Annotated in this window: 55 protein-coding genes and 2 pseudogenes (1 of these 57 only partly in view); 21 read left to right on the forward strand and 36 right to left on the reverse strand. The window is 68.2% G+C overall.

Features of this window, described 5'->3' with window-relative positions; genetic code table 11:
• Nucleotides 1-49: 49 nt before the first annotated feature.
• The gene (locus ACIA5H_RS28635; protein ID WP_397078576.1) at nucleotides 50-505 is read right to left on the reverse strand and encodes a MarR family winged helix-turn-helix transcriptional regulator; all 456 of its coding nucleotides are present in this window, start codon (nucleotides 503-505) and stop codon (nucleotides 50-52) included.
• Between the two features lie 71 nt (nucleotides 506-576).
• On the opposite strand from ACIA5H_RS28635, the gene ACIA5H_RS28640 reads away from it, so the two are divergent.
• Nucleotides 577-1524 (forward strand): NAD-dependent epimerase/dehydratase family protein, encoded by a 948-nt coding sequence (locus ACIA5H_RS28640; protein ID WP_379252570.1) that lies wholly within the window; start codon nucleotides 577-579, stop codon nucleotides 1522-1524.
• On the opposite strand, the gene ACIA5H_RS28645 is transcribed toward ACIA5H_RS28640, so the two are convergent.
• The 6 genes from ACIA5H_RS28645 to ACIA5H_RS28670 all read right to left on the reverse strand — a co-directional run bounded on the left by ACIA5H_RS28645 (nucleotide 1488) and on the right by ACIA5H_RS28670 (nucleotide 6047).
• Nucleotides 1488-2390, reverse strand: coding sequence for a sterol desaturase family protein (locus ACIA5H_RS28645; protein ID WP_397078579.1), 903 nt, complete (start codon nucleotides 2388-2390; stop codon nucleotides 1488-1490). The two genes, ACIA5H_RS28640 and ACIA5H_RS28645, sit on opposite strands and share 37 nt — an antisense overlap.
• A 48-nt stretch (nucleotides 2391-2438) precedes the next feature.
• Nucleotides 2439-3191 (reverse strand): helix-turn-helix transcriptional regulator, encoded by a 753-nt coding sequence (locus ACIA5H_RS28650; protein WP_379252848.1) that lies wholly within the window; start codon nucleotides 3189-3191, stop codon nucleotides 2439-2441.
• A 20-nt stretch (nucleotides 3192-3211) separates the two neighbouring features.
• A complete protein-coding gene (locus tag ACIA5H_RS28655; protein ID WP_379252568.1) occupies nucleotides 3212-3625 on the reverse strand; it encodes an SRPBCC family protein in 414 nt (137 codons plus the stop codon).
• Between the two features lie 61 nt (nucleotides 3626-3686).
• On the reverse strand, nucleotides 3687-3881 hold the full coding sequence (locus ACIA5H_RS28660; protein ID WP_379252567.1) for a hypothetical protein: 195 nt from the start codon (nucleotides 3879-3881) through the stop codon (nucleotides 3687-3689).
• Between the two features lie 288 nt (nucleotides 3882-4169).
• On the reverse strand, nucleotides 4170-5411 hold the full coding sequence (locus ACIA5H_RS28665) for an oxygenase MpaB family protein (RefSeq protein WP_379252566.1): 1242 nt from the start codon (nucleotides 5409-5411) through the stop codon (nucleotides 4170-4172).
• Nucleotides 5412-5846: 435 nt separating this feature from the next.
• Nucleotides 5847-6047: a hypothetical protein gene (locus ACIA5H_RS28670; protein ID WP_355080113.1), complete on the reverse strand. Its 201-nt coding sequence runs from the start codon at nucleotides 6045-6047 to the stop codon at nucleotides 5847-5849.
• 419 nt (nucleotides 6048-6466) lie between these two features.
• On the opposite strand from ACIA5H_RS28670, the gene ACIA5H_RS28675 reads away from it, so the two are divergent.
• Complete coding sequence (locus ACIA5H_RS28675) at nucleotides 6467-7114, forward strand: LysM peptidoglycan-binding domain-containing protein (RefSeq protein ID WP_397078583.1); 648 nt, start codon at nucleotides 6467-6469, stop codon at nucleotides 7112-7114.
• A 13-nt stretch (nucleotides 7115-7127) separates the two neighbouring features.
• On the opposite strand, the gene ACIA5H_RS28680 is transcribed toward ACIA5H_RS28675, so the two are convergent.
• Nucleotides 7128-8369, reverse strand: coding sequence for a PepSY-associated TM helix domain-containing protein (locus tag ACIA5H_RS28680; protein ID WP_397078585.1), 1242 nt, complete (start codon nucleotides 8367-8369; stop codon nucleotides 7128-7130).
• 169 nt (nucleotides 8370-8538) lie between these two features.
• On the opposite strand from ACIA5H_RS28680, the gene ACIA5H_RS28685 reads away from it, so the two are divergent.
• On the forward strand, nucleotides 8539-8721 hold the full coding sequence (locus ACIA5H_RS28685) for a hypothetical protein (protein ID WP_355080119.1): 183 nt from the start codon (nucleotides 8539-8541) through the stop codon (nucleotides 8719-8721).
• A 2-nt stretch (nucleotides 8722-8723) separates the two neighbouring features.
• Here ACIA5H_RS28685 and ACIA5H_RS28690 read toward each other — a convergent pair whose 3' ends face one another.
• Nucleotides 8724-9032, reverse strand: a complete 309-nt coding sequence (locus ACIA5H_RS28690) for a hypothetical protein (RefSeq protein WP_355080120.1) — start codon at nucleotides 9030-9032, stop codon at nucleotides 8724-8726.
• A gap of 86 nt (nucleotides 9033-9118) precedes the next feature.
• Nucleotides 9119-9676 (reverse strand): TetR/AcrR family transcriptional regulator, encoded by a 558-nt coding sequence (locus tag ACIA5H_RS28695; protein WP_397078588.1) that lies wholly within the window; start codon nucleotides 9674-9676, stop codon nucleotides 9119-9121.
• Nucleotides 9677-10072: 396 nt separating this feature from the next.
• Here ACIA5H_RS28695 and ACIA5H_RS28700 point away from each other — a divergent pair, with 396 nt between their 5' ends.
• Nucleotides 10073-11644 (forward strand): LVIVD repeat-containing protein, encoded by a 1572-nt coding sequence (locus ACIA5H_RS28700; RefSeq protein WP_397078590.1) that lies wholly within the window; start codon nucleotides 10073-10075, stop codon nucleotides 11642-11644.
• A complete protein-coding gene (locus ACIA5H_RS28705; RefSeq protein WP_397078592.1) occupies nucleotides 11641-12270 on the forward strand; it encodes a DUF305 domain-containing protein in 630 nt (209 codons plus the stop codon). The genes ACIA5H_RS28700 and ACIA5H_RS28705 overlap by 4 nt, the downstream gene beginning before the upstream one ends.
• Nucleotides 12271-12464: 194 nt before the next feature.
• Here the strand turns inward: ACIA5H_RS28705 and ACIA5H_RS28710 are convergent, their stop codons facing one another.
• Entirely contained in the window at nucleotides 12465-12941 is a 477-nt protein-coding gene (locus tag ACIA5H_RS28710) for an SRPBCC family protein (protein ID WP_355080128.1), read from the reverse strand.
• A gap of 163 nt (nucleotides 12942-13104) precedes the next feature.
• Here ACIA5H_RS28710 and fabG point away from each other — a divergent pair, with 163 nt between their 5' ends.
• From fabG to ACIA5H_RS28730, 4 genes are read left to right on the forward strand one after another with little or no spacing between them, the layout of a single operon-like run.
• Nucleotides 13105-13857 carry a 3-oxoacyl-ACP reductase FabG gene (gene fabG / locus ACIA5H_RS28715; protein WP_355080129.1) on the forward strand — a complete coding sequence of 251 codons (753 nt, stop codon included), beginning with the start codon at nucleotides 13105-13107 and terminating at the stop codon, nucleotides 13855-13857.
• 55 nt (nucleotides 13858-13912) lie between these two features.
• Nucleotides 13913-14779 (forward strand): carbohydrate ABC transporter permease, encoded by an 867-nt coding sequence (locus ACIA5H_RS28720; protein ID WP_397078595.1) that lies wholly within the window; start codon nucleotides 13913-13915, stop codon nucleotides 14777-14779.
• On the forward strand, nucleotides 14769-15590 hold the full coding sequence (locus ACIA5H_RS28725; protein WP_397078597.1) for a carbohydrate ABC transporter permease: 822 nt from the start codon (nucleotides 14769-14771) through the stop codon (nucleotides 15588-15590). Before ACIA5H_RS28720 ends, ACIA5H_RS28725 begins: the two co-directional genes overlap by 11 nt.
• Nucleotides 15587-16861, forward strand: a complete 1275-nt coding sequence (locus ACIA5H_RS28730) for an ABC transporter substrate-binding protein (protein ID WP_397078599.1) — start codon at nucleotides 15587-15589, stop codon at nucleotides 16859-16861. The genes ACIA5H_RS28725 and ACIA5H_RS28730 overlap by 4 nt, the downstream gene beginning before the upstream one ends.
• Nucleotides 16862-16888: 27 nt before the next feature.
• Here ACIA5H_RS28730 and ACIA5H_RS28735 read toward each other — a convergent pair whose 3' ends face one another.
• From ACIA5H_RS28735 to aztB, 6 genes are all read right to left on the reverse strand, one after another.
• On the reverse strand, nucleotides 16889-18172 hold the full coding sequence (locus ACIA5H_RS28735) for a YhgE/Pip domain-containing protein (RefSeq protein WP_397078601.1): 1284 nt from the start codon (nucleotides 18170-18172) through the stop codon (nucleotides 16889-16891).
• Between the two features lie 160 nt (nucleotides 18173-18332).
• Complete coding sequence (locus ACIA5H_RS28740; RefSeq protein WP_397078603.1) at nucleotides 18333-19457, reverse strand: amidohydrolase family protein; 1125 nt, start codon at nucleotides 19455-19457, stop codon at nucleotides 18333-18335.
• A gap of 269 nt (nucleotides 19458-19726) precedes the next feature.
• Entirely contained in the window at nucleotides 19727-21571 is a 1845-nt protein-coding gene (locus ACIA5H_RS28745; protein WP_397078605.1) for a hypothetical protein, read from the reverse strand.
• Nucleotides 21572-21994: 423 nt separating this feature from the next.
• On the reverse strand, nucleotides 21995-23152 hold the full coding sequence (gene aztD / locus ACIA5H_RS28750) for a zinc metallochaperone AztD (protein ID WP_397078607.1): 1158 nt from the start codon (nucleotides 23150-23152) through the stop codon (nucleotides 21995-21997).
• Between the two features lie 14 nt (nucleotides 23153-23166).
• Nucleotides 23167-24102 carry a zinc ABC transporter substrate-binding protein AztC gene (gene aztC / locus ACIA5H_RS28755; protein WP_397078609.1) on the reverse strand — a complete coding sequence of 312 codons (936 nt, stop codon included), beginning with the start codon at nucleotides 24100-24102 and terminating at the stop codon, nucleotides 23167-23169.
• Nucleotides 24099-26105 carry a zinc ABC transporter permease AztB gene (gene aztB, locus ACIA5H_RS28760; RefSeq protein WP_397078611.1) on the reverse strand — a complete coding sequence of 669 codons (2007 nt, stop codon included), beginning with the start codon at nucleotides 26103-26105 and terminating at the stop codon, nucleotides 24099-24101. The genes aztC and aztB overlap by 4 nt, the downstream gene beginning before the upstream one ends.
• Before the next feature lie 56 nt (nucleotides 26106-26161).
• Between aztB and aztA the strand changes: the two genes are divergently transcribed.
• A complete protein-coding gene (gene aztA, locus ACIA5H_RS28765) occupies nucleotides 26162-26857 on the forward strand; it encodes a zinc ABC transporter ATP-binding protein AztA (protein ID WP_397078613.1) in 696 nt (231 codons plus the stop codon).
• Here aztA and ACIA5H_RS28770 read toward each other — a convergent pair.
• Nucleotides 26854-28053: an MCE family protein gene (locus ACIA5H_RS28770; RefSeq protein ID WP_397078615.1), complete on the reverse strand. Its 1200-nt coding sequence runs from the start codon at nucleotides 28051-28053 to the stop codon at nucleotides 26854-26856. The genes aztA and ACIA5H_RS28770 overlap by 4 nt on opposite strands.
• A gap of 174 nt (nucleotides 28054-28227) precedes the next feature.
• On the opposite strand from ACIA5H_RS28770, the gene ACIA5H_RS28775 reads away from it, so the two are divergent.
• On the forward strand, nucleotides 28228-29592 hold the full coding sequence (locus tag ACIA5H_RS28775) for a cytochrome P450 (RefSeq protein WP_397078617.1): 1365 nt from the start codon (nucleotides 28228-28230) through the stop codon (nucleotides 29590-29592).
• Nucleotides 29593-29651: 59 nt separating this feature from the next.
• Here the strand turns inward: ACIA5H_RS28775 and ACIA5H_RS28780 are convergent, their stop codons facing one another.
• The 7 genes and pseudogenes from ACIA5H_RS28780 to ACIA5H_RS28810 all read right to left on the reverse strand — a co-directional run bounded on the left by ACIA5H_RS28780 (nucleotide 29652) and on the right by ACIA5H_RS28810 (nucleotide 36959).
• Complete coding sequence (locus tag ACIA5H_RS28780; protein WP_397078619.1) at nucleotides 29652-30878, reverse strand: cytochrome P450; 1227 nt, start codon at nucleotides 30876-30878, stop codon at nucleotides 29652-29654.
• Nucleotides 30879-30909: 31 nt separating this feature from the next.
• Nucleotides 30910-32032: pseudogene (locus ACIA5H_RS28785) on the reverse strand (dihydrodipicolinate reductase).
• A 1-nt stretch (nucleotide 32033) separates the two neighbouring features.
• The gene (locus ACIA5H_RS28790; protein ID WP_397078621.1) at nucleotides 32034-33635 is read right to left on the reverse strand and encodes an acyl-CoA synthetase; all 1602 of its coding nucleotides are present in this window, start codon (nucleotides 33633-33635) and stop codon (nucleotides 32034-32036) included.
• A 25-nt stretch (nucleotides 33636-33660) separates the two neighbouring features.
• Nucleotides 33661-34911 carry a hypothetical protein gene (locus ACIA5H_RS28795; protein WP_397078623.1) on the reverse strand — a complete coding sequence of 417 codons (1251 nt, stop codon included), beginning with the start codon at nucleotides 34909-34911 and terminating at the stop codon, nucleotides 33661-33663.
• 5 nt (nucleotides 34912-34916) lie between these two features.
• Nucleotides 34917-35468: a nuclear transport factor 2 family protein gene (locus ACIA5H_RS28800; protein WP_397078625.1), complete on the reverse strand. Its 552-nt coding sequence runs from the start codon at nucleotides 35466-35468 to the stop codon at nucleotides 34917-34919.
• Complete coding sequence (locus ACIA5H_RS28805; RefSeq protein ID WP_397078627.1) at nucleotides 35468-35695, reverse strand: ferredoxin; 228 nt, start codon at nucleotides 35693-35695, stop codon at nucleotides 35468-35470. The genes ACIA5H_RS28800 and ACIA5H_RS28805 overlap by 1 nt, the downstream gene beginning before the upstream one ends.
• Before the next feature lie 61 nt (nucleotides 35696-35756).
• The gene (locus ACIA5H_RS28810) at nucleotides 35757-36959 is read right to left on the reverse strand and encodes a cytochrome P450 (protein WP_397078629.1); all 1203 of its coding nucleotides are present in this window, start codon (nucleotides 36957-36959) and stop codon (nucleotides 35757-35759) included.
• A 334-nt stretch (nucleotides 36960-37293) separates the two neighbouring features.
• Between ACIA5H_RS28810 and ACIA5H_RS28815 the strand changes: the two genes are divergently transcribed.
• Together ACIA5H_RS28815 and ACIA5H_RS28820 are read left to right on the forward strand one after the other, a co-directional pair.
• Nucleotides 37294-38187: an LLM class F420-dependent oxidoreductase gene (locus ACIA5H_RS28815; RefSeq protein WP_397078631.1), complete on the forward strand. Its 894-nt coding sequence runs from the start codon at nucleotides 37294-37296 to the stop codon at nucleotides 38185-38187.
• Between the two features lie 20 nt (nucleotides 38188-38207).
• Nucleotides 38208-38786 (forward strand): helix-turn-helix domain-containing protein, encoded by a 579-nt coding sequence (locus tag ACIA5H_RS28820; RefSeq protein WP_355080773.1) that lies wholly within the window; start codon nucleotides 38208-38210, stop codon nucleotides 38784-38786.
• Between the two features lie 39 nt (nucleotides 38787-38825).
• On the opposite strand, the pseudogene ACIA5H_RS28825 reads toward ACIA5H_RS28820, so the two are convergent.
• Nucleotides 38826-39275, reverse strand: a pseudogene (locus ACIA5H_RS28825) (SDR family NAD(P)-dependent oxidoreductase); the annotation flags it as partial.
• Between the two features lie 176 nt (nucleotides 39276-39451).
• Here ACIA5H_RS28825 and ACIA5H_RS28830 point away from each other — a divergent pair.
• The 3 genes from ACIA5H_RS28830 (at nucleotide 39452) to ACIA5H_RS28840 (ending at nucleotide 41409) form a co-directional block, all read left to right on the forward strand.
• The gene (locus ACIA5H_RS28830; RefSeq protein WP_379256270.1) at nucleotides 39452-39937 is read left to right on the forward strand and encodes a nitroreductase family deazaflavin-dependent oxidoreductase; all 486 of its coding nucleotides are present in this window, start codon (nucleotides 39452-39454) and stop codon (nucleotides 39935-39937) included.
• Nucleotides 39938-40067: 130 nt separating this feature from the next.
• Nucleotides 40068-40451 (forward strand): helix-turn-helix domain-containing protein, encoded by a 384-nt coding sequence (locus ACIA5H_RS28835; protein ID WP_397078634.1) that lies wholly within the window; start codon nucleotides 40068-40070, stop codon nucleotides 40449-40451.
• A gap of 193 nt (nucleotides 40452-40644) precedes the next feature.
• Nucleotides 40645-41409: a hypothetical protein gene (locus ACIA5H_RS28840; protein ID WP_397078636.1), complete on the forward strand. Its 765-nt coding sequence runs from the start codon at nucleotides 40645-40647 to the stop codon at nucleotides 41407-41409.
• A 57-nt stretch (nucleotides 41410-41466) separates the two neighbouring features.
• On the opposite strand, the gene ACIA5H_RS28845 is transcribed toward ACIA5H_RS28840, so the two are convergent.
• Nucleotides 41467-41979 carry a hypothetical protein gene (locus ACIA5H_RS28845; RefSeq protein ID WP_397078638.1) on the reverse strand — a complete coding sequence of 171 codons (513 nt, stop codon included), beginning with the start codon at nucleotides 41977-41979 and terminating at the stop codon, nucleotides 41467-41469.
• Between the two features lie 181 nt (nucleotides 41980-42160).
• Between ACIA5H_RS28845 and ACIA5H_RS28850 the strand changes: the two genes are divergently transcribed.
• Nucleotides 42161-42811: a DUF6968 family protein gene (locus tag ACIA5H_RS28850; RefSeq protein ID WP_397078640.1), complete on the forward strand. Its 651-nt coding sequence runs from the start codon at nucleotides 42161-42163 to the stop codon at nucleotides 42809-42811.
• A gap of 182 nt (nucleotides 42812-42993) precedes the next feature.
• Nucleotides 42994-44358 carry a wax ester/triacylglycerol synthase family O-acyltransferase gene (locus ACIA5H_RS28855; RefSeq protein ID WP_355080759.1) on the forward strand — a complete coding sequence of 455 codons (1365 nt, stop codon included), beginning with the start codon at nucleotides 42994-42996 and terminating at the stop codon, nucleotides 44356-44358.
• 24 nt (nucleotides 44359-44382) lie between these two features.
• Here ACIA5H_RS28855 and ACIA5H_RS28860 read toward each other — a convergent pair whose 3' ends face one another.
• Nucleotides 44383-46494 carry an AMP-binding protein gene (locus ACIA5H_RS28860; protein ID WP_397078642.1) on the reverse strand — a complete coding sequence of 704 codons (2112 nt, stop codon included), beginning with the start codon at nucleotides 46492-46494 and terminating at the stop codon, nucleotides 44383-44385.
• A gap of 292 nt (nucleotides 46495-46786) precedes the next feature.
• Between ACIA5H_RS28860 and ACIA5H_RS28865 the strand changes: the two genes are divergently transcribed.
• On the forward strand, nucleotides 46787-47020 hold the full coding sequence (locus ACIA5H_RS28865; protein ID WP_397078644.1) for a hypothetical protein: 234 nt from the start codon (nucleotides 46787-46789) through the stop codon (nucleotides 47018-47020).
• Nucleotides 47021-47026: 6 nt separating this feature from the next.
• Here the strand turns inward: ACIA5H_RS28865 and ACIA5H_RS28870 are convergent, their stop codons facing one another.
• From ACIA5H_RS28870 to ACIA5H_RS28880, 3 genes are all read right to left on the reverse strand, one after another.
• The gene (locus ACIA5H_RS28870; RefSeq protein WP_397078646.1) at nucleotides 47027-47866 is read right to left on the reverse strand and encodes an RNA polymerase sigma factor SigF; all 840 of its coding nucleotides are present in this window, start codon (nucleotides 47864-47866) and stop codon (nucleotides 47027-47029) included.
• Nucleotides 47856-48194, reverse strand: a complete 339-nt coding sequence (locus ACIA5H_RS28875) for an anti-sigma factor (protein ID WP_397078648.1) — start codon at nucleotides 48192-48194, stop codon at nucleotides 47856-47858. The genes ACIA5H_RS28870 and ACIA5H_RS28875 overlap by 11 nt, the downstream gene beginning before the upstream one ends.
• Nucleotides 48195-48295: 101 nt before the next feature.
• Complete coding sequence (locus ACIA5H_RS28880; protein WP_379256283.1) at nucleotides 48296-48775, reverse strand: Dps family protein; 480 nt, start codon at nucleotides 48773-48775, stop codon at nucleotides 48296-48298.
• Between the two features lie 275 nt (nucleotides 48776-49050).
• Here ACIA5H_RS28880 and ACIA5H_RS28885 point away from each other — a divergent pair, with 275 nt between their 5' ends.
• A complete protein-coding gene (locus ACIA5H_RS28885; RefSeq protein WP_379256284.1) occupies nucleotides 49051-49227 on the forward strand; it encodes a hypothetical protein in 177 nt (58 codons plus the stop codon).
• Nucleotides 49228-49324: 97 nt separating this feature from the next.
• On the forward strand, nucleotides 49325-50773 hold the full coding sequence (locus ACIA5H_RS28890; protein WP_397078680.1) for a mannitol dehydrogenase family protein: 1449 nt from the start codon (nucleotides 49325-49327) through the stop codon (nucleotides 50771-50773).
• Here ACIA5H_RS28890 and ACIA5H_RS28895 read toward each other — a convergent pair.
• The 5 genes from ACIA5H_RS28895 to scpB all read right to left on the reverse strand — a co-directional run.
• Nucleotides 50770-51585 (reverse strand): acyl-[acyl-carrier-protein] thioesterase, encoded by an 816-nt coding sequence (locus ACIA5H_RS28895; RefSeq protein ID WP_397078650.1) that lies wholly within the window; start codon nucleotides 51583-51585, stop codon nucleotides 50770-50772. The genes ACIA5H_RS28890 and ACIA5H_RS28895 overlap by 4 nt on opposite strands.
• A 120-nt stretch (nucleotides 51586-51705) precedes the next feature.
• On the reverse strand, nucleotides 51706-53124 hold the full coding sequence (gene der, locus ACIA5H_RS28900) for a ribosome biogenesis GTPase Der (protein WP_356969780.1): 1419 nt from the start codon (nucleotides 53122-53124) through the stop codon (nucleotides 51706-51708).
• Nucleotides 53121-53798, reverse strand: a complete 678-nt coding sequence (gene cmk / locus ACIA5H_RS28905) for a (d)CMP kinase (protein ID WP_379256305.1) — start codon at nucleotides 53796-53798, stop codon at nucleotides 53121-53123. The genes der and cmk overlap by 4 nt, the downstream gene beginning before the upstream one ends.
• A 65-nt stretch (nucleotides 53799-53863) precedes the next feature.
• Nucleotides 53864-54937 (reverse strand): pseudouridine synthase, encoded by a 1074-nt coding sequence (locus ACIA5H_RS28910; protein WP_397078653.1) that lies wholly within the window; start codon nucleotides 54935-54937, stop codon nucleotides 53864-53866.
• Between the two features lie 9 nt (nucleotides 54938-54946).
• Nucleotides 54947-55472, reverse strand: the 3' portion of a protein-coding gene (scpB, locus tag ACIA5H_RS28915) for an SMC-Scp complex subunit ScpB (protein WP_397078655.1). 131 nt of this gene lie beyond the right edge of the window; only the last 526 of its 657 coding nucleotides appear in the window; the start codon falls outside the window, past its right edge — the gene reads right to left on this strand; its stop codon occupies nucleotides 54947-54949.

Raw genomic sequence — 55472 nt, forward strand, 5'->3', positions numbered from 1 at the left:
CCCATCGGCTGCCGACGGCTCCGGTTCTCCGCCCATACGGTCCACAGCGTCAGGACTGCTCTTGCTCGGGATGGGTCACGATGGTTCGCAACGAGTTCCGCAGTTGCTGTGCGGCCTGCGGACCGAGCTGCGCCAGGAACTGACGCTCGGCGGCATCGCTCGCCTTGGTGGCCCGGCGAAGAGTGTCCTGTCCGGCATGTGTCAGTTCGACCACGTTGCGACGCCGGTCGTTCGCGTCCGGATGACGTGCCACCAACCCCTTGCCTTCCAAAGTGTCCAGCATCGCGACCATCGTGGTGCGGTCGATGCCCAGCCGCTGCGCCGCCTGCTGTTGGGACGTGGGTTCACGGCCCGCGAGGACGGACAGCACGCCGAGCTCGCGCCCGTCGATGCCGTACGGCGCCAACGCTTTCGTGTTCAGCTCGGCCATCCGCGACTGCGCGTGCTTGAGCAGGTAGCCCAACCGGCTGGTCAATTCGGGGCCCGGCCCATCCGTCCTAGACACCCGCAGATTCTATCGCTAGCCTGATCGTCAGTAGTACTGATAATCAGCTAGACTACAGAAAGGTTCATGTGATGATCTTGGTCACCGGAGGTCTCGGGTTCATCGGCTCCCACACGGTGCGGGCCCTGCTCGACCTGGGCGAGGGCTGCGTTCTGGTCCAGCGTCGAACCGGCGAGGTACCGGCCGAGTTCGCCGGTGCGCAGGTGGCGGTGGAGCGGGCCGACATCACCGATCTGACGGCGTTGCTCGACGTGGGCACGCGCCACAAGATCACCGGCATCGTGCATCTCGCGGGTTCGATGCCCTGGCCACCCGGCTCCGACGAGCCCATCGATGGCGCACGGAAGGCGATCGGCAGTCTGTTCAATGTGATCGAAGCCGCCGAGGCCTGGGGCGTGGCGCGGGTCGGCGTCGCGAGCACGATCGGCGTCTACGCCGGCCTGACCGGTGCGGGTCCACTGCGGGAAGACATGCCGGTTCCGCTGACCGCACCCCATCCGATACCGAGCTTCAAGAAGATCGGTGAGCTGCTCGCCGACCATTTGACCGGAGCGACCGGCATCGAGATCGTCAATTACCGCATCTCCGCCATCTGGGGCCCGCGCGGCCGACCCGCGGACCCGTTCTTCCCGGCCCCTCAGCTCGTCCATGCCGCCACCCGCGGCACCGCGCCGGACCTGTCGTCGCTGCGCTTCCCCGCCTACGCGGACGACGCGATCGACCTGTGCTACGTGAAGGACTGCGGCCGGGCCATCGCACTCCTGCAACTGGCAGACCGGCTCAATCACCGCACCTACAACGTCGCTTCCGGCCGCGCGACGACCAACGCCGAAGTCATCGCCGCGATCGAGAAGGTCGTCCCAGACGCCGGGATCGACCTCCCCACCGGCGGGTCCGGACAACGCAACTACCTCGATATCACCCGTATCCAGCAGGACACCGGCTACCGGCCCGACTACGACACCGAACGCGCGGCCGCCGACTACATCGCCTGGCTGCGCGCGGGCAATGAGCGCTGAGCGGGTTTCGTGGCCCCGCAAGCGCCGCTGGGCCGGAAGGGTTCGACGAGTTGGGCGAGATAGCCGCTGGGGTAGTGGGGCTTGGCGGCCATCCCGAGGTCGTCGCTGGTGAAGCGGCGGTCCGGGTCGTAGGAGTAGGTGCGCAACAGGTGATCCCAGATCAAGGTGAACAGTCCGAAGTTGACGTCGCCGATGCCCGCCCATTTCAAGTGGTGGAACCGGTGTGCCTGGTTGAGCGCGAGCACGGTATGCAGGGGGCCTACGCGGTAGTCGACGTTCGAGTGTTGCAGTAGGAGTTGCACCGCGACGGTGAACGCGAGGGCGGAAGCCACCGAGGCGGGCAGGCCCAGCAATACGAGCGGGGTGACTCCGGCGACGGTCTCCAGGGTCTGGTGCAGGGGATGTTTCATCAGGCCGTTGAAACCGTAGGCGCGTTCGACGCTGTGGTGCACAGCGTGCAGCCGCCACAGCGCGGGAATCTTGTGGCTGGCCAAGTGGGTCAGCGTGATGCCGAGATCGGCGACGACAACCGCGACCAGCACCTGAATCGGGAAGGGCCATCGGTGCGGCCAGACATCGGCGGAAGGGATCAGTGCGGCCATCAGCGGCAGTGCGGCCACGCCGCCGAGGGTGAGCAGTTCGTTGACCACGGCGTGCGCGGTGTCGCGCCGACCGTCGTCGTGGGCGCGGTTCCAGTCGTCGTGGTAGGGCAGGATCCGTTCGGCGGCGAACGATGCGGCGATCGCGAGTACCAGCAGCGGCAACAGCCATAATTTGCCGAGGCCGGTGGCGATGACGGCGAGCGCGGCGCCGTTGACCGCCAAGAGCATGAACGGCACGTAGCCGTAGCGAACCAAGGTGTGCATGCCGTTCAGCGTGGGGGCCGCGGTCCCGATGGCGCTTGAACGGATTCGCTACGGCCGCACCATGGTGACCGCACCGGCGAGTTCGGAGGGGGTGAGCCCGAACATCTCGCGACAGACTCGGGTGAGATGCGCGCTGTCGGCGAAACCCGCGGCGTGCGCGGCCTCGGTGAGCGTGCCGCCGCGACGGGCGTGGTCCATCGCTTGTCGCAGGCGCGCCCACCGCACATACGGCGGGAACGCCAGCCCGAGCTCGGCACGGAACAGATGACCGAGTCGACTCGCCGACAGTCCGACCGCGGCGGCGAGCTCGGCCAGACGCAGCGGGCCGTCGAGCAGGTCCGGCAGCAGCTCCAGCGCGCGACGCAGCGCCGGGTGCCGGGCAGCGCCAGTAGGAGCGGGATCGCCGATCAAGGCCGTCAGTGCGGCGTGCGCCAGTTGCCGGGGATCCCGCTCGCCGTCGTCGAGGTCCAGCAGCGGCAGCGCGGCCCGCGACCACGCGGTGACCGAGTCGACGGCGCTCCCGGTGCGCTGCACACAATCGGTCAGCGCGCGCCCGAGGGGCGACTGCGCGTCCGCGAAGACGAGCAATCCCGTTGCCGTGCCGGTGGTTTCGTGCGGCACACCGGGAGGGATCAGCGCCGCTCGCCCGGCCCAGCGGCGGCCGGCGTCGTCGCGCAGACCGACGGAGCCGTTGGCGCTGAAGATCAATTGCGCGGCGGCATGATGGTGGCGGTGCGCGCTCCCGAGCCGCCCCGTGTACAACAATCTGCCCGGGTACAGCGTCGCGGTGCCCTGCCACATGTCCGACACCTTCCGATCCCTTACGACTCGGCCGCCGCGGCCTCGATCGCCTGCTTCATCTCCGCGAGGCCGTATTCGGTACGAATCCGCACTTCCGGCGCGGCCGACTCCGGCAAGACGTCGGTGATCCAGATCAGCCGGCCGCGCTCCCCCTCGGCGCGAACCTCGAACGAAGCGTGGTGATAGTCCAGCGCGGGCCTGGCGCCTTCGACGACCGAGTACGCCAAGCGGCGGGCCTCGTCATCGATGGAGACGATCAGTTCACGGATCACATGCCCGTCCGGGAAAGTCAGCCAACGCCGCGCTCCCTCGAGGCGGGTGTCGACGACCCGGCCGGGCAGCAGGCGCCGATGCACGGCGCCGACATCACGCACGACATCCCAGATGTGGCGCGGCGAAGCGTCGATCACGATCTCATGGCGAATCGCTGTCATGGGCCGACGCTCCCTCGTCGTGGGTCAGATCATCGTCAATCTACTCGAGCCCGGGCGCCGATCACCGCCACAGACCGCCGCAGGGCAGCTCGGGCAACTCGACGTGGACATCGTCATCGATCGTGACGATCAGGTCCGGATGACTGTGCGCCAAGTCGGCGGCCAGACTCCGGGCGTGTTCCGCGCACGCCCGGTAGTCCAGGACAAGGGCGCCGGATTCGATGTGGATGTGCTGGATATGCTGCGGGTTCGTCATGTCCACCGCACTGTCCGGTGTGTTGTCGGTACGGCATGCTCCGCGCCACCTCCAGACATCGGTCGCAGCGCGGTCGAGCCATGTGGAGGGCCGAGCATCCTATGGCTCAAGTTCCAGAACTCCTCGTAACTTAGGCCGAGATCAACTCTTCGATCGCGCGCACCCCAGCGCAGTTAAGACGAGGTGACGGTTCATCTCGGCGATCTACCGCAAAGAACAACCAGTAACTTACCAGCTATCGCCGATGCACTCCAGGAGGCTTCGAGAGCGCATCGGCGTCCGGAAGGCTCAGCGCGGCGGCTGGCTCATGTCCCGGTTCATAGTGGGGATCTCGATACTGATCGGCATCCGCAGTTCCGCCAGATAGAGCAGCGCCGCCCTGCGGAGGAATTCGTCGAACAGCCAGTAGGCATCCGGCGCGAGCGGCACCACGGGCAGCAGACCTTCACGCACGGCGATGAAAGGCCCCCAGCTCACCCGCAGCAGCGGGTCCCAGACCGGCTCCCTGGCGATGGCCAGCCCGTCGGCGATCTTGTCGCCGAGCAGGAAGCGGGTGAAGGCGCCGAGCACCGGTTTGGTGAGGACGGCGAAGTCGAGGTTCGCCCCGAGGCGCAGCAGCCGGTCGGCCAGCTTGGCGCCCTCCGGGGTCGGCGCCAGGATCGGATCCAGCACCTGCGCGGCCTGCGAGTCGGCCTCCGCCCAGGAGTTCGGAATGTATTCGTCACGGATGCCGAGCATGTGCGCGCCCACCTGCCACGAATGCAGGAACGCCTCCGACTCCGCGACGGGCATCGGCACCTGCCACGCGGTCAGATGCTTCATCACGGTGGTGGGCAGGCTGTGCCAGGTGACCATCAGGTCGTTCTGGCTGATCGGGATGTCCTCCTCGGCGGAGTACACCCAGTGCGGGGACTGCGGCAGCAGGTGACGCACAGCCGCATGAACCAGCCGGGTCTTCACGCAGGTCACGACCATCTCACCATCGGGCGCGTAGGCATTCGCGGTCCCGATGTCGTAACCGAGCTTGGCGGTCTTCAAGATTCGGTCCTTCAGGTCGTGACCGCCCTTGGAGTAGTAGACCGCGCGCGCCTCCTTGGGAATGACCGTGCTCATCATGCCGCTGGCCAGCCCGTAGAGCACGCCGAGATACAGCCCGCGCTTCTTGTTGAACTCGACGGCGGTGGCCAGCTTTCCGCGATCAGCCCAGGGCGGCAGCTGACGTGCGTATTCCATGAAGTCGCGCAGATCCGGCGGCAATCCGTCCGGCAAAGGCTGCCCGTTCGCGGTCCAGGTGCGCAACAACTCGTTGACCCTCGGCACCTCCCCCCGGTCGATCAGAGAGGCGACCAACTGATCCGCCTCGGGATCCCAGACGGTGAGCGGATCGGCCCCTTCACCGGAGCCGGCCACCGAACCCTGCGGGGACCACGTCCACGGCTCCGCGCGCGCGGGGGTCGCCATGGCCAGCGCGCCGAGCGCGCCCAACACCCCACCGGCTTTCAACGCGTTGCGCCTGCTGAGTCCATCCATGTCTGCGCCACTCCTCATTGAGCCGAGCGCCGCCGTGATGATGCGACGAAAGACCGGCAGCACTCGTACATCGCCGTCGCATCGATAAGAACAGCCATTAACTTAGCAAGCATCGGCGCTTGTTGTCCCGACTTTTCCGTAACTTGCCGGCACCAATCGCACCGTGATCGACACTCGCGCAGCTCCGGTTCGGAATCGCAGATGATCTGCATGTTCGCCGAATTTCAACACTTGACCAGCGACTCACCGATAGAAGGGCATCCGGCGTACCATCAGGATCTCCCTGCCTATCACCACCTGAACCAGTCGCAAATAGCTAGTCACATAGACAGTTGGTCACCCAGTCTTCTCGCTGCCGTGTCACCGCTGGATCATGACCGCCGCACAACGAAACGGGCCGGGCGGTTGTACCGCCCGGCCCGTGTTCGGTCGACGTCAGCGACCGGCGTGGCTGTGCTGTCCGCCGCGCACCTTCGCTTCGTTGGGCTGCGCTTCGGCGCCCTTGCGTCCGGCCGCACTCGGATCGGCCGAGTTACGCTCGCCGAAGCTGCCGGTGCTGGCCTGGCCGCCGCGACGCGCCTGCTCCTCGGTGTCGGAACGGTTGCCGAACTGGCCCGGGTTCTTCTGGTCTGCCATCACTTGCTCCTTTCGGTAGCGGATGAAACCGACTGTGGCTCTTGGCGCCACGTCTTCGTGCTACCCCTGACCCAGTGCTCGAATCAGCCTCGGAGCTTCTTCACACGATCGAAAAGAACTGCCCGGAAACAGCTTATCCGAGCCGCCCCGGGAAGCTGGTCGCGGCATCCGACCCGGCCACACCGGCCGGGCGCCACCTGCGTATCCGGCGAGACCAACCGGGTAATCGGGGCGCCGCCCCGGCGGAGTCGCGGCCTGCGCCGCCGGAAACGAGTAGTCGCCTACGCACGATCGCGCGGCCGATCGCGACGAGCATTCGGTAGCGCCACAACCGTTCGCGGACGGCAGGTGCGCCTGCGAGACAAGCCGGAATCGGTGTCCGCGGCGCCGGCTGTCAGCAGTGCAGAAAGGCCGAAGAGATGAAGAAGTACGAAGTCCAACCCGGCGACACCCTTTCCGCGATCGCCCATCGGGAGTACGGAGACGGCAGCCTGTTCCCGGCGATCGCGCGCCAGAACCATCTCGCCGATCCGAATTCGATCGATGTCGGACAACAGCTCCTGATCCCCTACATCACGCGGCGCCACCTCCTCACCACGCCCGACTCCACCGCGGTGCGCAAGCAGATCACCCAGCGCTACTACGGAACCGAGGACACCGGAGTCCAGCTGATCTGGGAAGTCGTCAACGGCGTGGCGCAACGTGCCATCCAGCCCGGCGCGTGGCTGCACATTCCGGAGCTCGCCGATGTCGGTCACCACACGGTGACCGAAAGCGAAACCCTGGCGATACTCGCCGAGCGCTGGTACGGCGACGCGAATCTCGGCGTGATGATCGAACTGGCCAACCACTTGCCCTCGGGCAGCCAACCGGCTCCCGGCCACGTGCTCGTCGTGCCCGGTCTGAACCGCCGCCGCGGCGTCGCGGGCGACACGCTGCGCTCGATGTGCGAGGACCACTACGGTCCTGCGGATCTGGACACCAGAGTGGGAGTCGTCGCGGCGGCGAATCACATCGCCGAGCCCGAAGCGCTCTTCTCCCGCCAGGTGATCCACTTCCCGTCGTGACCGGGGTCGGCGGCTACGTCGTCGCGTGAGCGCGGCGGCGCCGGGTCCGTCGCCGGAACAGCCAGGTCGACAGGCCCGTGATCGCCAGCGCGAGCGGTGTCAGGCCGAATGCCAGCCAGATCAGTCGCCACCAGCCGTTCACCAGCCAGCCGAAGTGGGCGGGCTCGAAGACTTTGGCGTAGAAGGTGTTCGCCAGCGGCCGGTCGTGGCTCGCGTCGACCACCTTGATGTCGGAATCGTCATGGGCGTTCACGTAGACCATGACGTCACCGCTGTAGAAGAGGCGGTGCTCGCGCGGGGAGTAGGCCCCGGCGACGACGGCGCGGTAGTACGGGGCGGCGTCCGTGGGCAGCAACAGGTAGGCGAGTCGGCCCGGCGCGGCCCGATCCGCGATCGCCGTGGCCTCGCCGATGGACAGCGGGGGCCGTCGGGCATCGCTCGACCGCGGCACGAAAGACCGCTCGGTTCGCTCGAGGGTCGTGGTGCCGCCGGTCGCCACGAGCCAAGCCCGTTGCACGGCAGGCCATTCGATGGTGGTGCCGGTGATGCCCCACAGCAACAGGAACGGCACCGCGAGAATACCGATGACGTCGTGCAGGTCGCGGTCCCGGGCGAAGCGGCCTTTGCGCAGCCGGACCCGGAATCCGTGGCGCAGCCGTGCGAGTGACGGCCACCAGATGACCGCGCCGGACACCGCGAGCGATACCAGCAGGACGCCGAGCGCGCCGAGAATCACCGCGCCCCATTTGATGCCGAGGAGCGGAGCCTGATTCTCCAGGATCGGGATCGCGCCGGAGTAGCGCGCACAACCGAACGCGCAATTGTGCAGGTTGGTCAGCCAGCCGAGAACGCCGTCGGTCAGGTTCACCTGCTCGTTGATTCGTCCGGTAGCGGGATCGACGGAGTAGGCGGCGGTGTACTTCGTGTTCCCGATCGCGATCACGCCGCCGTCTCCACCGACCCAGCCGACGTCGAAACCGGGATCGGCGGCACGCACCATCGCGACGGCCTGTTCTGCGTCGATCACCGCCGGCGCGTCCGTGTGGCGATAGAACGAAGCGTGTTGCGCTCGGAACAATTCCGCGTGGTAGAGCAGGATCGCGCCCGAAGTCGACTGGATCACGAGGACCGAGCCGAGAATCAGCGCCGACCAGCGATGGATCGAGATCAGCCTGCGCCGTACCGGTTTCCGGGATCGCTTCGGTGATCCGACGATCCGCTTGCCAGGCTCGCGCACCACCACGGTGGCATTCATAAGGTTAGGCTAACTTCAAAATCCGACCTTCCCAATGCGGGCACGGCAGCCAGGAGGGCTTGTCTACACCACCGCACCGGCGGATGATCTGATCAGAGTCACCCCGGACTCGGATTGACGTTGCCGGGCCGGGTTCGGATCGCCCTATCGCTCAGCCAAGGAAATCACCATGATCACCAAAGCCACGCAAGCGATCGCCGCAGCCGCTCTCGCACTGACCATCGGGGCCCTTTTCGCCCCGGCAGCCTCCGCCGCACCGGCTTCACCCGTACCGACGAACGACGCCCTCGGTTCGGTCACGGTATGCCTCAATATCCCACTGGGCCCGGCCAGCATCAGCTTCTGCATCTGAGGTCACCGCACCCCCTCGCCCCACATCGTCACCTCGGTGAGCCCGCGGTCGAGACAGTCGAGCACGCCGTCACGAACCCGGCTGTCGGACCGATACGTCCCGGCGGCGACGGCGACCGCCTGCGGCCACGTCTCACGCACCGGCGCGGCCGAGAACTGTTCGAGGTCGAGCACCGTCGCCCCCAGGATGCGCAGCGGACGGATATCCGCCTGACCGGCCACCAGCACCGTGACCTCCCATCCCGCGACGGTTCTATCGAACAGCCACCCACCGGTCCAGCGCACGACGTCCGCGATATTCGGGGCGACCACCGCCGAGCGGTACCGATGTGGGCAGTGGAAGTGGATCGCCGCGCCCCTCGCCGGAAGGTTCAGCCGCACACACGGACGCGCCCCATTCAGCCGCGCAGAGCGCGGTCCAGCAACGCCCATGCCTGCCGGGCGGTCTCCTTCTTGGCCTGCGCATCGGTCTTCGACAGCACGGCCGCCAGCATCGCCAGCGCCAAGACCACGTCCGCGGTGGTGATGTCGGCGCTGATCGTGCCGCGCTGACGCGGATCCTCCAGCTTCTCCGCGATGAGGGTGATCAGCCGTCGCGCCACCTCGAACAGGCGCATGTCGTCGGTGCTGGTGGGATGGATCATCGCGATGAACGCCGCCGAGGTGGTGATCTGATCGACCATGATCGCCAGCAGATCGTCCACGGTGACCGCGGGATCGTCCGCCAGCGCCTCGATGCCCTCGATGTTCTCCTCGAACACCGCGAGCGCGATGCTCTCCCGGGTCGGGAAGTGCCGGTAGAGCACGCCCTGCCCCACGCCGGCGGCCCGCGCGATGGAGCTGAACGGCGCGTCGAAGCCACTGTCCGCGAAAACCTCCCGCGCCGCTTGGACCAAGGCCGCCCGATTGCCGGCCGCCGCCTTCGGCCCCCTGTTCACACGGCGTGGCGAGGTCATTCGGGCAAGGTTACCGGACCATCGCCGACCGCCCCGCAGCACGCCGGAGGGCCCGGCACGGATGCCGGAATCCGACCGGATACAGCAGCGCCGTATTGACGCGGCGCGGCGATCTCACGCACACTGACCGAGTAACCGGACAACACAGTCCGGCATGGCGAGAGGGTCGGCTCGGCCCGGCTCGGCGAGTAGGGACGCCGTTGCGCCAGGCCGGATTCGACACTCGTTCGACGCCACCATGCCGCATCGGGTGGTCCGGATACACGATGACGCTGCCGTCACCGCGGCGGCCCACCGCACGCGCTCGGGATCGACCAACAGCCGTCCGAGACCGCATCCGGACTTGTAACCGAGCACACGGGAAAGGCGCCCTCACCGCCGAGGGCCGGTACGTCCATGACTTCGTCCATCACCAGCTGGGGCCGGCGCTTCTTCGTGACCGTCGGCGCCGCAGCGATTCTCCTGCCATTCGGCATCGTCGCCGCCCAAACGGATTCCGATCCCTCCGGGCAGATTCGCGAGGTCGGCGCCATTGCCGCGACCGGGGCCGCACGCGCCGTCTGCAATCCAGGTTCGGCCCCCGAGACAGGTTTGCAGGGCGATGTTCCCGCCGCCGACCGTGACAGCGGCCGCAGCGGCCAGGGCTACAGCTGCAACGTCACCCGGCTCGGCGCCTATGGCGGCCGCGGCGGCGGCATCAACTCGGTGACCTTCGACCACTGCGCCTACATCGGCACGTTCTTCCCTGGCGACCTGCTCGGGCCCGAAGAGGGCGTCCAGGTGGTGGACGTCGCCGATCCCACGAACCCCGTCCGCACCGCCACGCTCACCGAACCGGCCATGCTGGCAGGCACCTGGGAGAGCCTGAAGGTCAACGAGACGAGAAAACTGCTCGTCGGCACCGGGGTGCCCGCTTTGACCGGTGCGGGCCTGCTGTCGGTCTACGACCTCACCGATTGCGCGCATCCACGCCTGCTCAACCCCGGCCCGGGAACCGACCTGGCGATGCCGTTGCCGATCACGGCCCATGAGGGCGGGTTCTCCCCTGACGGCAACACCTACTGGAGTTCCGGCGTCGCACCCGGCCTGGTCAGTGCCGTCGACCTCACCGACCCCGCCGCTCCCCACGTGGTGTGGCAGGGCCTGCCCGGTCCGTCCATGCACGGATTCGGGTTCAGCCCCGACGGAAACCTCATGTACCTGGCGAACAACATGGGCGGGCTGATGATTCTGGACGTCGGCGCGGTGCAGCGCCGCGATCCCGGTCCGCAGGTGCGCGAACTGTCGCACCTCACCTGGACCGACGGCTGGGCCAGCCAGCACAACATCCCCGTGACCTATGGCGGCAGGCCGTACGTGTTCGCCACCAACGAGGCCGGATCCGGCGGCGTCAAGATCATCGATGTCGCCGAACCCACCCGGCCGCGCATCGTCGAGACCATCAAACTCGAGATCAACCTGCCGGAGAATCAGGACACCGCAATGGCTTCCGCCGCGGGCGGCTCGCTGTTCGCCTACGACACGCATTACTGCGCCGCGGACCGGGCGGCCGATCCCACGGCGCTGGCGTGCAGCTGGACCTCCTCGGGCATCCGCGTGTTCGATGTCCGGGATCCGTCGGCCGTCCGGGAGATCGCCTACTACAACCCGCCCGCGCGCACCGGCCGCAACACCGAGCTCTGGAATTCACCGCACGCGCTCGCGTCGATCATCGGCCCGCCGGTGCTGGCCGGTCCCGCGGTGGTGCAGGCGGTGCTGCAAGGCCAGTTCGACCTCACGCAGGCGACGAGCGAACGAAGCGGCATGCTCGCCTTCGGTGATCTCTCCACGGACTGGTGCTTCTCGCCGCCGGAATGGCGGGGCAGCCAACTCTGGACCACCTGCGCCGACAACGGCTTCTTGGCGCTGGAAGTGGACCGGAACGTGTACACGCCGCCCGCCGACCAACGTTCGACCACGGGATCATGATCCGCCGCCGGTGGCTCGGGGCGGCCACGCTCGCCGCCTTCGCGGTGCTGCTGCTGGTGGCGGGCGCGGCGCTGCGGCCGTTGGTAGTCGGCGCGGACAGCACCGCCGCACCGCTGCTGGACAGCACCGAAACCGGTTTCGTCCAGGACATGATCGCGCACCACAATCAGGCGCTGCTCCTGGTCCAGCGACTAGACGGCGGGGCCGACCCGGCGGTGCGCGCGCTGGCACAACAGATCGCCGACACCCAGCGCACCGAGATCGGCATGATGCTCGGCTGGCTGCGCATGGCCCGGCTCGCGGTGACCAATCCGCACCCGATGGCGTGGATGCACGCGGAGGCCGACCACGAGCACCACGCGACCGCCGCGCACGCGACGATGCCAGGCATGGCGAGCCAGGACGAACTGGACGCGCTCGCCGCCGCGCGCGGCGCCGAGGCGGCGACCGGTTTCCTGCGCCTGATGCAGCGCCACCACTACGGCGGCATCCAGATGGCGCAGGCGGCGGATCGCCGGCTGAACGGCGGCATGGTGGAACAGATCGCCCGCGACATGATCAGCACCCAGGGACAGGAAGTCGGCCTCATCGGCTTGCTGCTGTCCCGAGAGCAGGCACCACGCTGAGGTGCGCCCGGCGACTACCGCGACGGCCTGTGTCGCCGGGTCACCGGTCCGGCCGTGTCCCAGCCGTGAACCACCGCATCGTGCGTGCTCCCACCACCGTTATCGATACGGCTCCGGCGCGACTGGGCTGGGCCGCATCGCGGTGGCCCTGCGTGGGTGTTCCGAGGCCAGGATATTCGGCGTCCGGACGACGACTACCGCTGCGACGAAACCGCTTGCTGCTCGGCCAGTTCGGCGAGCCGGTCGAGGGAGGCCGACAGCTTGTCCGCGGTGGTCGCGCGCGCCCGGACCTGACGCTTCTCGTCGGTGAGCGATGTCCAGTCGTAGGTGTGGGTGACCAGGGTGCGGCCCTCGCCCACCGGCTCCAGTTCCCAGCGCCAGAGGTGGCCGGGCGGCTGCTTGCCCGGTTCCGACGGATGCCACGCGATGCGGCTGCCCTCGGTGAACTCCACCACGTGGTTGTCGCGCACAGCCCCATTGGTCAGGGTGGTGCTGAACACCGCTCCGGCTTCTCGCACCCGCTGCCCCGCCGCGGCCTCGGCCAAGTTGTCGTTGCCGTCCCAGCGCGGCTGCTCGGCGGGATCGGCGATGAGCTCGAAGATCTCCGCGGGATTCGCGTTGATCTCACGGCTGGCGCTGACGATACGGGGAACCTCGTTCTGCTCGGTCACGTGCCGATCGAAGCATCCGGGTCGAGAGCCGGGCAAGCCTTCCGCTCGAGGTCGGTGCTAATTCCCCGGCGACGATCCGGCGACCGATCCGCCTCCCGGGCACGGCGGACCGGTGCGGTAAGACTGATTCGATCCGACATCCGATCGACGAAGGGACGCGCTCATGGGCGAGCGAGTTGCAGTAGTGTCCGGCGCCGCACGAGGGATCGGCGCGGCGATCGCCAAGCGCTTGGCCGCGGACGGTCTTCGGGTCGGCGTGCTCGACCTCGACGCGGCGGCCTGCGCCGACACGGTCGGCGCGATCACCGAGGCGGGCGGCCGAGCCGTCGCGCTCGGCGCCGACGTGTCGAACGAGGAGTCGGTGGCCGCCGCCGTCGCGCAGCTGGAGAACGAGCTGGGGGCGCCGACCGTCGTCGTGAACAACGCGGGCATCCTGCGCGACAACCTCCTGTTCAAGATGAGCGTCGACGACTGGGACGCGGTGCTGAACGTGCACCTGCGCGGCGCCTTCCTGCTCACCCGCGCGGTGCAGAAGCACATGGTCGAGCAGAAGTGGGGACGGGTCGTCAACATGTCCAGCACTTCGGCGCTCGGCAATCGCGGCCAGGTGAACTATTCGGCGGCGAAGGCCGGTTTGCAGGGCTTCACCAAGACCTTGGCGTTCGAGCTGGGCAAGTTCGGCGTCACGGCCAACGCCATCGCTCCCGGGTTCATCGTCACCGACATGACCGCCGCCACCGCCGCGCGCGTCGGCGTCTCCTTCGAGGACTTCCAGAAGGCGGCCGCCACGCAGATTCCCGTGCAGCGCGTCGGCACGCCCGAGGACATCGCGCACACCGCCTCGTTCCTGGTGAGCGAGGGCGCCGGTTTCGTTTCCGGCCAGGTGATCTACGTGGCGGGCGGCCCGACCAACTGACAACCCGCCCCCGCCCGCCGTGCCGGGGCGGGCGGGGGCGGTAACGTCGCAGCACATGAATCGGCGTGGGGCTCGTCGCGGCATGACGAGCTATGTTCTCTTGCTGCCGAGCCTGATCGGTGTCGGCGCGTTCCTGGTGCTGCCGATTCTGGTGGTGGCCTGGCTCAGTTTGCACAGCTGGAACCTGTTGGGACCGATGGAGTTCGTCGGACTGCGCAACTGGCGGTCGGTGCTCGGCGACGCCGCGTTCGGCCACGCCCTGCTGGTGACGCTGGCGTTGACCGCGATCGTGGTGCCCGCTCAGACGGTGCTGGGTTTCGCGGTCGCGGCATTGCTGGCCCGGCGGCGCGGCGCGACGAGTCTCCGGGTCATGTACGCGCTGCCGTGGATGTGCGCGCCGGTGGCGGTGGGTGTGGTGTGGCAGTGGATGTTCGCTCCCACCGGTGGCGCCGTCAACGCCGCACTCGGCCTGCGCGTCGAATGGCTCTCGGATCCGGCGCTGGCGCTGCCGTCGGTGGCCGCGGTGAGCGTGTGGGCGAACTTCGGTTACGTGGCGCTGTTCTTCGTGGCCGGAATCCGCGCGATCCCGGGCGAGATCCTCGACGCCGGTGCGCTGGACGGGGCCACCGGCTGGCGCCGGATCCGCTGGCTGATCCTGCCGCTGCTGCGGCCCACCATGTTCTTCGTACTGGTCACCGGCGTACTGACCGCCTTCCAGACCTTCGACACCGTGTACGCGTTGACCAAGGGCGGACCGGGCGACCGCACCGATGTGCTCGCGATGCGGATCTTCACCGAGGCATTCGACGCCGCACGGCCCGGCCGCGCCGCCGTCATGGCGCTCGTGGTGTTCGCGGTCATGTTCGCGATCACCGTGGCGCAGCACCGCTACTTCCGGGATCGGACCACTTATGAGCTCTGATCGCCTACGTTCGGCGGCCGCCTACGCGATCCTCTCGGCCGGAGCGTTGCTGACCGTGGCGCCCCTGCTGCTCAGCGCGCTCACCGCCGTGAAGACACCCGGCCAGTTCGCGACCGGGTCGCCGCTGGCCCTGCCGCATCCGGTCACCGCCGACAACTTCCGGACCGTACTGGACTACGGGTTCGGGCGTGCGGTGCTGGTGACCGCGTTGATGACGGTGTTCATCACCGGCGGCCAATTGATCACTTCGGTGCTGGCGGCATACGCGTTCGCCCGTACCGATTTCCCGGGACGCGATGCGCTCTTCTGGGTGTATCTGGGCACCATGATGGTGCCGCCGATGGTGACTCTCATCCCGTTGTACCTGATGTTCGCGCGCCTGGACCTGCTGAACACCTTCTGGGCGCTGGTGCTGCCGTTCGTGTTCGGATCGCCGTACGCGGTCTTCTTGCTGCGTCAGTACTTTCGGGCGATTCCGCAGGAGCTGATCGGCGCGGCGCGGCTCGACGGCGCGAACACCCTCGACATCATCGTGCACGTCATGGTGCCGATGAGCAGGCCGGTGCTGGCGACCTTGACGCTCGTCACGATCGTCTCGCAGTGGAACAACTTCATGTGGCCACTGGTCGCGAGCAGCGGCCGCTCGTGGCAGGTGCTGACGGTGGCGACGGCGAATCTGCAGACCCGCTACAACGCGCAGTGGACCCTGGTGATGGCGGCCACGACGCTGGCCATCGCGCCGCTGGTGGTGCTGTTCGTGATCTGCCAGCGGCAGGTGCTGCGCTCGATCGCGTGGACGGGGGTGAAATGAGGACATCGACCCGCGTGGTGCTCGCCCTCGCAATCGCCGCGGCACTGCTGGTCGCGGCGGCCCTGTGGCTCGGCCGTGACGGCGACGGGTCCGGCCGCACCGTGGTGGGGTTGCGGATCTGGGACGAGAGTCTGGTACCCGCCTACCAGGCCTCGCTCGCGGAGTTCGAGCGGGCGAATCCGGACCTCGCAGTACGGATCACGGTGGTGCCGTGGTCGTCGTATCGGCAGAAACTCCGCTTGGACGTGGCCGGTGGCACCGCCGACGATCTGTTCTGGACCAATCTGTACGAGGACTACGCCGATGCCGGGCGGTTGCTCGACATCGGGGCGACGCTCGGTCCCGAGGCCGCGAGTGCCTGGGACCCCTCGGCGGTCGCGCAGTACACGCGCGACGGGAAGCTTTGGGCTGTACCGCAATTCGTCGATGCCGGAACCGCGGTGTACTACAACCGCGACCTGCTCGCGGCCGCGCACATCGATCCCGCCGAGCTGACCGCGATGCGGTGGAGTCCCGGCGGCGACGACACCCTGCGCCCGCTGCTGCGCAGACTGGCGGCGGTCGCGCCGTGGGCGTACAACGCGGGTCACGACTTCCAGTCCATCGAACTGCCCTATCTGGGCTCGAACGGAGCGCGCTTCCAAGACGACCACGACAATTTCGTCTTCGACAGCCCGCAGGGCGTGGCGGCGTTCGACTATCTGGCGCGGTTGATCGCCGACGGACTCGCGCCATCGCCCGCGGACACCAACACCAATCCCGACTTCGCGAAGAACGCTTTCCTACAGGGCAAATTGGCGCTGCTGCAGTCCGGGACATTCAATCTCGCGCAAATCTCCGAACAGGCCCGCTTCGAGTGGGGCGTCGCGCTGCTGCCCGCGGGCCCGGCGGGACGGGTGAGCACGAACAACGCGATCGGCGTCGCGGGTAACGCGGCCACCCGGCATCCCGACGCGGTGCGCCGGGTGCTGGCCTGGCTCGGCAGCGGCGCGGGCAACCGCCACCTGGCCGAGGGCGGCGGCGCCATCCCGGCAGTCGTGTCCGAACAGCAGCGCTATCGCGACTACTGGGCAGGGAAGGGCGTGGAGGTCTCCCCCTTCTTCGACGTACTCCGGGGCCCGCGCATCTCCTCTGGTGGCGGACCGGGTTTCTCGGCCGCGCTCCGCGCCGTCGACCCGATTTTCGCCGAAATGTATCTCGGCCGGATACCGGTGCCAGAAGCGTTGTCGCGCGCCCAGGCCGCGGCCGAGGCCGCCGTCGCGCAGAACTGAGCGAGCGCCGGAGAGGATCCGGCCGCCCTAGGATGCGGTGCCGCGATTCGCGGTGCGCGTCAATCCTTTCCGGTCGTAGAACGCCGTCACTGCCGCACCGGAGCACAAGCCGATGACCAGGCCGAGTAGCGCCATCCAGACACCGCGTTCCAGGCCCGCCGCGGCTCTGGCCTCGAAGTACAGGATCGCGCGGATGCCGAGGAAGACTTGATGCATCGGCTCGAATGTGGACAGCCAGGCGAAGTACGTAGGCGTCGCCTCGATGGGCACGGTTCCGCCTGCCGAGGGCAACCCCAGCACGATGAACAGGATCAGGTTGACGAGCATGCCCGCGGCGCCGAAGGCGGCGAGTATCGACAGCGCGGTGACGCCCACGGCGAGGATGGCGAACGTGGAATAGAGGAACAGCAGCAAGGCTTTGTCGATGGGCATGTCCAAAGCCGTCCCGACGCCGAGGAACACACCGGACACGATCGGCGCGGCGACGGCGAGCACGCCCCATTTCAGCAGCAATGTGCGCAGCCGGGAGATCGGAGTGGGCGGATAGTGCACATACCACGGCCCGTACTCGGTCGGCGTGAATCCGAGCGAAGCGTCCACCATGGTGTGGATGATCATGGCGCCGGTGAATCCGGCCAGCAGGATCAGCAGCGTGTAGAAGAAGGCCGACAACCCGCCGCCGGTGCCTTCGGGCAGTGGACGATACGGCGCGATCACCACGTCGATCGGCTCGGCCAGCAGCAACTGGCTGGCTCCGGCCAACTGCGGCGCGGGTCCGCCGGAGGACCGCAGTTGTTCGTCCACCGCGGCGGTGAGCTGCTGTCCGACCGTGGTGTTGACCGCGCCCAGTGCCTGTTCGGCGATACGCAGCGTGATCTGTGTGGCGTAGGTGCCGGTGCGCGGATTGGTCTGCACGGTGATCACCGGCCGGTCGACCTTTCCGGATACCACACCGGAAGCGCCGAGGATCGCGAGCCGCTTGGTGAAATCACTCGGGATGACGATCGCGCCGTAGATCTTGCCGTCGCGCATCAGCAACTGCGCTTCGGTGATGCCGATGACGCGCAGGTCGACCTTGTCGGCCGGGATGTTCGCGGTGAGCGCCGCGGTGATCTGGTTGCCCACGTTGGCCGGTTTCCCGGCGAGTGTGTCGCCCGCATCCTGGTTCACGACGGCGAGCGGCAAGTCGTGCAGATTCTTTTCGGGGTTGACGACGTACCCGAGATACATCACCGATAGCAACGCCATGAGCAGCGTGACGACGACAAGGGGTCGGATCCAGGTACGGATCCGCGTGGGTTTCGCTGCCATGGAACCGGCTCCTCTCGCGGCGGACAAAAGACTGCTCGGCGGCGCGGACGTATTCGGCGAACTGCTGGTTATCTTCACCCGTGCGCGCGGACATCCCGAAATCGTGGTCCGGAGTTTCGCCGGGAAACCCTGCGCGTCGTCGATCGCGAGTGGCAGGCGCTCACGCGTCGATCGCCGCGGCCAAGCGGGGCAGTTGCCGCAGCGGATTGATCCGCTCGACCTCCATCCGCTGGTCCGCGTCGAAGATGTCGCTGAGTCCGGGGGCCGGATCGTGCGTGCCGGTCTGCGGCAGGGTGAGCGCGCTGAAGGGCCAGTCGGAACCGAAGACGACGTGCTCGCGCTTCCCGACGGCGAGCACACTCGCCATCGCCGCGGCCGATCCGCTGAGCGCGGTGTCGTAGTAGAAGTTCGCGATCTGGCGTTGCGTGTCGAGCACCGACGGCCTGGGCAGATCGTCGGGCCACAGTTCGCCGAGCACCGTTTGCGACGCGACGCTGACGCGGTGGGACAGGAACGGAAGTGTCCCGCCCGCGTGCGCGAGCTGGAAACGGATGTTCGAGTAGCGCTGCGTCGTGCCGGTGGCCATCATCAAGGTCGCCGCGCGCGTGGTGTCGAAGGTGAATTCTTCGAGGAAGTCCGGCAGCGGCAGCTTCGGTTTGGCCTCGGCGGGGATGGCGGCCGGATGCACGAAGACATAGGCGCTGCGTTGGTTCAGCGCGATCAGCAACGGCTCGAAACGCGGATCACCGAGGTAGACGCCGTCGTAGGCGGACAGCAGCACCACGCCGTCGAGGTGCAGTTCATCCAGCGCGTAGACGGCTTCCGCGACGGAGGCGGCGACGTCGGGCATCGGCAGCACCGCGAAGGCGCCGAATCGCTTCGGATGCGTTTGCAGCAGCCTTGCGGCATACGTGTTGCAGTAGCGGGCCAGGTCGTTCGCCTCCTTGCCACGCAGGAACGACACGCCGGGGTCGGACACCGACAGCGCCTGCGCCTGGATCCCGTAGTAGTCCATGAACGCCAGCGCCTGTTCCGGGGACCAATCCGGCGTCGGGTATCCGCCGATGGTGACGTGACCGTGGTCGAGCAGCGCCGCGCGGTAGTCCGGTGGCAGGAAGTGGGCGTGCAGGTCGATCCGGTAGGTACCCGACGGCGCAGGTTGCCCGGTGCGCGCCGGGTTCGCTCGAGCGATCGCCGCTGTCGCGGCCACGCCGAGCGTCCCGGCGACGACGCCGCCCAAGGCGCGGCGCCTGCTCGTCTTCCTGCGGAATCGGGAATCGGTCATGAGAGTCCTCACTCGTCCGGACGGGGAAACGGACCGGTCCGCCGGTGCTTCTCAGCACCACCGGACGGCATTCGATGAAATCATCAGCTACGATGAAATTGTCGTCAAGAGTAAATGACGAATTAGTCAGTATCGTGGAGAGAATCACCTGTCGACGCGCGCATGCGCGGAGACGAACCGCCTCGGAAGACCGCCCTCAGCGGAGATGATCGGCTTCGGAGCCGCTGAAGTAGATCGAATGGCGGAGGTCTCCGCGATCCGGTCGGAGCTCAGTTGTCGTACGACGCGACGCCGACCGGGCCGACGCCGAGGCACAGGTCTAGCCCCGGTGTCTCGGCGGAGATTCGCAGTGCCGAGCCGCTGCCGACGAGGCGGACGAACACGGTGTTCAGTCCCTTCCGGACCGGCGCCGACACCGCTTCACCGTGTTCCAGGGCGACGCTGATCCGGCCATCACGACTGGCCATGTAATTGATTTGCGCGGTCCACTTGTTCGCGAGCAGGGGGCCGTCGAGGCGCGGGAACACCGGCCTTGTTCCGTCGACGCGGTAGCCACAGCCGGGCTCCGGTCCGGGGAGGATGGCCCGGTTCCACCAGACCGCCGCGTCGACGATCGCACCGTTGTCGGTGATCATCCGCAAGTGCGGTGTCGCGACCGCGAACGTGCCGGGGGCGGCCACGGACGCCAGCACGCTGCTGGTCAGATTCTGCGGATAGGCCATCGGATTCAACACGTTCCACGGCACCTCCTGCTCGAGCAGGGGCGCGCCGTCCCACGCGCGCAGTGCCAATTTCACGTTGGTGACATACGTTTCGGACGGACCGACCCGCCACGATCGCACGAATGTCCAGGTGGACCAGAGACTGCTCGCGACGAACACCGCTGTCACCGCGACCGTCAGCTGCCGGACGGGAAGCCCGATGCGCCGCGGATTCCGGGACGGCCGGGGGCGAGCCCGCACCATGAGCGCGCCCGCGGCCGCCGCGATCACCGCCGAGTCGGCGAAGTAGCGCAGCGACTGCATCAACTCCCCCGCGGTGTTCGGTCCTCCACGAGCCAACGCGACGGCCAGCTGAGCGATCACGACGTAGACGGCGGCCGTCAGCCACACCGCCCCGATCCGCTGCCGGGTGCGCATCGACAGCGCCACCACCGCGCCCAGCGCCAGCCAGGCCGCTACCACCGCCCAGCCGGGGGGATCCGCCCACGGCGTCGACGGCAGCCACCGCTCCCACACCCACGGACCGCCGGACAGCGCGGGCACGATCCCCAGGGAGGCCGCGCCGGGCAGCAGGTCGCGCAACTCGTCCCAGTCGTCGGGCAGTCCCGGCCCTGCGACCACCGCGAGATAGGCGATGGTCCAGAAGCCCAGGACCGCGGACGATCCGATCCACAGCGCCGCGCCCCGCCGCGCCACCACACGAATCGGGGACTCGCCGCCGTCGACATGGCGGACCAGCGCAGTCACGGCGAACGCGACGAACGGCACGACCGCCGACTTCTCGAAGAACAGCAACGCCACCACGAGCACCGCGACGCCGGACAGCGCGTATCGGCGGCGACCGCTCCGCACCAGCGACACCGCGTCCCCGATCACCCAGGCGAGGGCGAATTGCAGCGGCAGTGCGTTGAGAGCGGCGGCCCACCATGCGAAAGCCGGGATCGTCAGGGGGCAGAACAGATAGAAGACCAGCGGAATCAGAAGCGGCCACCGGGGGCCCACGATGAGCAGCAGCATGCGCACCACGGCTACCGACGCACCCACTTGCATGAGCAGCAGCACCGTCACCGGTCCCGCCCAGACCAGCGGCGCGACCGCGTTCACCGCCCAGGCCGTGACGAAGGCCAACGGCATGAAGTGCCCGTCGTGGTCGTACAGCAGCAGATCGGTGGACCACAGCCCGTAGCGGGCCGCCCGGCCGACCAGGATGAAATCGTCCCAATAGAAGAAGCCGCTGTCGGCCACCCACCAGCGGACGGCCAGCTGCACCGCGACCAGGCATCCGGCCACGACGACCACCGGTTGTGCCTTCGCGATCCTCCGGACGCGGCCCAGCGCCGACACCGGAGGAACGCGCGCCGACTCCGGCACGGCGAGCGCAGCAGTGTCCATGCCAACCCACCGTAGCGGCGGTCGCGCCGTGGATCGCGCCTCGACGGCTATGCAGCGTTCACGCGCCCTCCCGCCAGCAGGGCCGATCGCCCGACGGCGCGGTCTCCGCGACGTCCAGTTCCGCGTCGTCCCGCAAGGGCCTCGATCAGCGCGACACTGCCCGCGATGCCGGTCCCCACTGCCCTACCTGGCCGAACGGCCCCCGGAACGATAGATAGTCCGGCGCGGGAATGCGCAGACGCGGCGCATCGATCTCCTCCGGCGGGAAGGCCGGTGCGACGGGGGCGCGGACACGAGTTCCGCGGACTCGTCCACGCTGAGGACCGAGGAACCGCCGTAGATGTCGCCGAAGCCGTCCCAGCGCCCGAAATAGCACTCCTCCGCGGTAGCGACGGCCGTTCGCGTGGTGTCTCGCCTCCGGCGTCAGTGCCCGACCACTCCGCTCACTTCGTTCGGTGTGTTCGGCAGCGTGACGCTCGCCGTCTTCGCTCCGGTGCCCAGGTCGACGCGGTGGACTTGCTTCGCGGCCGGGTCCGAGACGTAGGCGATGTCGCCGCGGACGAACAGCGCGGGTCGCGGCTTCTGCCACTCCAGCGGCTCTTGCCAGGAGCCGGTCACGGGAATCGTGCGCACGACGGCGCCCGCGACGGGATCGATCACGTGAATGCGTCCGTCGGTGCCGAGGACCAGGGCTTCGCCGTGCGGGCCACGGGCCAGCGAGCGGAAGGTGTAGCTGGTACCCAGGTCGACCAGGCGCAACGTGCCGGTGACCGTGTCGATCAGCGAAACGCGCTGAGGGCGTTCGAGTTCGGCGACTCTGTCCTGCTTGTAGTCACCGAGGACGACGGGCGAGGTCTCGCTGCCCGCCTGGTTGCCGATCCGGCCGTACTCGGTCGGGCTGGTGACCTTGGTGATCGCGCCGTTGCGGTAGACGAGCACGCCGTTCTCGCAGCCGATCACCACGGCCTCGCCCGCGGCGGTCGCCTCACCGTGTACGCCGGGGCAGTCCTCGTTGCGCGCCTTCTCGGTGCGGTTCTCGTCGAGTACCACGATGCCGGTCCGTTTCTCCTCGGTGCCGAGGGTGAGGACGAGTTCACCGTCGGCGAGTTCGATCGCGACGCCGTGATGCGGGGCGGCCGCACGGTAGGTGGTGGTCTTCGGCGCGCCTTCGGCGAGATCGGCCGGGTCGAACGCGACGACTTCACCGGTGCCGTCGCTGAACAACACGGTCCGCCCGGCATGCCGGACCACGTGCCCGGGATGGGGGCCGGGGAACTCGATGCCGGTGAATTCGCCTGCGACGGCGTCGAAGACGCGGAAGCCTTCTTTCGTCGAGACGATCAGGTGGCGGTCGTCGCCCGCCGGGTTGAGCCGGTTGAAGCCGTCGACTTCGACCGTATCCGCGAGTTCGAGAGTGGCGCCGTCCAGTACGTGGATCCCGCCGTCGTAGGTGATCGCGACGGGTTCGGCGATCCGCGGGGTGTCATGTTCGGAAGCGGTGTCGGCGCCGCAACCGGCGAGCACTGCGGTCAGCAAGCCGATCAGGGCCGACGATTTCGTGGTTCGTGACCGAACGGGCATGAGTTACTCCGTCTTCATCTGGTGTTCGGGTGCTGGGCAGCGGCCAGGCCGCGCACGATCGATTCGGTGTTGGCCCGCATCATTTCCAGGTAGGTGCCGGCGCCGCCGCCGGGTTCGGTGAGCGACTCCGAATACAGCGAGATCACCTGCACGTGCACACCGGCCTGCTCGGCGAGCACACGGGCCAGGCGGTCCGGCTGCGAGGAGTCGGCGAAGATCGCGCCCACCCCGGCGGCCCGGATTGCTCCGGCGAGGGCGGAGAGATCCGACGGGCTCGGTGCGGCGAGCGTGGTCCCGCCCGGTATCACGGCGCCGACCACCTCGAAGCCGAATCGCTGTGCCAGGTAACCGAAGACGTGGTGGTTGGTGACCAGCTTCCGCCGCTCGGCGGGGATGGTCGCGAACTGCTCGGTCATCCAGCGGTCGAGCCGGTCGAGTTCGGCGAGGTAGCGGTCGGCTCCGGCGCGCACGGTCGCGGCGTCGTCGCCGTCGACCTGCTCGATGATCCGGTCCCGGATGACTTCCACCGCCTTGCGCACCCGGCGCGGATCGGTCCAGAAGTGGGGATCCGGCCTGCCGTCCGCGTCGTCCGTGGAGTAGTCGATCGGATCGATCGCCGCGCCGACGGATACCCCTGCCACTCCGGATCTCTCGGCCGCCTCGATGTTGCGCAGCACACTCTCCTCGAGGCCGAGACCGTTGTAGACGATCAGGCTCGCGCGTTCGAGCCGGGCCGCTTGCTGGGCGGAGAGGGCGAAGAAGTGCGGGTCCGCGTTCGCCGGCATGAGCACGGTGACCTCGACCGCGTCCCCCGCGATGGCGCGGGTGAGATCGCCGAGGATGTTGGTGGTGACGACGACTCCGTCGCGATCGGCGTCGGCATTCGAGCATGCGGTGAGCGCGAGCAGGGCGACGGCGAACAGCGCGCACCAGTGAGCCGCACGTCTCATCGGCCGGTCTCCACCATCGACGTGGGCACGATGTCGAGGCCGAAGGTTCGTGCGGCACGCAGGTTGTCGGCGTAGTCGATCTCGTGGATCGCTCGCGCCGCGGGATCGTTGAGGTAGGCGCGGTGCTCGTCGACGAGGATCAGCGGCGCGGGTGCGCCGTCGAGTACCGGCGCGGTGAACGGTCGCGCCGCGGCGGTCTCCCGTCCGGAAACGGCGTCGTAACTGTGCAGCAGGCCGTCCGCGGTGAGGACCAGCAGTGGCGCGCCCTCGCCCGCGGTATTCGCCGCGACCACCGGACCGGTGTCCACCGCGGTCCAGGACTTGCGCCGGACGTCGAGCACCCACACCCCGCGCAGGCCCGCCTTCGCCACCAGCGTCGCGCTGCCCGCGCGGTGGAAGAACGCGGTCGCGCGGTCGTCGTCGGAGATGCCGTGCGGATAGGGAATCTTCTCGCCGCTGAACACCGCGTTCCGGGCCGTCACCACCAACGCGCCGTCGGCGCAACCGAAGACGACACCACGCCTGGTCACCGCCGAGCCATGCGGTCGCGGACACTCTTGGGCGAGGACCGAGGCGGACGCTCCGTCTCGGGCACGAACCTCGATCCGGTCCCGGGCGGGCACGGCCACCAGCAGGTGCTCGGCGTATGGCACGGCGGCTCCGTCGGCGATCACGCCGCGCTCGTGTCGCGACCCCGCGCCCAGCGCGGACCGATCCAGCAGCGCTGTGCCACCCGCGTCGGAAACCAGTGCGGTCACCGCACTGTCGGCATACGCGGCCGACACCGGGCCACCGGCGAGGGCGCCCAGATCGCGGACGGGTGCCCGGTAGTAGTGCACGTGATCGCCGTGATCGACCGTCCATGCGCCCGCGTCCACGATCCGCACCCCGTCGCGGGCGGACAAGAAGGCGTAGCGCCCGTCGGCGGTCACGCGGCCGACGCCTTCAGCTCGGCCGAGATCGATGACGTCCGCGGTGACGAGGTCGACCACCCGCACCGCGCCGGTCCCGCTGTCGACCACGACCAGACGCGGCTGCGCCTCGTCGGCCTCCTGCGCGCCCGCCACATAACCGTGCGGCGGCGTCTCCGGAGGTCCGGTGGAATCGCCTGTCCCGCAACCGATCAAGGGCGTCATCATGGCGAGTACCAGGAGCACGGCCAGTGGTTTCGGCGTCCCGCGCGAGGACCGGATCCGATCACGCACCCAGGACGACAGCGCCGAGACGAAGAACAGCGCGACGGCCGTCGCCGCGATGGTCGCCCCGGCGGCGGTGTGCGCGTGCCACGAGATCAGCAGCCCGGCGAAGGTGGCCACCGCCCCGAGCGCGGCGGCGGCGAGCATGATCGCCGGGATGCGATGCACCCAGTAGACGGCCGCCGCGGGCGGCGCGATGAGCAGACCGAAGACCAACAATGTGCCGACGATATGGAACGACGCGACTATCGCCAGGGTCAGCAGAGCGATCAGCGCCACGTTCGCCAGGCGAGGCCGTAATCCGAGGGTGTGCGCCTTGCGCGGGTCGAAGGTCAGCGCGACGAATGCCCGGTAGCCCAGCACCGAGATCACCGCCGCGAGAACCGTGGCCGCGACCAGGTACCACAGGTCACGTTCTCCGACGGCGAGTACGTCACCGAAGAGGAAGCCGGTCAGGTCGACCGCGAACGAGGGCGAACGCGACACGATGATCACGCCCGCCGACAGCATCCCGACGAACAGCAGCCCGATGCCGGTGTCGGCGGCGAATCGCGTCCCACGGCCGAGCACCGAGACGCCGACGGCCATCGCCGCGGCGCTGAATGCCGCGCCCAGCAACAGGTTTCCGCCGAGCAGCGCGGCGATCGCGACGCCCGGCAGCATGCCGTGCGCCATCGCGTCGCTGAGAAAAGCCATGCCGCGCAACACCACCCACGTCCCCGCCAGAGCGCACAGACACGACACGAGCAGTCCGCCCCACAACGCCCGCTGCACGAACGAAACCTCGAACGGGGCCAACCACTCCATGACGCAGCACTCTACAATGATAACGGTTTTCATTTCAATGAGTGGATGGGAGTTCCATGCCGCCAGCTGTCGATATCGCCGAGGTGACGGCCGGGTACCGGGGACATCCGGTCCTGCGCGAGTTCACCGCCACCATCCCGGGCGGCCGGGTGACCGCACTCGTCGGAGCCAACGGGTCGGGCAAATCCACCCTGCTCGGCGTCCTGGCGGGCGTCATCACACCCACCGCGGGAACCGTGCGCCGACGACATCTGCGGCGACCGGCGTTCGTCGTGCAGCACAGCGGCGTTCCGGCAACCTTGCCGATCACCGTCCGCGAAACGGTCACCATGGGGCGTTGGGCGCACCGCGGCGCATGGCGGCGCCTCACCCGGGCGGATCGGGCCATCGTGCGCGCGTGCCTCGACCGGATGGCCATCGCCGACCTGGCCGATCGCCGACTCGACAGTCTCTCCGGAGGCCAGCGCCAACGGGCGATGCTCGCACAGGCACTCGCCCAGGAGTCGGATCTGCTGCTGCTCGACGAACCGACCACCGGTCTGGACTCGGCGGCGCGGCGGGAGATCTCCGACGCCATCCGCCACGTCGGAGCGCAGGGCGTGACGGTCGTGCACGCCACGCACCGGCACGAGGATGCCCTGCGCGCCGACCACTGCCTGCTACTACAGGACGGCCGGGTCACCGGCAACGGCGATCCGCGCACCGTCCTGCGCGGACCCACCACCGAACCGGAAGCGGCCGCCGTCGACTAGCGCGACACTCCGGGCATGCCGGCGAAAAGGATCTGAAAGACTTTGGGAGCGTTGAGTACGACCGCCATGGACGGCGTGAAGGGCGCGCCTTCGTTGGTGTCGGTGACCACGTAGTCGGCGTGGCTATCCGGCACCCGGTCGAGGATCCCGGCACAGCGCGGCCCGCCGGTCGCGTTCACCTTCGGCAGGTCGCCGGGATATTTGTAGGGCTGCGCGCCGTACATGAAGCTGGCATTGAAGATGGCTCCGGGTTTGTATCCGCCGATGATGGCCTCCGCCGCGGGAAGGGCTTTCGCGATGCCGACGACTACGCAATACAGCACGGGCGAGTAGATCTCGAGCAGTGAGCTGGTTGGCCGCAGGGTCGCGAGCACAGCGGCGAGTCCTTGCTCGTTCTCGGTCAGCGCCGTCCGGGTGGTGTCGGCCAACCCGACGAGGTTGAGCAGCACGGCGTCCAGGTCTTCCGCACCCTGGGCGAGCGTGCCGCTGATCGTGGTGGCGTCGGCGGCCGTGCGCAACAGGTCGGGGGCGGTATCGGCGTAGAGCCCGGTGACCTGGCCCGCAGCGGACAGGTCCCGCCGCAGCGCGGGCAGGCTCGGGTTGATCTGCCGCAGGTAGTCGTCCGAACGAGCGAGCAGATCGCCCAGCCGGTCGCCACGCCCCTGCAACGCCGTGTCCAAGGCGGCGAGGGTGGCGTTCAGTTCGCCCGGTTCGACTTTCGCCAGCACATCGCTCAGACGCTGGAACAGCGTGTTGTATTCGACGGTGACGGATTCGGCGCGGATCGTCGAGCCGGGGCGCAGCGGTGTCGGCGAAGGAGCGCTCGGCACCACGAAATTCACGTACTTGGCCCCGAATACGGTGGTCGAGCGGATGTCCACCGTCGCGTTGGCGGGCACCAGCCGCAGCAGTTCGGGATCCAACTCGAGGCGCAGACGCGCCCGGTCGCCGCGGAACTCGACGGCGCTCACCTTGCCGAGTTCCACGCCGCGCATCCGCACCTCGGCATCGCTGTCGAGCACCAGACCGGAGCGGGGCGTCTCGACGGTGACGGCCACCGTCGAGCGGAAACGTCCGGTGTACATCGACGCGGCGACCGCGACCACCGCGACGATGAGCAGGAGTAACGCCGCTCCGGCGACTTTCAACCGCAGTAACCGCCACGTCACCAGCACGGTTTGGCTGCCGAAACTCATTCGAAACCACCGATCACTTCTCGTCACGGGCTGTGCGCGGACGACGGCACACCCGCGGCCCTGGCATCCGACTACGGTCGCGGTCCGCGCCTTGCCGGACGCTCGCTAACCGTAGTACTGTCCAGACACGTGTCCATCATAAAACTTGGACACTTATCTGGGGAAGGATTTCCAATGACTCTGGTGAAACCACGTCGGGTATCCGGAGGCGACCACGAGCACGGTCATCTGGAGGAGTTCCGCGTCGACCCGATCGGGCTGATGCGCCGGGTCCGCGCGGAATGCGGCGACGTCGGCTCGTTCGACCTGGCCGGGCGCCAGGTCATCCTGCTGTCGGGCGCGGAGGCCAACGAGTTCTTCTTCCGCTCCGGCGACGACGACCTCGACCAGGCCGCCGCCTACCCCTTCATGAAGCCGATCTTCGGCGAGGGCGTCGTCTTCGACGCCAGCCCGGAACGCCGCAAGGAGATGCTGCACAACCAGGCGCTGCGCGCCGAACACATGCGCGGGCACGCCGCCACCATCGCCCGTGAGGTGGAGCGGATGCTGGCGCGCTGGGGTGACGAGGGCGAGATCGACCTGCTCGACTTCTTCGCCGAGCTGACCATCTACACCTCCTCGGCCTGCCTGATCGGCCTGAAGTTCCGCAACGACCTCGACGACCGCTTCGCGCACCTCTACCACGACCTGGAACGCGGCACCGACGCGCTGGCCTACGTCGACCCCTACGCCCCGATCGAGAGTTTCCGCCGCCGCGATCAGGCGCGGGCCGAGCTGGTCGAACTGGTCCAGGGGATCATGGACCGCAGGGCCGCCGACCCGCCGACCGGCAAGGACGACCGGGACATGCTCGACGTGCTCATCTCGATCCCGGGCGACAACGGCGAACCGCGCTTCAGCGCCAGCGAGATCACCGGCATCTTCATCTCCATGATGTTCGCGGGCCATCACACCACCTCCGGCACGGCGGCTTGGACGATCATCGAACTGCTGCGCCACCCCGAGGTGCTCGACCGGGTCGTCACCGAACTCGACGAGCTCTACGCCGACGGCTCGGACATCAGTTTCGGCGCGCTGCGCCAGATCCCGATGCTGGAATCCGTGCTCAAGGAGACGCTGCGCCTGCATCCACCGCTGATCATCCTGATGCGGGTGGCCCGCGGCGAATTCGACGTCTGCGGTCATCGGATCGAGCCCGGCGATCACGTCGCCGCCACTCCCGCGATCTCGAACCGGATCCCGGAGGACTTCCCGGACCCGGACGCTTTCGATCCCGGACGTTATATCGATCCCAACCAAGCCGACCTCGTCAATCGCTGGACCTGGATTCCGTTCGGCGCGGGCCGCCACCGCTGTGTCGGCGCGGCGTTCGCGTTGATGCAACTGAAGGCGATCTTCTCGCTGCTGTTGCGGGACTGGGAGTTCGAGATGGTCCAGCCGTCGGACAGCTACCGCAACGACCACTCCAAGATGGTCGTGCAGCTCGCGCAGCCCTGCACCGTCCGTTACCGCAGGCGCCGCAAGGACGACGACAGCTGACGACATGGACGGGCACGCGAGAGCTCCCCGTCGCGTGACGGGGAGCCCGCGTCCGGCAGCTACTCGTAGCGCACCCGCCAGCTCTTGATGCCGTTGATCCACCCGGACCGCAGCCGCACCGGATCGGACACCTGCCGCAGGCCGGGCATCGCGTCGGCGACGGCGTTGAACATCAGATCGATCTCCAGCCGGGCCAGGTTCGCGCCGACGCAGTAGTGCGTGCCGGTGCCGCCGAAACCCACGTGCGGATTCGGATTGCGCAGGACATCGAACGTGAACGGATTCTCGAAGCCCTCCTCGTCGAAATTCGCCGAGCTGTAGAACAATCCGAGCCGCTGACCCTGCCGGATCCGCTGCCCGCCGAGTTCCAGGTCCTCCGTCGCGGTGCGCTGGAAGGCGGTCACCGGAGTGGCCCATCGCACGATCTCGTCGGGCGCGGTACGTGGACGCTGCTGCCGGTAGGTCTCCCACTGTTCCGGGTGATCGACGAACGCCTTCATCCCGTGCGTGATGGCATTGCGGGTGGTCTCGTTGCCTGCCACGGCGAGCAGGATGACGAAGAAACCGAACTCGTCGGAGCCGAGCGCCTCGCCGTCGACGTCGGCGTGCACCAGCTCGCTCACGATGTCGCCCACCGGGCAGGCACGGCGCTGCTCGGCCATATTCCAGGCGTAACCGAGGATTTCGGCCGAGGCCATCGCGGGATCGCCGTACTCGGGATCGTCGTAGTTGAGCATCTGGTTCGACCAGTCGAAGATCTTCTTCCGATCCTCCTGCGGCACGCCGATCAGCTCGGCGATGGCCTGCAACGGCAGTTCACAGGCGACCTGCTCGACGAAGTCGCCGCCGCCGGCCTTCCTGGCCTCGTGCACGATCCGCTCGGCGCGCTCGGTGAGCGCGGCGCGCAGGTTCTCCACCGCCCGCGGCGTGAAGCCCTTGGATATGATCCGCCGGATCTTTGAGTGCTTGGGCGGGTCCATGTTCACCAGCAGAGCGCCGGTGAGCGCCATCTGTTCCGGCGTGATGTCGCCGGGCAGGCGGATGATGGCCCCTTTCCGCTCCGAGGAGAACAGCTCCGGGTGCTTGGAGATCTCCTTGATGTCGGCGAGCTTGCTGACCACCCAGTAGCCGCCGTCGTGGAAGCCACCGGACGTCTCGTCGGATTGCGCGTTCCACCACACCGGGGCGGTCCGGCGCAGCTGAGCGAATTCCGCTACCGGACTTCGGTTCTCCCACAGCGCCGGGTCGGTGAAATCGAATCCGACCGGAAATGCCGGAGCTGCCATTGCTACCTCCTAGATGAAACGTGCGAGCCGGTCAGCGCGGCGAAGTGCGCCGCGCGGCGTCGGGATCGGCCTCGGCGGCCGACGCGCAGGCCGCGTCACCGTCGCGCAGCCATGCGGCGGCGCGACCAGCGACCAGCGGCAATTCGAGATACGTGCGCACACCCGGCTCGGCGGCGACGACGTAGGGGATCGAGTTCACGCAGTGCATGGCCGTGGCGACGATGCCGGGGTTGCGCACCAGACCCGCGGCGGCGCTGTGCGCGTGCATACCGGTGAAGGTCACCGTCGCGCCGGGATCGCCGACGATCTCGACCTCGTATCGCTCTCCCATGGGTCCGAAGGTCCAGCGCGGGTCGAGGTTCTCGGTGCCCATGAACCAGTTCACCGCGGCCGTGATCACCGGAGTACCGCGAACGGTCCCTTCCCAGCGGAAGCGCTGCGCGGCGACGCGCCCGGGCGCGATCGGGCCGATGGGCGAATCGATCGGCGCGGTGGCCACCGCCATGTCGTGCGTCATCCGCAACCGCTCGTCGAGCGCGATGCCCAGCGCTTCGGCGATCATCCACACCGACTGGCTGTAGCCGCCCGCGAGCACGTTCGCCATGACGCTGGTCGCGGCCTGCTCCGGCGTGGCGCCGAACAGCATCCAGTCCCGGACCACTTCGGGCGCGCCATAGGTGCGAATGTCGGAGAACTCTTCGGCGCGCACCGCGGTGATCGCCCCCGAGAGCGCCGACACCACCAGCGGGATCTTCTCGGTGATGCCGCCGGGATGTATTCCGGTCCCGTGCAGCGTGACTCCGGCGGCTCGGCACAGCTCGTCGTACCGTTCCCGCTCCGCGCGGCGCGGATGGAACCAGCCCAGCGGTGTGACGACGTTCTTGCCGGACCGCAGGATCGCGCGCACCGTCGCGGCGTCGGCCATGAACGGGCTGTAGAGCACGCAGTCGGCCTGCGTGGCGAGCAAGCGGTCGGCATCGCTGGTCGCGCGCACCCCGACCGGCGGGCGGCCGACCAGCTCGCCCAGGTCCATGCCGTCCTTGTCCGCGCTGTGCACCCAGGCTCCGGGCCAGTTCCAGCTCGGGATGGTCGAGAATGCCCTCGATGGCGGCCCGCCCGACCCCGCCGGTCGCCCATTGGATCACCCGGATCATGTCAGTCCACCTTGTGGTCGGGCCCTCGCCCGGCCACGTACTGCTTGGCCCACCGGTAGTCGGGTTTGCCGCTCGGAGCGCGCACGATGGTGTCGGCGACCCAGACCTGTTTGGGCACTTTGTATCCGGCCAGGAATTTGCGCACGTGCGCGTGCAGGTCGGTGAATTCGACCGGTCCGGACAGCGATACCACCGCGGCGACCTGATGCCCCCAGCGCTCGTGCGGCACGCCGATCACCACCGCGTCGAAGATCGCGGCGTGGGTCTTCACCACGCTTTCGACCTCTTCGACGAACACCTTCTCGCCGCCGGTGTTGATCACCATGTTGCCGCGGCCGATCAGCGTGATCGACCCGTCGGTCTCGGCGCGGGCCCGGTCGTCGGTGACGACCATGCGCACGCCGTCGACGGACTTGAACAGCTTCTCGGTCTTGTCGGGGTCCTTGTAGTAACCGATCGGCACGTTGCCGGTCTTGGCCAGCCAGCCTTCCGAACCGGGCGCGACGGGGCGGCCGTCGTCGTCCACGACCACCGCACCGCGGCCGGTCTGCACGCGGGGGCCGCGCGCCGGATCGTCGTCCTTCTGGGCGAACCCGATACCGCCGAACCCGGTCTCCGATGATCCGATGGAGTCCGAGACCACCGCCCACGAGAACATCTCCAGCAGCGTGTTCTTCACCGGTTGCGACAGCAGCGCGGCGCCGGAGGCGATGGCCAGCAGCGACGAGGCGTCCACCGGTTCGCTCCGATACGCCTCGATCAGCGGCCTGGCCATGGCGTCGCCGGTGATCACCATGACCTGCGGGCGTTGCTCGGCGACGGTCCGCCAGACGCGTCCGGCGTCGAAGCGGGACTCGAAGATCACGGTGTTGCCCGACCACAGCGCGGTGAAGGTGGGCATCATGGCGGCGGCGTGGATCAGCGGCGGCAGCACCAGCCAGGCACTCGGCTCGATCCGGGCGCCGGTGCGGGACTGCTGGAACTCGTCGGCGACCGGTTCACCGGTGTAGAAGTCGATGCCTCCGCCGAGGACGCGCCACATGTCCTCCTGCCGCCACATGACGCCTTTCGGCATGCCGGTCGTCCCGCCGGTGTACATCATGAACAGGTCGTCGGCGCTGCGTTCGACCACCGGACGATCCGTCGCTCCGGCGGCGACGGCCGACTCGTACGACGTCGCCACATCGTCCACGTCCGGCGAGAATTCGTCGGCGACGCGAATCGTGTACCGCAAACCGGGCGTTCGCTTCCCGGCCTCCCGGACGGCGGCGCCGTAACAGGAGTGGTGCACGAGCACTTCGAGATCCGCGTTCTCGTAGACGTAGGCCAGTTCGGCGACGCCGTACCGGTAATTGATGTTGATCGGGACGGCGGCGAGCTTGAAGCACGCGATCAGCGTCTCCATCGTCTCGATGCTGTTGTGCATCTGGAAACCCACGTGCGTTCCCCCGCCCACGCCGATGCTCGCCAGATGGTGCGCGAACCGATTGGCGCGGATGTCGAGTTCGCGGTAGGTCACGCGACGGCCGGACTGGATGAGAGCCACCCGCTCGGGCATGGCGTCCACGGAGTGCTCGAAGAGGTCGGCGAAGTTGTTGGCCATGTCGTTCCATCTCTGCGTGGTGCGGTCAGACGACGGTGAGCGGAAGGGGTATCCCCCGGTCGGTGAAGGTGAAGGCCGCGCCGGTGCTGAACCGGGTCAGCGCGACCTCCGTCGCCTCCCGGAACGGTGTGTCGCCGAGCGTGATCGCGGCATGCCAGCCGTCCTCGCCCGCGGTGAGGACCTCGGCGGAGAAACGCGGGTTCACGCCGCGGACCAGGGCGTTCAGCGGCTGCAGGTGCTCGGGGTCGAGCATCGAAGGCCACGTGCCGTCGGTGTGCGCGCCACTGGCGGCCGGGAACGTCACCGTGACCGTGTCGCCGGCGGGCACGATCTCGATTCCGGTGTACGGCAAGGGATTCAGAGCGGGGTGCAATCGCAGCACCGTCGCCAGCGCGGCGGCGTCGTCACCGAGGCCGAGACAATCGCGCAGGCGCTCACTGGTGAGCCCGGCGATGCCCGCGAACTGTTTACGTCCGATCTCCAGCGCCGCGTCGGCGTCCACCCGAGCGCGCACCGCGATCAGGAAACCCAGGGTGAGCAGGTGATGTTGCAGACATACCTCGTCGGCGAGCCGAACCAGCGCGGAGCGGGAGAAATCCGCGAAACGCACATCGCTGAGCAAGGGGCCGGAGTAGTCCGGGCGCCCTTCGTCGGCGGGGTCGATCGCGGCCAGATCCAGTCCGGCCGCCACCGACCCGGCGACCAGGTCGGCGTTGGCAGGCACCGGCGGCGGTACGTGCGCGGGGTCGATCACGACCGTCCACGCGCACACCGGCTTGCGATCGGCCGGACGGCGGGGCGGGCGGTGGATCGGCCGGACCTGGGCGTGCGGATTGGTGGCCAGCGCGGTCGCGTCGAAGGTCGGGTCCTCGATGTCGTGGCACATCGACACGACGAAGTCCTCGCCCATCGGTTCCACGTCGGCGAGCGCACCGCAGTGGTCGAGCCAGAACTCGCCGTGGTGGTGGTCGTCGACTCGGAAACGGAAGTCCATGAACTGCGGTGGAGCGCCGATGTCCAGTTGCAGTCCCTTGAAGATGGTCTCCACGCCGTCACCCGCGAAGCCGAGCGCCCGCTGCATGCGCCGGGTGTAGACCGGGCTGGCCACCTGCCACTCCTCGATGGCGATCTCGGTCATGCCATCGCGGCCGAACGCGGCGATCGAGTGCGCCATGCCGGAGCGGTCGATGAGGTGCCCGCACAGCAGCAGTTCGGGCAGCAGCGCGGCCAGGGTGTCGCGGTCCAGGTCGGCGAAACGGCTCTGTGGTCCGGCCATGTCGGTCACCACAGCGAGGCGGGCGATTCGCCGATGCGATACCAGCCGGGCAGCGGCGCGCCGGAGACCGAGCGCTCGATGCGCTTCTGCATCCCCGGGGTGAGCGCCTTGTCGGTGATCATCTCGACGAACAGCGCCGAGACATTGCCGAAGTCGAAGAAGTCGCGCTGCCAGGACCATTGGAAGTCGCCGCCGTAGCGGAACCAGCTACCGCCGATGCCCTCGGGCGAGTAGTTGCGCCCATCCGGACGTGTCGCCTCGCTGATCTGCTTCCAGAACCCGATGACGGTGCCGGTGCGGTCGTCGACCACGAATTCCTGGTAGGGGTAGGTCCAGCCCTCCAGGCCGGCCATCTCCTGGCCGAGGGCCAGCTCGCGGATCTCGTCGCGTCCGACGGCCATGAATTCCTGGGTGGGTCCGTAGTTCCAGCCGTAGGTGGCGTCCTCGGTGTACATCTGCGCGAGGGGCTTCCAGTCCCCCTTCTCCTCGCAGCGCTGGTTCTCCACGATCCAGCGCTGAATCATCTCGTCGAGCTCGGCGCGGTCGAAAGCTGGCATCAGTCGGTACCTTTCGGAGAGGAGTCGGTCGCGCCTTCGTCGGCGATCGACAGGGCGTGGGTGGGGCAATAACGGATCGCGTCCGCCACGGCGGGCCGGAGTTCGGCGTCCGGTACGTCGTGCAGGATCTCGACCTGCCCGCGTCTGGGCACCGTGAACACCTCGGGAGCCTCGGCTTGGCAGACCGCGTGCCCTTGGCACAGATCGAGATCGGCGCGGATTCTCATGACCGGCTCCACACGGGCCTGCGCGGCGATCCCGGCATACGGATCCGGTCGGATGGACGGCTCATCGGGTCTCCACGGTGATGGGTAGGTGCGCGAAGCCACGCACATTGGACGAATGAACCCGGGCGACACCGGAATCGAGGACGTCATAGGACCGCACACGCGACGCGAACTCCGTCAGCGCCACCGTCGCTTCCACACGAGCCAGGTGCGCCCCCAAGCAGAAATGCACACCCGCCCCGAAACTGGCCAGCCCCGACCGGTCGGCACGCTCGATACGGAAACTGTCACCGTCGTCGAACACCGCCGAATCACGATTGGCCGAACCGATCAGCAACAACACCTTCGCCCCCGCCGGAACCACCCCACCGTGATACGCGAGGTCCTCGGTCGCGGTACGAGCGATCATCTGACTCGAAGTGTCATACCGCAGGGTCTCCTCCACCCAGTCCGACACCAAACCCGAATCCGCGACGACCTTCGCGTACTGCCCCGGATAACGCGCACCCCAATACAACGCATTACCCAACAACTTGGTGGTCGTCTCGTTACCCGCCACCACCATCAAGAACAGGAAACCGATGATCTCCGCATCCGTGAGCCGGTCACCGCCGATCTCCGCATCCAGCAACGCCGAGGTCAGATCCTCCCTCGGAGCGCGCCGACGCTCGGCCACCATCTCCGTGTAATAGCCCAGCAGCTCGATCGACGCCTCGACAGCCGCCATCGGGATATCCAGCACACCGTCCTCACGGTGCACCACCAGATCCGCCAACCGGCGAATCTCCACCCGATCCACCACCGGCACCCCCATCAACTCCGAGATCACATCCATCGGCAACTTGCCCGCGACCTCATCGATCCAATCGAAGACGGCACCGGACACCGCGGGCTCCAGATACGACAACGTCAACTCCCGGATCCGGTCCTCCATCTGCGCGACACGTTTCGGCGTGAACCCCTTGAACACCAACCGCCGCATCCGCATATGCCGCGGATCATCCATCGCCAGAAACGACATCGTCCGATGCGCGTGCGGACCCCACGCGGCCGGATCCAGCGACACTCCGTTCGCACTCGACAACCGCGCACTGTCACGAAACGCCCCCACCACATCCCCATGCCGCGACAACGCCCAAAACCCCAGACCCGGATTGTGATACAACGGCGCCTCCTCCCGCAGCCGCCGATACACCGGATACGGATCCTCATGAAACCCGTAGTCATACGGGTCGAACACCAGCGGCCCCACCACAGCCGTCATCGCCCACACTCCGAATTCGATAACAAGTTCTCAACAAGGATCGTCCACCGGGCGCTCCGTAGAGACACATAGCTGGACATGTGTCTGGACGGTACCACTGACAGTTTTTCAGGACAATCCCGAACGAGCGATCTCGCGGAAAGAAATCCGCCGTCCGATCGCCAGGCCGACACACACCACGAATCAAGAACACGTTCTTGTAGGCAGCTCGGCGATCGGACTATATTCCATACAACTGTCCAGACACGGCGGTTCGGAGCACGCGGCCACCTTCGCCGATGCCGTCACGCGGGCAGCGCGCGACAGCTCGCCGAACGACCAGACAAGGATTTCCATGCGATTCGGCATCGTCCTGTTCACCAGCGACCGCGGCATCGCTCCCGCCGCGGCGGCCCGAGCGGCCGAGCAGGCGGGGTTCGCCTCCTTCTACGTCCCCGAGCACACCCACATCCCGGTCGCGCGCAACGCGGCACACCCGCAGACCGGCGACGCGTCGCTACCCGACGACCGCTACCGGCGCACGCTGGACCCGTGGGTCGCACTGTCCATGGCGGCGGCAGTCACCGAACGCATCGAGCTGGCCACCGCCGTCGCGCTCCCCGTGGAGCACGACCCGATCACCCTGGCCAAGACGATCGCCTCACTGGACCACCTCTCCGGTGGCCGGGTCGTGCTGGGGGCCGGATTCGGCTGGAACACCGACGAACTCGCCGATCACGGAGTACCCGCGAACAAGCGACGCACCGTGCTGCGCGAATACCTGGCGGCGATGCGGGCGCTGTGGAGCCGGGACGAGGCCGGTTTCGACGGCGAGTACGTGCGCTTCGGCCCGAGCTGGGCGTGGCCGAAACCGGTCCGGCGCTCGGTGCCGGTGCTGATCGGCGCAGCGGGCACCGAACGCACCTTCCGCTGGATAGCCGAGTCGGCGGACGGTTGGATCACCACCCCGGGGGAAACGGAGATCTCCGATCGTCTCTCGTTGCTGCACGAGATCTGGCAGCAGGCCGGGCGGCCCGGACGTCCGCGCGTGGTGGCCCTGGACTACAAACCCGACGCCGCACGCCTGGCCGAATGGGACCGCGCCGGCGTCACCGACGTCGTGTACGGACTGCCGAACAAAGACGAGCCCGCGGTGTGCGCCTACCTCGAGCGGTTGTCCGGCAAACTGACCGACATCGGCCCGCCGCTCAGCGCGGCGAGCCGCAGGAAAGTTGCTCGAACGAAATAACGACACTACCATCTAGACACATGTCCGAAAGCGATTCCAGAACCGTCGAAGCGACGCGGCGGCGCTTGTCCGGAAAGCAGGCCGACACCGTCGACAAGCTCACCAGATCGGCGTTGGAAGTGCTTTCCCGGGAGGGTTTCGCCGGCATGACCATCCGGATGGTGGCCGCCAACGCCAAGGTCGGCACCGCCACCGCGTACACCTATTTCTCCTCCAAGGAGCACTTGGTCGCGGAGATCTTCTGGCGCAGGCTGCGCGCACAACCCTCCCCGGTGAGCGAGGATCCGGACGCCACCGTGCGGGTGATCGCCGAACTCCGCAGCATCGCGTTGCTGGTCGCCGACGAACCGGAATTGTCCGGCGCGGTCACCAGCGCGCTGCTCGGCCGCGATCCCGACGTCGAGCATTTGCGGTCGCGCATCGGCTTGGAAATTCGCACCCGCCTCGCGCACGCGCTGTCCGGAAATCCCGACGCGGATATTCTGAAATCGCTCGAATTGCTCTACGCGGGTGCGCTGGTCCATGCCGGGATGGGCTACGAATCGTATTCCGACATCGCGGACCGCATCGAGCGGTCCGCGATGCTCATCCTGAAGTGACGCGGCGCGTTCCGCGTCACTTCAGGCCAGGCCCAATCTCAGCGACGCGCCGCCGTCGACGAACATCTGCAAACCGGTCACGTAGCGCGACTCGACGGTGTTCACCACGCCGACGAAGTTGACGTCGAAGACATCCACGAAGCCCTGCAACGGCACATGGTGGCCCCAGCGGGCAGATCCGGCGTTCGCCACGACCACGTCCAAGCGCCCAAGTTCGGCGACGCCCGCCGCGATCGCCGCTTGCAGCGCGGGGCGATCGCGCACGTCGACCTGTGCGGCCACCACCCGACGGCCGGTCTTGGCGACCAGTTCCTTGGTCTCGGCGAGATCCGCTTCGGTCGCCAGTGCGTATTCGGTGCCGGCTATGTCGGCGCAGATATCGAAGGCGATGATGTCGGCGCCTTCCTCGGCCAAGGCGACCGCGTGACTGCGGCCCTGCCCCCGTCCCGCACCGGTCACCAGGACGACTTTGCCGCTGACCCGATCCATGTTTCCTCCACCGTGCTCGTCGCCGGTTCCCGTCACCCCCGCGACACGCGCCGCGCATATATGGAATAGTAACCGGACAGCTGTCTGGACGATACTACGGACAAAGGTATGGATCAATCACTCGTCACCGCACCCGATTCCACCGCCGCATCCCGGCCCGAGCGGGGTGATCGTTGATGCCCAAGCGGCCACGCAACCTCGACTCCCCGCTGGTCACGACCGTCATCAAATACATGTCCAGAGCGCAGACCTGGGCGTACCGCCGGACCGGAGGGCGCGTCGGCGCACGATGGCGGATCGGCGCCGGCTTCCGCAAGCCGGTACCCACCTTGCTGCTCGAGCATCGGGGTCGCAGATCGGGCAAGTTGTTCACCGCCCCGCTGCTGTACCTCGTCGACGGCGCCGACCTGGTAGTGGTCGCCTCGCAAGGCGGGTTGCCGAATCACCCCCAGTGGTACTTCAATCTCCTGGCACATCCCGTGACCCGGGTACAGGTCGGGGCCGAGCACCGACGCGTCCGCGCCCGCGTGGCAAGCCGGGAGGAGAAGAATCGCTTGTGGCCCTTGCTCGTAGCCCTCTACGCGGACTTCGACACCTACCGATCCTGGACCGAGCGCGAGATCCCGGTGCTCATTCTCCAGCCGGAGGACCGGCCGCACTGACCCGGCGCGTCGAGCGAGGTCCGCGGCCACCCTCCCCCATGATGTTCAGCGTTCCCGGCGCGATGGGCGCCGCCCGCCCGCCGGAGCAGTGCGACGCAATCGATCGACTCGACCGAGGATGGGAGAGCGTGTGGCGAAGATGGGTAGGCGGAAACGGTCCAGGCTGATCACCGCCGGAATGCTGCGGGAGAAGCACCAGCAGGAAGAGCACGGCGCACCGGCGCGACCGGCGCCGCTGCCCCCGGACGAGGTCGAGACGGCCATCGTGCTCGATCTCGACGGGCTCGCCACGCGCGTGCGTGCGCGGCGGCGCGAGATGAAGTGGACCCAGGCGGATGTGGCGGGCAACGGCGGCCCGCCGGCCAAGGTGATCAGCGAGATCGAGCGGTCCCGCAATCCACGGCCTGGTGCCGAGGTGCTCGACCGGCTCGACGCGGGACTCGACTGGCCGCCCGGCACCAGCGCGACGATCCTGCGCGCCGAGCAGGCAGGCGAACTGGCCGCGGCGCGCTGAGCGCCGGATCCGAAACTCGGCCGGTCGGAGAATTTTTCGATATCTCCGACCGGTCGAGCCGGAACGCTCATCGGTAGCTGTGGGCGCTGCTAGGCTGCTCAGCGACCCTAGACGACTGCCCTTGCGCCGCCGGAGTGCGCGGGTCCGGCCGTGCTGGACGCAGGTGTGAACCCGATGAAGGAATGGACGAAACATGCAACTCCGCGGCATCACTGCGGCAGCGGTACTCGCCATCGGCTCGCTGACCGTCGGCGCGGGCGTCGCCCACGGCGAGCCCGCTCCCGACATCACCTACTCGGCCAAGATCGTCGACCAGACGGTGGTCGCCGCGCTCCGGGGCGGAACCTTCCAGTTGTCCAAGGCACTGCGCGATCAGCCCGCGGGCGACGAGAACGCGCGACTAACCGAGCGCAACGGGGTGCTCGTCGATCACGCGGGCGCCCCGGCCGACATCGCGCAAGTGATCGACGTGGTCGACATCCGGGACCGCGACGGCCACGTCGCGATGACGTTGCCGCTCGACTTCCGGATCGCGGGGACCGCCATTCCGGTGCGCCCGGAGCTGAAGAAGGACAGCACCGTGCTCGAGCTGAAACCGTCCAGGCCGGAGGGCATCGCGATCACCGAGCCACTGGTGGCCAAGCCGGTCGCGTCCATGACCGAGAATCAGCGCGCCCGTGACGAATTCGCCAGCCAGTTCGGGCTCGCCACCGCCATAGGCGGTTTCGTCGGCACCGCGATCGGCGCCACGATCGGCTGCCTGGTCACCATCGCCCTGGGCTGCGTGGCCGGTCTGCTGACCGGCGCGAGCCTCGGCGGCATCCTCGGAACCATCGCGGTCGGCGGGCCCACGCTCGTCGTGGCGGGCGTCGACCTGCTCACCACGTTGCAGGCGGCCGACGGCACTACCCGCTTCGCCGACAAGCCCGTCCAAACCGCTCCGGTCCAAACCAAGTAGCCGTGTCCCGGCGGCGCAGCAGCGCGCCGCCGGGCGGACTTCCGATCGACCGCGCCGCTACAGCGGCGCGGTCGTCGTGTTCGAGCGACCCACGCGCTCGTCGTTGATCAAGTGATAGGCGCGTCCCAGATCGTCGAGCGCACGCTCCCATCTGGTGTCCGCGTCGTGGCCACGGGGATTGCGACTGAGCAGCAGCAGGACCTCGGCCGCGTCCGCCGAACGCGCGGCGGCGTCCAGCAACACCGGCACCGGTTCCACGGTGGTGCCCGACGCCAGCGCGCCGATACGGTCGTGCAGCCAGTGCGCGTCGAAACGCGCCTGCTCCGTGGGGTTCTCCCCGTTCACCGGCAGGGTGCTGACCGCGGCGGCCCGTGCGGCCTCCTCGTCGTCCATCGTGGTGGTGACGACGTCGCGCAGCTCGCTGCTCGCGATCCGGTGTAGCAAACCGATCAGTAGGACACGTTCGGCGTCCGGACCGTGCAGACCCGCCTCACCCGCCCGTGCGCCGACCTCGTCCGGGTCGACGCGCAAGATCGACAGAACCGCTCGCAACTGCGCAATCGTTACCACTTCGTCCGCCCCTCCTCATCGTCGCGGCCCCACCATCACACCCTCGGCGACAGCCTGCCAAACGCGAGGCGCGTTAACCGTCCGGTAGCCCTTTTGCCGATACGGCGTGTCTTCACACTGCGTTCCAGGTCACCTCGAACCGCAGGGTAAACGAGGGTCCAACTTGGGTACTCCAGACATCATGAGAGCGATACCGGCGCGGGTCACTGGTGACACGACCACGCCCGCAGTGCGCGAATCCGAACACGGCGGTGCGATCGCGAGCATGAGATGGCGGCGGATCAGGGAGGTGATCGCCACCCGAACCGTCTCCGATGCCACGCGAGAGGTCTCCATCGAGGTGGGGAAACCGCAGATGGCACCGGGTGACACCGGTGTGGTGTGCGGTTTTCGCATCCAGGGAATCGGCGAACGATGGGCGCACGGCGTCGATTCCATCGCCGCGCTCTACCGCGCGTTCCAGGACATCGCCCAAGAGCTGCGGCAGGCCAACAGCCACGGTGCGCACTTCGCGGTGACCGAGCCGTCCGACCCTGGCTTCCCCGCCGCGCCCACCCGACCCTCGCGCGCCGCCACGACAGTCGCCTACGAGCCGCAGGCGCTCATCGCGGCCCGCACCCTCTACGAAGCCGACAGCTCCTTGTCGATCATCATCGGCAGGCCGTATCTGGCGGCCGACCGGCGCGAGCACCTGTGCCGGTTCCATATCAGCAAGCAGGGCGCGTCGCTGGCCAGCGGCATCGATGAGATCCAGGCCCTGCACAGCGCGATCAGCATGATCAGCGAACGCCTCGCACTGCCGCAGGACTGGCCGGTCAGCCGCCTGTCCTGAGGCCCGCGCGCACAATTTCGCGACGAACCGCCCAGCCGGTACGGATTCGGCATCGAATCATCGGTTGGGGATCGTCGTTCGACCGGCGTAGATCTCCCAGCGCCATGAGCAGTCCGGCGGCCGTCCCCACGTCCGGAACCAGACCGTGGCGAGGCCGCGGCGTCGCCAGGAGGGAACTGCCCATGGAATTCATCTCGCCGGTGGACGCCCTGTTTCTCATCGCGGAATCACGCGAGCATCCGATGCACGTCGGTTCACTGTCCATCTTCGACCCCGTGGAGGGCACCGGACCCGAATTCGCCCGGCGCGCGTACGCCACGCTGGCGGCCGACCGAAACTTCCACCCCACGTTCCGCAAGCGCCCGGCTCGCCTGTTCGGCACTCCACAGCTTGCCTGGACCGTGGACAGCGCCGTCGAACTCGACTACCACGTCCAGCGGTGGGCGCTACCGGAAGCGGGTGGCCTGGACGCCCTGACCGAAGTAACGGCGGGATTGCACAGCACCCTGCTCGACCGGCACCGGCCGCTGTGGGAAGCGCATCTGGTCGAAGGGCTCGCCGGCGATCGGGTCGGCTTGTACGCGAAGATGCACCACGCCCTCATCGACGGCGTCGGCGCCCAGCGCCTGTTGCAGCGAACACTCACCACCGACCCGGAATCCGGCGAAGCGCTGGTGCCCTGGCATCTCCCGCCTTCGACCGGGCACCGCCCGAATCCCCCGCAGAGGCAAACGCTCGGCACCCGGGCGCGCGCCCTGCTCGCCGCGGCGGGCTCGGCGCCTTCGGCCCTGCGCCTGGCCCGTACCGCGCTGCTCGAGCAGCAGCTGACGCTGCCCTTCGCCGCACCGCGCACCATGTTCAACGTCCCGATCGGCGGGGCCCGCCGCTGCGCCGCCCGCTCGTGGCCGCTGGACCGGATCCGCCAGGTCAAGAAGATGACCGGCACCACGCTCAACGACGTGGTGCTGGCGATGTCGGCGGGTGCGCTGCGCACCTACCTGCTCGAACACGTCGCCTTGCCGGACAAGCCGCTGATCGCCATGGTGCCGGTCTCACTGCGTCCCGAATCCGACGACGGTGACGGCGGGGGCAACGCCGTGGCGGCGCTGCTGTGCAATCTGGCCACCGACCTGCCCGACCCGGCCGCGCGGCTGGCGGCGATCAGCTCCTCGATGCATCGCAGCAAAGAGATCTACCGCGCGCTGTCCCCCGTCCAGGCGGTCTCGCTGTCGGCGCTGACGCTCAGTCCCCTCGCCCTGTCACTGCTGCTTCCCGCCACGGTCGCGCTGACCAGCCCGCCGTTCAACATCGTCATCTCCAATATTCCGGGACCGCGTGAACCGCAGTACTGGAATGGAGCCCGCGTCGCGGCCAGCTATCCGCTGTCGATCCCGCTCGACGGGCAGGCGGTGAACATCACCCTCACCAGCAATGCCGACAGCCTGGACATCGGCATCGTCGCCTGCCGCCGCAGCGTGCCGGACGTGGCCAGGCTGCTCGATCACCTGGAATCCGCGTTGACCGACCTGGAGGACACCGTCTACTGACCGCCGGGCGCTGCCGCCGGATGGTCAGGGTGATCCCGCGGTGCCCAGACCGTTGATCGACGGCGGCAGCTCCGGTTCGGCCGCGCCGGGACCGGCCAGCAGACGCTTGAGGATCTTGCCGGTGTCGCCGCGCGGCAGCGCCGAGAGGAAGGTGACGTCGCGCGGCACCGAGAAGCGGCTCAAGCGGTTGCGGATGTAGGTGCGCACCATGTCCGAATCCAGGCCGGACCCTTCGCGTTTCACCACGAACGCCGCGAGCCGCTGGCCGAATTCGTGGTCCGGCACACCGACCACTGCGACGTCACTGACCTGCGGCAGGTGCGCGAGCGCCTCCTCGACCGGACGCGGGAAGACGTTCTCGCCACCGGAGATGATCATCTCGTCGTCTCGTCCCGCGATGAACAACCGGCCCGCGGCGTCGAGGTAGCCGAGGTCGCCGGTGTCGAGCATGCCGTGCGCCTCGTCCGGTGGCGCGGAGTTGACGTAGCCGTCGAACAGCATGTGGTTGCCGACGAAGATGTGTCCGGTGGCGCCGATCGGGAGTCTGCGGTGGTCCGGCCCGAGCACGGCCACCTTGGTGCCCAGCGGCGGGCGTCCCGCCGTGGTCGGCGACGTGTGCAGGTCCTCGGGGGTCGCGATGGTCGCCCAGGAGACCTCGGTGGATCCGTAGACGTTGTAGAGCACGTCGCCGTAGGTCTCCATGAACCGCTCGACGGTCGCGCCTGCCAGTGGCGCGCCGCAGCTGATCATGTGCCGCAGGCTGGAGGTGTCGTAGCGAGCACGCACGTGCGCGGGGAGGTCGAGGATGCGCTGCACCATGGTCGGCACGACGATCACCGTGTTGACCCGGTGCTCGGCGATGCGGCGCAGGCAGTCCTCCGCGTCGAACCGTTCGGCCAGCACCACGGTCGCGCGCAGCGCGGTGCTCAGTTGCAGGCCGGCCAACCCCCAGGTGTGGAACAGCGGCGCCGGGATCAGCATGGTCTCGTTCATCTGCATCGGAATGCGCGACAGCAATGCCGCGATGGACCCGAAGCCCTTCGGATGCGGCCTGCGCGCGCCCTTGGGCGTCCCGCTGGTCCCGGAGGTGAGCACGACGAGCCGTCCCGGCTGGGCAGGCGTGCGGAAAGTCGTGTGCCCCTCCGCCACCAGTTGGTCCACGGTCGTCCGGTCGGGTACCGGCGGACGCTCGTCGGTGTTGTAGCGCGGGATGTCGGTATGCAGATAGCGCACCAACTCCTCGAGGTCACCGTCGACGAACAGCGCCGACAGGCGGTCGCGCTGGACGATCTCCTCGATGGTGCGGCCCGCCAGCCCGGCATTCAGCAGTGCCACGTCCACACCCAGTTTGCCTGCGGCGACCATGCATTCGACCATGGCCGCGTGGTTGCGCGCCAGCAGGCCGATGGCGTCGCCCGGGCCGAGGTCGTGCGCGGCCATCGCCGCGGCCAGCGCGTTGGTGCGCTCGTGCATGTCGGCGAAGGACCGGGTGCCGCGGTCGTCGATGATCGCGGCCCGCTCCGGGGCGTACGCCGCGCCCGCGGCGTATCCGCCCGCCAGGTTGAAACCCCATTTCGCCAGTGAGCGCAGCTGTTTGAGAGTCCGATCGAAACGAACCGGCAACACGACGCCGGTGGCCACCATCTGCCGCGCCACACCCGCGTTGCGCCGGATCGGCGAATCCTCGCCGTTGACGACCAAGGAGGTCCGCGCGCCCTTGGCGACGTCGGCCACCCGCTTCAGTCCGGCCTTGGTCCACTCGCCGATCGCCACATTGGACAGCTCGCCCACCCGCGGGTGCACCCGGCTCGGCGCGAAATACGTGACGGTGACCTTGGTGCGGTCCTCGTCGCCGTACAGTCGCACCGACGCGAAGCTGCCCAGTGCGGCGTATTGCATCTCGAAGCTCTCATACCACCGGCCCACGCTGAGCCGGATCTGGTGGGTGCGTATGCCCGACCCGTAGGTACCGACGCGCATCTGCCAGACCACATTGCCGTCGGCGGACTGGATCTGCTCGCACGCGCCGATACCGGTGAACATGCGCGGATAAGTCTGCGGTTCGAGCAGCAGATCCCAGATGGTCTTGCGGGCGATCGCGAATTCGGCGACTACGTCGATGACATCGGTAACCAACTTGTGCACTTCTCGTCGGCCGGTTCGAAGAACTTCGGGTCGGCGGGTAGCTCCTTTGTAACGTCAGTCACAAGCGAGGTCAAGTAGCCAGGGCTACGTCGCTACTACCAGCGACACGCAGGAAATACGCTGCGATTGCCCAGCATTCACCTGAACCTGGGAACCAGCCCAAATCACCCGCCCGGCCCCTGTGAATCAGCCCAACGATCATCCGAACTCCCGCCGGGCGGCGACCTCCGACCTAACGTCACAGACGCCTGCTCGGCAGGACCGCACCCTGGCTGGAGAGGTTATGGACGACAAGCCCGCACGACGAATCGCGCACGCTCGCGCCGAGGAGATCCTCGATTTCTTCGGCAAATGCCGAGCGTGCGGATATCCCGCTTACGCGGAGAGCACCACGTTGCGCTACGACAACGGCGACTTGGAGACCAAGATCATCGCCAGCTGCGCCCTGCCCTGCGGCTGGACCGGCGAAGTCTCCGCCACACCGATGACCGGCGCGACCGCCCGTCCACGCACGTGAGCGAACTCAGGCCGCGCTCGAAACGAGTTCTTCCGGGCCGAGCGCGCGTTCGCGCAGGTCTTTGAGAATCCTGGCGAGAATGCGCGACACCTGCATCTGGGACACACCCAGCTCTTCGGCGATCTGACTCTGGGTCCGCGACTCGTAGAAGCGCATGACCAGCACCTGTCGATCGCGGGGCGGCAACCCGGCGATGAGCGGACGCACGGCCATCGCCTGCTCCAGCAGGTCGTAGCACGGTTCCTCGGAGCCCAGCGTGTCGGCGAGCGACTGCGGCGCACCGTCGCCCTCCTCTCGCCCTGCCGCGTCCAGCGAATTGGCCTGATAGGCGTTGCCCGCGATGAGCGCCTGCGTGACCTCACCGAGGTCGACGTCCAACTCCTCGGCGATCTCCCTGGCCGTCGGCATCCGGCCGAGGCGATGCGACAACGTCTCGGTGGCCGGGCCGACGCGCAGCTGGATCTCCTTGAGCCTGCGCGGCACTCGCAACGACCACGTGTTGTCGCGGAAATGCCTGCGCACCTCGCCCATGATGGTGGGGACCGCGAATCCGAGGAAGGAACTGCCGCGCGAGACGTCGAAACGGTCCACCGCCAGCACCAACCCGACCCGGGCGATCTGCAGCAGGTCCTCGTAGTTCTCGCCGCGGCCGGAGAACTTCCTGGCGATGTGCTCGGCGAGCGGAAGACACCGCCGGGTCACCTCCTCGCGCAGCGCCGCGCGGTGCGGATCCCCCTCGTCCATCGCGGCCATCTTCTCGAACCACGGCTCGATGTTGTCGTAGCTGTCGCCCCCGCGGGTGCGGCTCGCCGTGTCATTTCCGTCGGTCGTGAACTCACGTTTCATCAAATGGTCCTCGTTCCCAACTGAATTCGATAACGGTCGGGTACCCGCCGAGTTCGGAATCAAAAGGGTCACGGGAAATTGACAGGGAGCGGGTGAGCATGCGCACCAGTTCCCAGCTCAACGGATCGCTGCGGAGCTCGTCGCCGACCACGGCGAGGGCGTCGACACGCACGCTCATCCGGCCGAGGCCGTAGGTGAACGCGCAGCCGAGCATCGAGCCCGGCATGGCGTCCGCCAGCAGCATCGTGACCGCCTCGTTGATCGCCAAGCGGATGTCCGAGGCGGCGTCGAGCGGAACCTCGGCGACCAGGCACACGGTGTCGGTCATCGCGCGGATCAAGGCGAGGTGTCGCGCGTCGGCGGGGATCCGCACCGTGACCGTGGCGGTCTCCGTGGCGGGCGCGCCGAACGCGCACGTGATCACCCGCATCACACCGTGGCGAGCTGCGCTTGCCACATCCAGTGCAACTGCTCCAGCCGCGCCGCGATCGCCAGGAACAGATCCTGGGTCACCGGATCGGCCTTCTCGGTCGCCGCGATGCGTTCGCGCAGCCGCTTGATCACGGCGGCGAGGTTGCCGACGATCGCGTCGATGACGTCGGTGTCCTGTTGCCAGCCCTCGCCGATGCCGATCGCGCCGGAGTCCTTGGCCACGCTCGCGGCGCGTCCGTCCGGGCTGACTCCCACGGCGGTGGCGCGTTCCGCGGCCGAGTCCGTGAACTCCCGTGCCACGGTCACCAATTCATCCAGCGCCAGGTGCACCGACCGGAAGTTGGAGCCGATCACGTTCCAGTGCGCCTGCTTCGCGATCAGCGACAGGTCGATCAGGTCGACCACCGTCGCCTGGAGAGTTTCGCCCGCGACGCGCTGCTGCTCCGGGTCCAAAGTACTGGTGATGGGTTGGGACATCGCGCTGAACCTTTCTGCCATCGATCGGGACACCGACGGTCTACCCAGCTCTGCGGCGATAAACCCCCCGGTAGCTTCCGCGGCCGGACGAAACGGGGTGTGCGCCCCGGCCCCTCGCCGGCCACGCGGCGGACAGAAAGAGCACGAGAAACGGCGGTGACCGCCAGCTCGGCGGGCGTACCGTCATCCGCCCCGGAATGAGCGAGGACCCACAGATTTTTGCCATACCGGCAACTATTGTTGCTGGATTGGCCGGTTTCCGGGCACCGTGAGGTATGACCGAGAAAGAGCACATGGACGTGGCGGCCGGTCCATCGGCGACGCCGACTCCGGCACGGGCGCGCCGGGATACCGAGCAGTTCTCCGCCGACGTCGAGCGAGCGAACTGCGAACGAGTACTCGGCGCTCGACGGCACGGCATGGATTCGCTGCTGCCGCCTCCGCAGGGCTGACCGGTTCCGGACTCCTGCTGCACTATGGTGTGATCCACACAACACGGGGAGGCGCGGTATGCCGGAACGGACAGCCACGCCCTTACGGGCGGCCACGATGCCCGACTTCGCCGATCGGATCTCGACACCGAGCTACGACCGATCCCGGATCACCACCGGCATAGTGCATTTCGGCGTCGGCGGCTTCCATCGAGCGCACCAGGCGATGTACGTCGACCGATTGCTCGAACGCGGCCTCGGGGACAAGTGGGGCATCTACGGAGTCGGCGTGCTGCCCGGCGATCGACGCATGCGCGACGTGCTGCGGGCGCAGGACGGCTTGTACACGCTGTCGACGGTCGCGCCGGACGGCACGTGGACCACGCGCGCGATCGGCTCGCTGGTCGACTACCGGTACGCACCGGACGATCCCGGGACCGTCGTGGCGAAGCTCGCCGATGCGTCGACCCGGATCGTCTCACTCACCATCACCGAGGGTGGCTACCACATCGCCGCCGCTACCGGGGAATTCGACCCGGAAGACCCCGGAATCCGCGCCGATCTGGCCGGGAACGCGCCGCCCGGTACCGTTTTCGGGCTCGTCACCGAGGCGCTGGCCCGCCGCCGATCCCGCGATATCGCGCCGTTCACCGTGCTGTCCTGCGACAACATCGAGGGCAACGGGAACGTCGCGCGCCGGATGTTCGGCGCGTTCGCCGCGCTGCGCGATCCGGGGCTCGGAGCCTGGGTGACGGAGCAGGTGCGCTTCCCGAATTCCATGGTGGACCGGATCACCCCGGTGACCCCGCCCGGAGCGACCGGCGAGATCGAGCGGCGCTACGGGCTCACCGACCGCTGGCCGGTGGTCACCGAGCCGTTCGCGCAGTGGGTGCTGGAGGATTCGTTCGGACTCGGCCGTCCGGCCTTCGAAGAGGTGGGCGTGCAGGTCGTCGCCGACGTCACTCCCTACGAACTGATGAAGCTTCGGTTGCTGAACGCGAGCCACCAGGCGCTGTGCTACTTCGCGTACCTGAGCGGCTATCGGCTGGTGCACGAAGCGGCACAGGATCCGATCTTCCGGCGGTTCCTGACCCGCTACATGGACGCCGAGGCCACGCCGACGCTGCGCGCGGTCCCCGGGGTCGACCTGGGCGACTACAAGCGGACGCTGCTCGACCGGTTCGCCAATCCCGCGATCGGCGACACCATCGCCCGGCTGTGCGCGGAATCCTCCGACCGGATCCCGAAGTGGCTGCTTCCGGTTGTCCGGGCGCAGCTCGGCAGCGGCGGCCCGATCGACTGCGCGGCGGCGGTCGTCGCCAGCTGGGCACGCTATGCCGAGGGCGTGGACGAGCACGGGCACCCGATCGAGATCGTTGACCGGCTCCGCGACCGGCTGGTCCCCCTCGCGCGGCGGCAGCGCGAGCAGCCCACCGCTTTCCTCGGCGAGCGATCCTTGTTCGGTGACCTGATCGACCACCCCCGGTTCGTGACCGCGTATCTGGCGGCTCTGGACAGCCTGCGCACCAGGGGCGCGCACGCGACCGTCGAACAGTTGGCCGGTTAGCGCGGGGTGACGCGGGCGACCGCCCGGCAGTCCGCGCCGACAGCGAACCACACGTCCAGGCTCGAGTCGGTCCGTCGGGCGACGAGCTCGACGTCCTCGCCGCATCGCACCGGTTTCCCGTACTCGACCACCACACGGTGCGGACCCGATTTCAGTTCGGCGTAATCGGCCAGGACTTCTTCGAGCGCGGTGAGGTAGACCGCGTTGTTCATATGGTCGAGCAGGTCTATGTCGGTGGCCCGTAGCGGGAAGGGCCGGATCTGCACCCCGGGCTCGCCCGCCGCGGGCATGGGATCGGTGAGCTCGGCTTTCCAGCGGAGCCGGTGCTCGGTCGTACAGGCCAGCATGGGGGCGAGGAACCGGTCGCTCATCCGCGCGGGTACGCCCGATTCGGTGCCGAAATGGATCAGGAAGCTCTCGGTCTCCACCAGCCCACCAGCGCTGCCGCCGATCTGGACCCGCATCGTGCACCACCGGGTCGACGTCGCCGAAGGCCATCGCCGCAACGTCGCCGACTCACCGAATCCGAGCGGTTTGAGCGCGTCGATCACCGTCCTGCGGATCACCCACAGGCGATGGATATCGCCGTCCTCGAGGACCTCGAGATGGTCGTAGCCGACGTCCTGCAGATAACGCGCGACACCGTCGAGTCGCAGGCGCTGGTCACGATCGGTGTCGGCGAGGCGCACGGGCCATCCCGTCTCGAACGGAGTCAGGACGGCCGGCGGTTCCGGCAGCACGCTGGGAATGCCCATGCCCGGATGATGCCAGCTATTTGCCACAATTGTGGGCAGCACTGCCCATATCGTCATCTACACGAGAAGATGTCGCGTTTTATCAGGCATTTTGACCGGATTATCGACCATATACGTTCGTCCGCTAACAATTAGCTTTCATTCGCCATGGTGGGTTGCCCTCGCACCCGTCGTCGCCTATTTCTTCGAACGATCCCGCTTCTCCCGCACCCGCACCGAGATGCGGACCGGCGAGCCGTCGAAACCGAACTCCTCGCGCAACCTGCGCTCCAGGAAGCGCCGGTAGCCTGCCTCCAGGAAGCCGGTGGTGAACAGCACGAACGTGGGCGGGCGGGTGGTCGCCTGGGTGGCGAACAGCACGCGGGGGAGCCTGCCGCCGCGCATCGGCGGCGGGGTCGCCGCGATCACTTCCTTCAGCCAGGTGTTGAGCCTGCCCGTCGGAATGCGCTTGTCCCAGGACTCGAGCGCGGTCTCCATCGCTGGCACCAGCTTCTGCACCGCGCGGCCGGTGTGCGCGGAGATGTTCACTCGCTGCGCCCACGGCACCCGGACCAGCTCGCGGTCGACCTCACGCTCCAGTTGCAGCCGACGATCCTCATCGACCAGGTCCCACTTGTTGAACGCCAGCACCAACGCCCGCCCGGAATCGGCGACCAGGCTGATCACCCGCAGATCCTGTTCGGTGATCGGCTGCGAGGCGTCGACCAGCATGATCGCCACCTCCGATGCCTCAAGCGCCGACTTGGTGCGCAGCGACGCGTAGAACTCGGTGCCGCTGGCATTGGCCACCTTGCGGCGCAACCCGGCGGTATCGATGAACTTCCAGACCTTGCCGCCCAGTTCGACGAGGGAGTCGACCGGGTCGACCGTGGTGCCCGCGACATCGTGCACCACGGAGCGCTCGTCGTTCGCCAGCTTGTTGAGCAGGCTCGACTTGCCGACGTTCGGCTTGCCGACCAGCGCCACGCGACGCGGGCCGACGCCGCCGGTTCCCTCGCGCGGAGTCTCGGGAAGCACCTCGAGCACGTCGTCGAGCAAGTCGCCGGTGCCACGGCCGTGGGCGGCGCTGACCATGCGCGGCTCGCCGAGTCCCAGCGACCACAGCGCCGCCGCTTCCGCTTCCACCCGCTGGTCGTCGACCTTGTTGGCGACCAGGATCACCGGGACGGCGGAGCGGCGCAGCTTCTTCACGGCCGCCTCGTCGGTGGCGGTGGCGCCCACCACCGCGTCGACCACGAGCAGGATCGCGTCGGCGGTGTGCATGGCCAGTTCGGCCTGGCGGGCCACCGATTGCTGCAGGCCCTTCGCGTCGGGCTCCCAGCCGCCGGTGTCCTGGACCAGGAACCGCCGACCCGCCCAGTTCGCCTCGTAGGACACGCGGTCGCGGGTCACGCCAGGAATGTCCTCCACGACCGCCTCGCGGCGGCCGAGGATGCGGTTCACCAGCGTCGACTTGCCCACGTTCGGGCGGCCGACCACGGCCAGCGTCGGCATCGCGACGTGCGCCGCGTCCTCGAATTCGCCCTCCAGGTCGGCGAGTTCCCAGTCGGCTTCGTCGCTCCAGACGCCGTCGCCTGCGAGTACGTCCCCACTCATCGGTCCCCTCCGGCTCCACACGTCGAGACCTGCTGCGCGACAACGCGATACAGCTCGTCGATGACCTCATCCATGGACAGTTCGCTGGTGTCTACCGGTACCGCGTCCTCGGCGGGGCGCAGCGGGGACACCTTGCGGGTCGAGTCGAGGGTGTCGCGGCGCTGCACGTCGGCGAGCACGCCCGCGTAGTCGTCGCCCCTGCCCTCGGCGATGTTCTGCTGATTGCGCCGGTGCGCCCGCGCCTCGGCGGACGCGGTCAGGTAGATCTTGGCGTCGGCGTCGGGCAGCACGACGGTGCCGATGTCGCGTCCCTCCACCACGATCCGCCCCGCGGCCGCCGTGATGTCGCGCTGCATGGCGACGAGCAGCTCACGCACCTCGGGCACCGCGGAGACCGCCGAAACCGCCTTGGTGACCGCGTCGCCGCGAATCTCCGACCGCACGTCCTCGCCGTCCAGCTCGATCACCTCGCGGCTGGGATCGGTGCCGATGGACAGCGGCAGCTCCTTGACCGCGGCGCCGATGGCCGCGGAGTCGGTCAGTTCGATGCCCGCCCGCAGCACGCGCAGCGTCGCCACCCGGTACATCGCGCCGGTGTCGAGGTACCGGGCGCCGAGCCGGGTGGCCAGGCGCCGGGACACGCTGGACTTCCCGGTACCCGACGGCCCGTCCATGGCGACCACCAGCGGGCTCGTACCGGCCAACCGCGCCGGCGCCTGCACCGGGATCTCCACACCGTTCACAACGACACCGCCTCGTAGAGTTTGCCGATTTCATCGCGGCCGAGTACGCGCAGCGTGCCGGGCCGTTGGTCGCCCAGCGCGACCGGGCCGATATGAGTGCGGACCAGCCGGATGACCGGATGACCCACCGCGTCGAGCAGGCGGCGCACGATGTGCTTGCGCCCTTCGTGCAACACCACCTTCACCAGAGAACGTCCCTCCCCCAGCTCGAGCACCTGGAAACGGTCCACCTTGGCGGGACCGTCCTCCAGCTCCAGGCCTTCCTTCAACCGCTTGCCGACCGCGCGATTGTTGACCTCGCCGTGCACCGTCGCCAGATAGGTCTTGGAGACCTCGAAGGACGGGTGCATCAGCCGATGCGCCAGATCGCCGTCGTTGGTGAGCAGCAGCAGGCCTTCGGTGTCGGCGTCGAGTCGCCCGACATGGAACAGCCGCTGACCCGCGGCGATACGCTCGGCCACGATGTCACCGACGCAGGGGCGCCCCAGATCGTCGGACATGGTGGACTGCCAGCCCTTGGGCTTGTTCAGCGCGACGTGCACCAGTTCCTCGCGCACCACCACGCGCGTGCCGTCGACGCGCACCACCGCGTGCTGCGGGTCGATGCGCAGGCCCTGCTCGCGCACGATCATGCCGTCGACCTCGACGCGGCCCTGCGCGATCATCTCCTCGGCGGCCCGGCGCGAGGCCACGCCCGCCTTGGCGAGAACCTTCTGCAACCGCTCCCCCTCGCCCCACGGGAGCTTGGTGTGCCCGCCGGACGAGTCCGGCTCCACGTTCTGGTGGCGCGCGGGCTTGGCGTTGCTCAGCAGCGGCGGCGGCGCGACCTGCCGCTGCGGCTTGGGCTTCTTCTTGCTCGCGGCCGTGTGCCGCTGCGGGTTCGGAACCGGAGCGGATCCGCGTCGGTCCGCTCGGCCCCCGCCGGCCTGCTGGGCGCCGCGGGCGGCGATACCCCGTTGGGCCGAGCGAGCGTCGCGTGAGCTCGAGTTGCGGCTCGCGCCGCCTCGTTCGGGCTGTGCGCCGCGTTTCCTACGATCCGGTGTGCCATCTCGGCGAGCGGGCGTATTCATGGTGTCCTGTCATTCTTCGGTGCCGAGGTCCAAATCGGCCTCGGCGGGTTTCCTCAACCTGGTGTACCGGGGGTCCGTCTCCAGGCTCTCGTTGATCTCGTCGATCAGGTCGACGCCCGGAAGCAGGGGCGCCAGGGGTGGCAGATCGCTCAGCGAAGCGAGTCCGATCCGTTCCAGGAACAGCTCGGTGGTGCGGTACAGCGTCCCGTTGGTCTCCGGGTCCACGCCTGCCTCGGCGATCAGACCCCTGGCCAGCAGGGTGCGCATCACCCCGTCGACGTTCACGCCGCGCACCGCGCTGACCCTGGTCCTGGTCACCGGCTGACGGTATGCCACCACCGCCAGCGTCTCCAAGGCCGCCCGGGTCAGTTTCGATCGGGAGCCGTCGAGCAGCATCCGCTCCACATACGGCGCGTACTCGCTGCGAGTATAGAAGCGCCAGCCGTCACCGACGAAACGCAGATCTATCCCACTGGATCGCGCCGACAGCTCAGCGGACATTTCACGCAGGGCCCGCTCGACGCGTTCGGTGCTG

This window comes from Nocardia sp. NPDC051900 (genome assembly GCF_044452545.1).
In the GTDB taxonomy this organism is placed as follows: Bacteria; Actinomycetota; Actinomycetes; order Mycobacteriales; family Mycobacteriaceae; genus Nocardia; species Nocardia sichangensis.

Coding starts and splice junctions, on each gene's coding strand:
- ACIA5H_RS28640 (WP_379252570.1), top strand. CDS start 577: ATGATCTTGGTCACCGGAGGTCTCGGGTTCATCGGCTCCCACACGGTG.
- ACIA5H_RS28645 (WP_397078579.1), bottom strand. CDS start 2,390: ATGCACACCTTGGTTCGCTACGGCTACGTGCCGTTCATGCTCTTGGCG.
- ACIA5H_RS28650 (WP_379252848.1), bottom strand. CDS start 3,191: ATGTGGCAGGGCACCGCGACGCTGTACCCGGGCAGATTGTTGTACACG.
- ACIA5H_RS28655 (WP_379252568.1), bottom strand. CDS start 3,625: ATGACAGCGATTCGCCATGAGATCGTGATCGACGCTTCGCCGCGCCAC.
- ACIA5H_RS28660 (WP_379252567.1), bottom strand. CDS start 3,881: ATGACGAACCCGCAGCATATCCAGCACATCCACATCGAATCCGGCGCC.
- ACIA5H_RS28665 (WP_379252566.1), bottom strand. CDS start 5,411: ATGGATGGACTCAGCAGGCGCAACGCGTTGAAAGCCGGTGGGGTGTTG.
- ACIA5H_RS28670 (WP_355080113.1), bottom strand. CDS start 6,047: ATGGCAGACCAGAAGAACCCGGGCCAGTTCGGCAACCGTTCCGACACC.
- ACIA5H_RS28675 (WP_397078583.1), top strand. CDS start 6,467: ATGAAGAAGTACGAAGTCCAACCCGGCGACACCCTTTCCGCGATCGCC.
- ACIA5H_RS28680 (WP_397078585.1), bottom strand. CDS start 8,369: ATGAATGCCACCGTGGTGGTGCGCGAGCCTGGCAAGCGGATCGTCGGA.
- ACIA5H_RS28685 (WP_355080119.1), top strand. CDS start 8,539: ATGATCACCAAAGCCACGCAAGCGATCGCCGCAGCCGCTCTCGCACTG.
- ACIA5H_RS28695 (WP_397078588.1), bottom strand. CDS start 9,676: ATGACCTCGCCACGCCGTGTGAACAGGGGGCCGAAGGCGGCGGCCGGC.
- ACIA5H_RS28700 (WP_397078590.1), top strand. CDS start 10,073: ATGACTTCGTCCATCACCAGCTGGGGCCGGCGCTTCTTCGTGACCGTC.
- ACIA5H_RS28705 (WP_397078592.1), top strand. CDS start 11,641: ATGATCCGCCGCCGGTGGCTCGGGGCGGCCACGCTCGCCGCCTTCGCG.
- fabG (WP_355080129.1), top strand. CDS start 13,105: ATGGGCGAGCGAGTTGCAGTAGTGTCCGGCGCCGCACGAGGGATCGGC.
- ACIA5H_RS28720 (WP_397078595.1), top strand. CDS start 13,913: ATGAATCGGCGTGGGGCTCGTCGCGGCATGACGAGCTATGTTCTCTTG.
- ACIA5H_RS28725 (WP_397078597.1), top strand. CDS start 14,769: ATGAGCTCTGATCGCCTACGTTCGGCGGCCGCCTACGCGATCCTCTCG.
- ACIA5H_RS28730 (WP_397078599.1), top strand. CDS start 15,587: ATGAGGACATCGACCCGCGTGGTGCTCGCCCTCGCAATCGCCGCGGCA.
- ACIA5H_RS28735 (WP_397078601.1), bottom strand. CDS start 18,172: ATGGCAGCGAAACCCACGCGGATCCGTACCTGGATCCGACCCCTTGTC.
- ACIA5H_RS28740 (WP_397078603.1), bottom strand. CDS start 19,457: ATGACCGATTCCCGATTCCGCAGGAAGACGAGCAGGCGCCGCGCCTTG.
- ACIA5H_RS28745 (WP_397078605.1), bottom strand. CDS start 21,571: ATGGACACTGCTGCGCTCGCCGTGCCGGAGTCGGCGCGCGTTCCTCCG.
- aztD (WP_397078607.1), bottom strand. CDS start 23,152: ATGCCCGTTCGGTCACGAACCACGAAATCGTCGGCCCTGATCGGCTTG.
- aztC (WP_397078609.1), bottom strand. CDS start 24,102: ATGAGACGTGCGGCTCACTGGTGCGCGCTGTTCGCCGTCGCCCTGCTC.
- aztB (WP_397078611.1), bottom strand. CDS start 26,105: ATGGAGTGGTTGGCCCCGTTCGAGGTTTCGTTCGTGCAGCGGGCGTTG.
- aztA (WP_397078613.1), top strand. CDS start 26,162: ATGCCGCCAGCTGTCGATATCGCCGAGGTGACGGCCGGGTACCGGGGA.
- ACIA5H_RS28770 (WP_397078615.1), bottom strand. CDS start 28,053: ATGAGTTTCGGCAGCCAAACCGTGCTGGTGACGTGGCGGTTACTGCGG.
- ACIA5H_RS28775 (WP_397078617.1), top strand. CDS start 28,228: ATGACTCTGGTGAAACCACGTCGGGTATCCGGAGGCGACCACGAGCAC.
- ACIA5H_RS28780 (WP_397078619.1), bottom strand. CDS start 30,878: ATGGCAGCTCCGGCATTTCCGGTCGGATTCGATTTCACCGACCCGGCG.
- ACIA5H_RS28790 (WP_397078621.1), bottom strand. CDS start 33,635: ATGGCCAACAACTTCGCCGACCTCTTCGAGCACTCCGTGGACGCCATG.
- ACIA5H_RS28795 (WP_397078623.1), bottom strand. CDS start 34,911: ATGGCCGGACCACAGAGCCGTTTCGCCGACCTGGACCGCGACACCCTG.
- ACIA5H_RS28800 (WP_397078625.1), bottom strand. CDS start 35,468: ATGCCAGCTTTCGACCGCGCCGAGCTCGACGAGATGATTCAGCGCTGG.
- ACIA5H_RS28805 (WP_397078627.1), bottom strand. CDS start 35,695: ATGAGAATCCGCGCCGATCTCGATCTGTGCCAAGGGCACGCGGTCTGC.
- ACIA5H_RS28810 (WP_397078629.1), bottom strand. CDS start 36,959: ATGACGGCTGTGGTGGGGCCGCTGGTGTTCGACCCGTATGACTACGGG.
- ACIA5H_RS28815 (WP_397078631.1), top strand. CDS start 37,294: ATGCGATTCGGCATCGTCCTGTTCACCAGCGACCGCGGCATCGCTCCC.
- ACIA5H_RS28820 (WP_355080773.1), top strand. CDS start 38,208: ATGTCCGAAAGCGATTCCAGAACCGTCGAAGCGACGCGGCGGCGCTTG.
- ACIA5H_RS28830 (WP_379256270.1), top strand. CDS start 39,452: ATGCCCAAGCGGCCACGCAACCTCGACTCCCCGCTGGTCACGACCGTC.
- ACIA5H_RS28840 (WP_397078636.1), top strand. CDS start 40,645: ATGCAACTCCGCGGCATCACTGCGGCAGCGGTACTCGCCATCGGCTCG.
- ACIA5H_RS28850 (WP_397078640.1), top strand. CDS start 42,161: ATGAGAGCGATACCGGCGCGGGTCACTGGTGACACGACCACGCCCGCA.
- ACIA5H_RS28855 (WP_355080759.1), top strand. CDS start 42,994: ATGGAATTCATCTCGCCGGTGGACGCCCTGTTTCTCATCGCGGAATCA.
- ACIA5H_RS28865 (WP_397078644.1), top strand. CDS start 46,787: ATGGACGACAAGCCCGCACGACGAATCGCGCACGCTCGCGCCGAGGAG.
- ACIA5H_RS28870 (WP_397078646.1), bottom strand. CDS start 47,866: ATGAAACGTGAGTTCACGACCGACGGAAATGACACGGCGAGCCGCACC.
- ACIA5H_RS28875 (WP_397078648.1), bottom strand. CDS start 48,194: ATGACCGACACCGTGTGCCTGGTCGCCGAGGTTCCGCTCGACGCCGCC.
- ACIA5H_RS28880 (WP_379256283.1), bottom strand. CDS start 48,775: ATGTCCCAACCCATCACCAGTACTTTGGACCCGGAGCAGCAGCGCGTC.
- ACIA5H_RS28885 (WP_379256284.1), top strand. CDS start 49,051: ATGACCGAGAAAGAGCACATGGACGTGGCGGCCGGTCCATCGGCGACG.
- ACIA5H_RS28890 (WP_397078680.1), top strand. CDS start 49,325: ATGCCCGACTTCGCCGATCGGATCTCGACACCGAGCTACGACCGATCC.
- ACIA5H_RS28895 (WP_397078650.1), bottom strand. CDS start 51,585: ATGACGATATGGGCAGTGCTGCCCACAATTGTGGCAAATAGCTGGCAT.
- der (WP_356969780.1), bottom strand. CDS start 53,124: ATGAGTGGGGACGTACTCGCAGGCGACGGCGTCTGGAGCGACGAAGCC.
- cmk (WP_379256305.1), bottom strand. CDS start 53,798: ATGGACGGGCCGTCGGGTACCGGGAAGTCCAGCGTGTCCCGGCGCCTG.
- ACIA5H_RS28910 (WP_397078653.1), bottom strand. CDS start 54,937: ATGAATACGCCCGCTCGCCGAGATGGCACACCGGATCGTAGGAAACGC.